This window comes from Ruegeria sp. CDSC085 (assembly GCF_059610465.1).
Genome location: NZ_JBXWNR010000017.1, coordinates 1 through 57,671 on the forward strand (window position 1 = coordinate 1; position 57,671 = coordinate 57,671).

Annotated in this window: 51 protein-coding genes, 1 tRNA gene and 1 pseudogene (1 of these 53 running past the window's edge); 19 read left to right on the top strand and 34 right to left on the bottom strand. The window is 57.9% G+C overall.

The genetic code is table 11. The features are described 5' to 3' along the window. Positions 1-2 precede the first annotated feature (2 nt). Positions 3-77 (top strand) — tRNA-Glu (locus tag AC2FJB_RS18565). Positions 78-143: 66 nt separating this feature from the next. Here the strand turns inward: AC2FJB_RS18565 and AC2FJB_RS18570 are convergent. From AC2FJB_RS18570 to AC2FJB_RS18580, 3 genes are all read right to left on the bottom strand, one after another. Then, on the bottom strand, positions 144-941 hold the full coding sequence (locus AC2FJB_RS18570; protein WP_496720078.1) for a DeoR/GlpR family DNA-binding transcription regulator: 798 nt from the start codon (positions 939-941) through the stop codon (positions 144-146). A gap of 131 nt (positions 942-1,072) precedes the next feature. After that, entirely contained in the window at positions 1,073-2,227 is a 1,155-nt protein-coding gene (locus AC2FJB_RS18575; RefSeq protein ID WP_496720076.1) for an ATP synthase beta subunit C-terminal domain-containing protein, read from the bottom strand. Between the two features lie 328 nt (positions 2,228-2,555). Continuing rightward, a complete protein-coding gene (locus AC2FJB_RS18580; RefSeq protein WP_496720074.1) occupies positions 2,556-3,917 on the bottom strand; it encodes a V-type ATP synthase subunit B in 1,362 nt (453 codons plus the stop codon). Between the two features lie 243 nt (positions 3,918-4,160). On the opposite strand from AC2FJB_RS18580, the gene AC2FJB_RS18585 reads away from it, so the two are divergent. The 8 genes from AC2FJB_RS18585 to AC2FJB_RS18620 all read left to right on the top strand — a co-directional run bounded on the left by AC2FJB_RS18585 (position 4,161) and on the right by AC2FJB_RS18620 (position 11,723). After that, the gene (locus AC2FJB_RS18585; RefSeq protein ID WP_496720072.1) at positions 4,161-5,900 is read left to right on the top strand and encodes an ABC transporter substrate-binding protein; all 1,740 of its coding nucleotides are present in this window, start codon (positions 4,161-4,163) and stop codon (positions 5,898-5,900) included. An 86-nt stretch (positions 5,901-5,986) separates the two neighbouring features. Beyond that, the gene (locus tag AC2FJB_RS18590) at positions 5,987-7,036 is read left to right on the top strand and encodes an ABC transporter ATP-binding protein (protein WP_496674870.1); all 1,050 of its coding nucleotides are present in this window, start codon (positions 5,987-5,989) and stop codon (positions 7,034-7,036) included. Between the two features lies 1 nt (position 7,037). Further along, on the top strand, positions 7,038-8,114 hold the full coding sequence (locus tag AC2FJB_RS18595; protein WP_299895873.1) for an ABC transporter ATP-binding protein: 1,077 nt from the start codon (positions 7,038-7,040) through the stop codon (positions 8,112-8,114). Next, positions 8,111-8,974 (top strand): carbohydrate ABC transporter permease, encoded by an 864-nt coding sequence (locus AC2FJB_RS18600; RefSeq protein ID WP_117869440.1) that lies wholly within the window; start codon positions 8,111-8,113, stop codon positions 8,972-8,974. Before AC2FJB_RS18595 ends, AC2FJB_RS18600 begins: the two co-directional genes overlap by 4 nt. Then, entirely contained in the window at positions 8,971-9,768 is a 798-nt protein-coding gene (locus AC2FJB_RS18605) for a carbohydrate ABC transporter permease (protein ID WP_117869441.1), read from the top strand. Before AC2FJB_RS18600 ends, AC2FJB_RS18605 begins: the two co-directional genes overlap by 4 nt. Before the next feature lie 8 nt (positions 9,769-9,776). Further along, positions 9,777-10,178, top strand: a complete 402-nt coding sequence (locus AC2FJB_RS18610; RefSeq protein WP_299636723.1) for a DUF2160 domain-containing protein — start codon at positions 9,777-9,779, stop codon at positions 10,176-10,178. Positions 10,179-10,243: 65 nt separating this feature from the next. Beyond that, positions 10,244-10,639, top strand: a complete 396-nt coding sequence (locus AC2FJB_RS18615; RefSeq protein WP_117869443.1) for a BlaI/MecI/CopY family transcriptional regulator — start codon at positions 10,244-10,246, stop codon at positions 10,637-10,639. Next, the gene (locus AC2FJB_RS18620; protein ID WP_299636725.1) at positions 10,626-11,723 is read left to right on the top strand and encodes a M56 family metallopeptidase; all 1,098 of its coding nucleotides are present in this window, start codon (positions 10,626-10,628) and stop codon (positions 11,721-11,723) included. The genes AC2FJB_RS18615 and AC2FJB_RS18620 overlap by 14 nt, the downstream gene beginning before the upstream one ends. A 10-nt stretch (positions 11,724-11,733) precedes the next feature. On the opposite strand, the gene AC2FJB_RS18625 is transcribed toward AC2FJB_RS18620, so the two are convergent. From AC2FJB_RS18625 to xylF, 5 genes are all read right to left on the bottom strand, one after another. Then, on the bottom strand, positions 11,734-13,089 hold the full coding sequence (locus AC2FJB_RS18625) for an MATE family efflux transporter (RefSeq protein WP_496720069.1): 1,356 nt from the start codon (positions 13,087-13,089) through the stop codon (positions 11,734-11,736). Positions 13,090-13,287: 198 nt separating this feature from the next. Beyond that, complete coding sequence (xylA, locus tag AC2FJB_RS18630; protein WP_496720067.1) at positions 13,288-14,595, bottom strand: xylose isomerase; 1,308 nt, start codon at positions 14,593-14,595, stop codon at positions 13,288-13,290. A gap of 10 nt (positions 14,596-14,605) precedes the next feature. Then, positions 14,606-15,403 (bottom strand): ATP-binding cassette domain-containing protein, encoded by a 798-nt coding sequence (locus tag AC2FJB_RS18635; protein WP_299897210.1) that lies wholly within the window; start codon positions 15,401-15,403, stop codon positions 14,606-14,608. Beyond that, the gene (locus AC2FJB_RS18640; protein ID WP_117872798.1) at positions 15,403-16,701 is read right to left on the bottom strand and encodes a sugar ABC transporter permease; all 1,299 of its coding nucleotides are present in this window, start codon (positions 16,699-16,701) and stop codon (positions 15,403-15,405) included. The genes AC2FJB_RS18635 and AC2FJB_RS18640 overlap by 1 nt, the downstream gene beginning before the upstream one ends. 75 nt (positions 16,702-16,776) lie before the next feature. Beyond that, the gene (gene xylF / locus AC2FJB_RS18645) at positions 16,777-17,796 is read right to left on the bottom strand and encodes a D-xylose ABC transporter substrate-binding protein (protein WP_117869447.1); all 1,020 of its coding nucleotides are present in this window, start codon (positions 17,794-17,796) and stop codon (positions 16,777-16,779) included. Positions 17,797-17,949: 153 nt separating this feature from the next. Here xylF and AC2FJB_RS18650 point away from each other — a divergent pair, with 153 nt between their 5' ends. Beyond that, positions 17,950-19,167 (top strand): ROK family transcriptional regulator, encoded by a 1,218-nt coding sequence (locus AC2FJB_RS18650; protein ID WP_496720065.1) that lies wholly within the window; start codon positions 17,950-17,952, stop codon positions 19,165-19,167. Beyond that, a complete protein-coding gene (locus tag AC2FJB_RS18655) occupies positions 19,157-20,668 on the top strand; it encodes a CRTAC1 family protein (protein ID WP_496720063.1) in 1,512 nt (503 codons plus the stop codon). Before AC2FJB_RS18650 ends, AC2FJB_RS18655 begins: the two co-directional genes overlap by 11 nt. On the opposite strand, the gene AC2FJB_RS18660 is transcribed toward AC2FJB_RS18655, so the two are convergent. From AC2FJB_RS18660 to xylB, 3 genes are read right to left on the bottom strand one after another with little or no spacing between them, the layout of a single operon-like run. Beyond that, on the bottom strand, positions 20,669-21,967 hold the full coding sequence (locus AC2FJB_RS18660; protein ID WP_496720061.1) for a cytochrome-c peroxidase: 1,299 nt from the start codon (positions 21,965-21,967) through the stop codon (positions 20,669-20,671). Then, positions 21,964-22,911: an aldose epimerase family protein gene (locus AC2FJB_RS18665; protein WP_496720059.1), complete on the bottom strand. Its 948-nt coding sequence runs from the start codon at positions 22,909-22,911 to the stop codon at positions 21,964-21,966. The genes AC2FJB_RS18660 and AC2FJB_RS18665 overlap by 4 nt, the downstream gene beginning before the upstream one ends. Continuing rightward, a complete protein-coding gene (gene xylB, locus AC2FJB_RS18670; protein WP_496720057.1) occupies positions 22,911-24,368 on the bottom strand; it encodes a xylulokinase in 1,458 nt (485 codons plus the stop codon). The genes AC2FJB_RS18665 and xylB overlap by 1 nt, the downstream gene beginning before the upstream one ends. Before the next feature lie 318 nt (positions 24,369-24,686). Here xylB and AC2FJB_RS18675 point away from each other — a divergent pair, with 318 nt between their 5' ends. The 4 genes and pseudogenes from AC2FJB_RS18675 (at position 24,687) to AC2FJB_RS18690 (ending at position 28,152) form a co-directional block, all read left to right on the top strand. Further along, on the top strand, positions 24,687-25,874 hold the full coding sequence (locus tag AC2FJB_RS18675) for an NAD(P)/FAD-dependent oxidoreductase (RefSeq protein ID WP_496720055.1): 1,188 nt from the start codon (positions 24,687-24,689) through the stop codon (positions 25,872-25,874). Between the two features lie 93 nt (positions 25,875-25,967). Then, a pseudogene (locus AC2FJB_RS18680) lies at positions 25,968-26,774 on the top strand (aminomethyl transferase family protein); the annotation flags it as partial. Beyond that, positions 26,748-27,116: a glycine cleavage T C-terminal barrel domain-containing protein gene (locus AC2FJB_RS18685; protein ID WP_496720080.1), complete on the top strand. Its 369-nt coding sequence runs from the start codon at positions 26,748-26,750 to the stop codon at positions 27,114-27,116. The pseudogene AC2FJB_RS18680 and the gene AC2FJB_RS18685, both read left to right, overlap by 27 nt. 31 nt (positions 27,117-27,147) lie before the next feature. Next, a complete protein-coding gene (locus tag AC2FJB_RS18690) occupies positions 27,148-28,152 on the top strand; it encodes an Ldh family oxidoreductase (protein ID WP_496720053.1) in 1,005 nt (334 codons plus the stop codon). A 62-nt stretch (positions 28,153-28,214) separates the two neighbouring features. On the opposite strand, the gene AC2FJB_RS18695 is transcribed toward AC2FJB_RS18690, so the two are convergent. The 13 genes from AC2FJB_RS18695 to AC2FJB_RS18755 form a co-directional block, all read right to left on the bottom strand. Further along, the gene (locus AC2FJB_RS18695; protein ID WP_496720052.1) at positions 28,215-28,922 is read right to left on the bottom strand and encodes an ABC transporter ATP-binding protein; all 708 of its coding nucleotides are present in this window, start codon (positions 28,920-28,922) and stop codon (positions 28,215-28,217) included. After that, positions 28,922-29,653: an ABC transporter ATP-binding protein gene (locus AC2FJB_RS18700; RefSeq protein ID WP_299895854.1), complete on the bottom strand. Its 732-nt coding sequence runs from the start codon at positions 29,651-29,653 to the stop codon at positions 28,922-28,924. Before AC2FJB_RS18700 ends, AC2FJB_RS18695 begins: the two co-directional genes overlap by 1 nt. Then, complete coding sequence (locus AC2FJB_RS18705; protein ID WP_299635733.1) at positions 29,650-30,597, bottom strand: branched-chain amino acid ABC transporter permease; 948 nt, start codon at positions 30,595-30,597, stop codon at positions 29,650-29,652. Before AC2FJB_RS18705 ends, AC2FJB_RS18700 begins: the two co-directional genes overlap by 4 nt. Position 30,598: 1 nt before the next feature. Beyond that, positions 30,599-31,450 carry a branched-chain amino acid ABC transporter permease gene (locus tag AC2FJB_RS18710; RefSeq protein WP_496674852.1) on the bottom strand — a complete coding sequence of 284 codons (852 nt, stop codon included), beginning with the start codon at positions 31,448-31,450 and terminating at the stop codon, positions 30,599-30,601. Positions 31,451-31,515: 65 nt separating this feature from the next. Next, positions 31,516-32,796 (bottom strand): ABC transporter substrate-binding protein, encoded by a 1,281-nt coding sequence (locus AC2FJB_RS18715; protein ID WP_496720049.1) that lies wholly within the window; start codon positions 32,794-32,796, stop codon positions 31,516-31,518. Between the two features lie 96 nt (positions 32,797-32,892). After that, the gene (locus tag AC2FJB_RS18720; protein WP_496674849.1) at positions 32,893-33,303 is read right to left on the bottom strand and encodes a Rid family hydrolase; all 411 of its coding nucleotides are present in this window, start codon (positions 33,301-33,303) and stop codon (positions 32,893-32,895) included. Next, positions 33,300-34,481 carry a malate dehydrogenase gene (locus tag AC2FJB_RS18725; RefSeq protein ID WP_496720047.1) on the bottom strand — a complete coding sequence of 394 codons (1,182 nt, stop codon included), beginning with the start codon at positions 34,479-34,481 and terminating at the stop codon, positions 33,300-33,302. Before AC2FJB_RS18725 ends, AC2FJB_RS18720 begins: the two co-directional genes overlap by 4 nt. Beyond that, positions 34,481-35,104, bottom strand: coding sequence for a BMC domain-containing protein (locus AC2FJB_RS18730; RefSeq protein WP_117869461.1), 624 nt, complete (start codon positions 35,102-35,104; stop codon positions 34,481-34,483). Before AC2FJB_RS18730 ends, AC2FJB_RS18725 begins: the two co-directional genes overlap by 1 nt. After that, positions 35,101-36,480: an aldehyde dehydrogenase family protein gene (locus AC2FJB_RS18735; protein WP_496720045.1), complete on the bottom strand. Its 1,380-nt coding sequence runs from the start codon at positions 36,478-36,480 to the stop codon at positions 35,101-35,103. Before AC2FJB_RS18735 ends, AC2FJB_RS18730 begins: the two co-directional genes overlap by 4 nt. Further along, complete coding sequence (locus tag AC2FJB_RS18740; protein ID WP_496720043.1) at positions 36,480-37,664, bottom strand: hypothetical protein; 1,185 nt, start codon at positions 37,662-37,664, stop codon at positions 36,480-36,482. The genes AC2FJB_RS18735 and AC2FJB_RS18740 overlap by 1 nt, the downstream gene beginning before the upstream one ends. A gap of 22 nt (positions 37,665-37,686) precedes the next feature. Then, positions 37,687-37,995 carry a BMC domain-containing protein gene (locus tag AC2FJB_RS18745; RefSeq protein ID WP_117869464.1) on the bottom strand — a complete coding sequence of 103 codons (309 nt, stop codon included), beginning with the start codon at positions 37,993-37,995 and terminating at the stop codon, positions 37,687-37,689. Positions 37,996-38,035: 40 nt separating this feature from the next. Further along, positions 38,036-38,302, bottom strand: a complete 267-nt coding sequence (locus AC2FJB_RS18750) for a EutN/CcmL family microcompartment protein (RefSeq protein WP_299635745.1) — start codon at positions 38,300-38,302, stop codon at positions 38,036-38,038. After that, the gene (locus AC2FJB_RS18755; RefSeq protein ID WP_496720041.1) at positions 38,302-39,594 is read right to left on the bottom strand and encodes a glutamine synthetase family protein; all 1,293 of its coding nucleotides are present in this window, start codon (positions 39,592-39,594) and stop codon (positions 38,302-38,304) included. Before AC2FJB_RS18755 ends, AC2FJB_RS18750 begins: the two co-directional genes overlap by 1 nt. A gap of 91 nt (positions 39,595-39,685) precedes the next feature. On the opposite strand from AC2FJB_RS18755, the gene AC2FJB_RS18760 reads away from it, so the two are divergent. Then, on the top strand, positions 39,686-40,825 hold the full coding sequence (locus tag AC2FJB_RS18760) for an FAD-dependent oxidoreductase (RefSeq protein ID WP_117869467.1): 1,140 nt from the start codon (positions 39,686-39,688) through the stop codon (positions 40,823-40,825). Here AC2FJB_RS18760 and AC2FJB_RS18765 read toward each other — a convergent pair. From AC2FJB_RS18765 to AC2FJB_RS18785, 5 genes are all read right to left on the bottom strand, one after another. Beyond that, positions 40,822-41,172: a YjiS-like domain-containing protein gene (locus tag AC2FJB_RS18765; RefSeq protein WP_299895829.1), complete on the bottom strand. Its 351-nt coding sequence runs from the start codon at positions 41,170-41,172 to the stop codon at positions 40,822-40,824. The genes AC2FJB_RS18760 and AC2FJB_RS18765 overlap by 4 nt on opposite strands. A gap of 87 nt (positions 41,173-41,259) precedes the next feature. Further along, on the bottom strand, positions 41,260-41,955 hold the full coding sequence (locus tag AC2FJB_RS18770) for a type 1 glutamine amidotransferase (protein ID WP_496720038.1): 696 nt from the start codon (positions 41,953-41,955) through the stop codon (positions 41,260-41,262). Further along, positions 41,952-43,376, bottom strand: coding sequence for an FMN-binding glutamate synthase family protein (locus AC2FJB_RS18775; RefSeq protein ID WP_117869470.1), 1,425 nt, complete (start codon positions 43,374-43,376; stop codon positions 41,952-41,954). The genes AC2FJB_RS18770 and AC2FJB_RS18775 overlap by 4 nt, the downstream gene beginning before the upstream one ends. Further along, positions 43,361-44,074, bottom strand: a complete 714-nt coding sequence (locus tag AC2FJB_RS18780) for a GltB/FmdC/FwdC-like GXGXG domain-containing protein (RefSeq protein ID WP_496720036.1) — start codon at positions 44,072-44,074, stop codon at positions 43,361-43,363. Before AC2FJB_RS18780 ends, AC2FJB_RS18775 begins: the two co-directional genes overlap by 16 nt. Then, positions 44,071-45,015: a class II glutamine amidotransferase domain-containing protein gene (locus tag AC2FJB_RS18785; RefSeq protein WP_496720034.1), complete on the bottom strand. Its 945-nt coding sequence runs from the start codon at positions 45,013-45,015 to the stop codon at positions 44,071-44,073. Before AC2FJB_RS18785 ends, AC2FJB_RS18780 begins: the two co-directional genes overlap by 4 nt. A 128-nt stretch (positions 45,016-45,143) precedes the next feature. On the opposite strand from AC2FJB_RS18785, the gene AC2FJB_RS18790 reads away from it, so the two are divergent. From AC2FJB_RS18790 to AC2FJB_RS18800, 3 genes are all read left to right on the top strand, one after another. After that, on the top strand, positions 45,144-45,815 hold the full coding sequence (locus tag AC2FJB_RS18790; RefSeq protein ID WP_117869473.1) for a GntR family transcriptional regulator: 672 nt from the start codon (positions 45,144-45,146) through the stop codon (positions 45,813-45,815). 253 nt (positions 45,816-46,068) lie between these two features. Continuing rightward, positions 46,069-46,461 carry a hypothetical protein gene (locus AC2FJB_RS18795; RefSeq protein WP_117869474.1) on the top strand — a complete coding sequence of 131 codons (393 nt, stop codon included), beginning with the start codon at positions 46,069-46,071 and terminating at the stop codon, positions 46,459-46,461. 98 nt (positions 46,462-46,559) lie between these two features. Further along, complete coding sequence (locus AC2FJB_RS18800; RefSeq protein ID WP_496818861.1) at positions 46,560-50,789, top strand: thiopeptide-type bacteriocin biosynthesis protein; 4,230 nt, start codon at positions 46,560-46,562, stop codon at positions 50,787-50,789. A gap of 168 nt (positions 50,790-50,957) precedes the next feature. Here the strand turns inward: AC2FJB_RS18800 and AC2FJB_RS18805 are convergent, their stop codons facing one another. The 5 genes in view from AC2FJB_RS18805 to AC2FJB_RS18825 are tightly spaced (at most 30 nt apart) and all read right to left on the bottom strand, a layout consistent with a single transcriptional unit that may run on beyond the window. Further along, positions 50,958-53,180: a geranylgeranyl reductase family protein gene (locus AC2FJB_RS18805; RefSeq protein WP_496720029.1), complete on the bottom strand. Its 2,223-nt coding sequence runs from the start codon at positions 53,178-53,180 to the stop codon at positions 50,958-50,960. 1 nt (position 53,181) lies between these two features. Beyond that, positions 53,182-54,156, bottom strand: coding sequence for a polyprenyl synthetase family protein (locus AC2FJB_RS18810; RefSeq protein WP_496720027.1), 975 nt, complete (start codon positions 54,154-54,156; stop codon positions 53,182-53,184). Next, positions 54,149-54,604, bottom strand: coding sequence for a hypothetical protein (locus AC2FJB_RS18815; RefSeq protein ID WP_496720025.1), 456 nt, complete (start codon positions 54,602-54,604; stop codon positions 54,149-54,151). The genes AC2FJB_RS18810 and AC2FJB_RS18815 overlap by 8 nt, the downstream gene beginning before the upstream one ends. Before the next feature lie 30 nt (positions 54,605-54,634). Further along, complete coding sequence (locus AC2FJB_RS18820) at positions 54,635-56,032, bottom strand: S8 family serine peptidase (RefSeq protein ID WP_496720023.1); 1,398 nt, start codon at positions 56,030-56,032, stop codon at positions 54,635-54,637. Positions 56,033-56,048: 16 nt separating this feature from the next. After that, positions 56,049-57,671, bottom strand: the 3' portion of a protein-coding gene (locus tag AC2FJB_RS18825; protein WP_496720021.1) for a PKD domain-containing protein. It continues 2,607 nt past the right edge of the window; 1,623 of the gene's 4,230 nt are visible here — the last part of the coding sequence; its start codon lies off the right edge, out of view; the stop codon is at positions 56,049-56,051.

A 57,671-nucleotide genomic window follows, 5' to 3' on the forward strand; every position in this document is an offset into this window, starting at 1 on the left:
GTGGCCCGTTCGTCTATCGGTTAGGACGCCAGGTTTTCAACCTGGAAAGAGGGGTTCGATTCCCCTACGGGCTACCATTTCCCCGCATCTTCAGCCTTTGCTTTCTGATCTGACAATTAGCCTTTTCTGACGCATGGTTGATGTCACGCAGCATCAGATCCACCTGCTTTCGCAACCTGTACGTCAATGCCCCAACGGTCAAAGGACTTGGCCATCGCCCCTTTCGGTGCCGCATCTGTCACAAGCGCGTGCACCTGACGCGGATCTGGCCCGACATAAGGGGCCATATTGCCAAATTTGAAATGCGCGGCAGCCATGACAACGTGATCCGCCTGACCAGCCACGACCATGGCAAGATCTGCCTCTGCCGGGCTGTGATACAGAAACCCCCTGCTGTCCGAGATCGCATCCGTGCTGAGGATCGCAAGATCAAACGCATATCGTTGCAATTGCCTCTGGGCGACGTGGCCGAACGTGCCCCTCTCATCACTTTGCAGCTCTCCGCCCAGCAGATGCACACGGTTTCCATTGATCCCTGCCAAGGTCTGCACAACACCGATAGAATTGCTTACAACCGTCAGGCGGTTGGCCCGGCGCAATTCCTCGGCGACAAAGGCGGTGGTCGAGCCGACATCCAGAAAAACCGTCATCTGATCCCGGGCCATTTTGGCCGTATGAGCCGCGATAAGACGTTTTTCGTCGGCATGTTGCGAAATTCGGCGAAAGAAACCGGGATCACCTTGCGCCCCGGCAAGGTAGGCACCGCCATGAACGCGCTCGATCGTGCCCGCCTTGGACAGGGACTTGATCGTACGTCGCACCGTTTCTTCGGACACACCCAGCACATTCACTAAATCAGAGTTTCGCGCTGCCCCGCCCAGACGCCGCAATGCGTCAAGCAATTCCAGTTCACGATGGGTGTTTGGGGCTTTTTTCTTCACTGTCAGCTCCGAATATTCGGTTTCGCATCATAAGGGCATGGATCGTCGCACACGACAAGCCGGTGACACGACTGTGCCGCGAGGTATTTCCAGCCTTCGGGGATCGCCGGAATGAACCGGTGTTATCTGTCTCAGACCCCAAGCTTTTCTCGGCACAGGTTTTCGATCTTATGCCAGGTGGATTTGTATTCGGGTGTGTTTTCTGCCGCATAGTGAAAGTTCTTCATCAACCCGGTCAGTTGCGTGAACACCTGCCGGGCCTCGGCCTTGTCGACATAGATTGCCGTGGATTGCGCCACATCGTGCACAAGCTTGAACGTCATTATTTGCCGTTCGAGTGGCACGGTCGCATCGACTTTGTCAAATGCGTCCTGCTGCAAGTAGACCATGTCAACGAACAAAGCTTTTTGTTGGGTTACAAAATCGTCAATCGTGACGCCCTCTTCCCCAGTGACCTGCATCATCTGATCGACCTGTTCACCTTTTTCGATCAACGTCAGAAGCTCACGTACTTTGCCCGTCCACCCCGGTTCGGCGTTCTTGTCGTACCAGCCGGACAATTGGTCAGTATACCGGGACCAGCTGAGCTTCGGGTCGACTGCCGGATAAAACCGCTTGTAAGCCCGTTCATATGACAACCCGAGGAAGCACTTGACCGTCGACAGGGTTGACTGGGTTACCGGCTCGTCAAAGTTGCCGCCAGCAGGCGAAACCGTACCGATCAGTGTCAGGCTGCCGCCGGTGGTCGGATCGGTCATCTTCGGGAATTCCTCGATGGTCTCTACCGCCTCACCCGCGCGCTCGCCGCAGGCCACAACGATCACGATATCCACTTTTGCGTTCCGTGCGATCAGGTTTTGCAGCACGGTTTTACCCGCTCCGAACGGCCCGGGAATACAGGCGGTGCCACCGCGTGCAATCGGAAAGAACGTGTCAATCAGTCGTTGCGAAGTCAGAACCGGTTCCGTCGGATACAACCGCTCGGACAGTGCGCGCTTCAGTACATTTTCTGGCAGTGGTCGCCGAACCAGCCATTTCTGCGAGAGTGTCAGCGTATGCTCACCACCGATTTCGTCTTCCAGACGGGCCACGATGTCATGGATCGTGGCCGCGCCTTTTTGCACCCAGACTACCTTGTACACGCCGGTCCAGTTGAACGACAGCATGATCTGGTGGCTGAGATGGCCTTCGGGTACTGTTCCAACGCTGTCCCCGGCAGTGACCGTGTCGCCCACCTTCACTGACGGCGTAAAGGACCATATCGTGCAGCAACCGAGCAGCGACATCGACCCAATGGGGTTTGGCCAAAACGGGATATGGACGCACGACAACGTCGATCCGGACCAGGTCGGGCATCTTGACACCCACCACGTTGACCTCCTTGACCTTGTAATCCCTGAGCTCGACCAGCCCCTCCAAATCAATGCCCTGTTGGGCCAGCATCGGTAGCTTTCTCCTACCTGCTGCGAAAGGACCTGCACTTCGTGCTCAAGCCGCTTGACTTCTTCCCGAGCCCTGACCCGTTCGGCCACCAACTGTTGCTGTTTCAGGTCCAAAGACGGCAGGAACCGCTCATAGCTTTTCAGCTGTGTTTGCTCGCGTGCAAGCGATGATTTATTCAGTTGCAACCGCGCCATTGGCATCCTTCGGGAAATACTTGTCGATCGATGCCTGCTTCATCAGCAACTGTTCCGGCGCAAAGCACTCTGCCAGTGTCTTCCAACCCAGATCCAGCGCCTCTTCCAGCGGGATCGAAACATTGATGTCCATGAACCGAGACCGGAACAGGCCGCCGAATTTCAACAACTGGTGATCGTAGTCCGACAGATCGAAGGCCATCGCCTGTCTTTGCACGGCATCGCGGCTTTCAGAATAGAAACGGATCATCGTGTTCATGATCTGCCCGTGATCTTCGCGGGTGGTCTTGCCGATCACGTTCTGTTTGAGGCGCGACAGGCTGCCAAACGGATCGATCACGCCGGAATGCAAATAGAACTGCCCTTCGGTGATATAGCCGGTGTTGTCAGGTACCGGGTGGGTTACATCATTTCCGGGCATAGTCGTGACGGTCAGAACCGTAACCGACCCGCCTTTTGCATAGTCACAGGCTTTTTCGTATCCGCGCGCAAGTTGGGAATACAGGTCCCCCATATAGCCGCGCTGAGAAGGCACCCTTTCCTGACTGATACCAACCTCTTTCATTGCATCAGCATAGGCGGCCATGTCTGTCAGCAAGACCAGCACGCGTTTGCCCTCTTCCACAGCAAACTTCTCGGCCACCGCCAGCGCCATGTCCGGCACCAGCAGACGTTCGACCAAAGGATCAATCGCCTGGTTGACGAACATGACGGTGCGCGAAAACACGCCCGCATCTTCGAACGAGGTGCGGAACGTGTGGTAGTCGTCAAAAATCAGTCCCAGCCCGCCAAAGACCACGATATCTGCGTCTGCCTGGATACCGATTCGGCTGAGGAAAGCATTGAATGGCTCGCCAGAAACCGAGAAAATCGGAATTTTCTGGCTCTCGACCAAAGTGTTGAACACATCGATCATCGGCACATCTGTCCGAATCATTTTATTCGGAACCGCTCGATCCGCCGGGTTGACGGTCGGTCCGCCAATATCGATATGCGGCTCCGCAGACAGGTCGGGGCCTCCATCAATGGCAACACCGGCGCCATCAAAGACCCGCCCCAGAATGTTGGCCGAATAAGGTGTCTGCATCGGATGACCGAGAAAGGTTGCCGTTGCTTCGGTCGATATTCCCTTGGTACCCGAAAACACCTGCAACGTGACGACATCCCGGTCGATGAAGATCGTCTGGGCCAGTGATTTTCGGCCATTTACCGTCTCGATCACAGCAAGGTCGTTGAACCGAACAGCCGGTTCACGAGTGTCCTCGATTGGCACACGAACCTTGATTGTGTCCCCGACAATTTCCAGAACACGCGTGTACTTCAACAGACTTCGGGACATTGCCTGCCCTCACTGTTCCAAGTCGTTTTCCGCAATTCGGGCTGCACGGTTCAGCGGTAATTTTTGTATAAACAATAACAGCTTACAGCGAATTCACAAATTGGCAAATGAGTTCAGCCCCCCTCTTTCGGGATGTCTGAACGTCAATTACTAAATTTTTAGTTTGACACGTACGCAAGAAATCGCTGATGCTGTCCGGCATCCGGTTTCTGCCGGAGAACCATAATTTTTGGGAGGAGACAGATGCGGAGACATCTACTTTCCGCAGTGGCGGCGGCTGCCGTCATTGCGGGGCACGGTCCTGTTTGGGCCGACGAAGCCGCAGCACAACGCTGGATCGACGACGAATTCCAGCCATCGACCTTGTCGAAAGACGAACAGATGGGTGAAATGCAGTGGTTCATCGAGGCTGCACAGCCTTACGCTGGCATGGAAATCAACGTCCTGTCCGAAGGCATTCCGACCCACTCTTACGAATCCGAGGTCCTGACCAAGGCATTCGAGGAAATCACCGGAATCAAGGTCAATCACCAAATCCTCGGCGAAGGCGAAGTGGTTCAGGCTGTTCAGACCCAGCTTCAGACAGGTCGGAACCTGTATGACGGCTATGTCAATGACAGTGACCTGATCGGCACGCACTCGCGTCTGCAACTGGCTTATCCGCTAACCGACATGATGGGTGGTGACTGGGCGGCGACGACTTCGCCGACACTGGATCTGGATGACTTCATGGGCATTCAGTTCACCACTGGTCCGGACGGAAAGCTGTATCAGCTGCCCGATCAGCAGTTTGCGAACCTTTATTGGTTCCGTAAGGACTGGTTCGATGATGAGGCGAACAAAGCCGCGTTCAAAGAGAAGTACGGCTATGATCTGGGTGTCCCGGTCAACTGGTCAGCCTATGAGGATATCGCCGAGTTCTTCACCAACGATGTGAAAGAAGTCGATGGCACCACGATCTATGGTCACATGGATTACGGCAAACGTGCGCCTGACCTTGGCTGGCGTATGACTGATGCGTGGCTGTCGATGGCCGGTGCCGGTGATGTAGGCGAACCCAATGGTATCCCTGTCGACGAATGGGGCATCCGCATGGAAGCTGGCACCTGTAACCCTGTTGGCGCTTCGGTGTCACGCGGCGGTGCTGCAAACGGTCCGGCTGCGGTCTATGCGATCCGCAAATGGGATGAATGGCTGCGGGCCTATGCGCCTCCGGGTGCTGCGTCTTATGACTTCTATCAGTCGCTGCCCGCGCTCAGCCAAGGCAACGTGGCCCAGCAGATCTTCTGGTACACCGCCTTTACCGCCGACATGGTGAAGCCGAAGTCTGAAGGCAACAACACTGTGGATGACGAAGGCACACCGCTGTGGCGGATGGCGCCCAGCCCGCACGGCCCCTATTGGGAAGAAGGCCAGAAGGTTGGGTATCAGGACGTGGGCTCCTGGACCTTCCTGAAATCGACCCCTGCGGATCGTGCTCAGGCGGCGTGGCTATACGCTCAGTTCGTGACGTCCAAAACTGTTGATGTGAAGAAGTCCCATGTGGGTCTGACCTTCATCCGTGACAGCTCGGTCAATCACGAATCGTTCACCGAACGCGCACCCAAGCTGGGTGGTCTGGTCGAGTTCTACCGCTCGCCTGACCGTGTGGCATGGTCGCCGACCGGCATCAACGTGCCGGATTATCCGAAGCTGGCCCAGATCTGGTGGCAGCAGATCGGTGACGTGAACTCGGGTGCCTTCACCCCGCAAGAGGCGATGGATCGTCTGGCCGAAGAGATGGACATCACCATGGCCCGCATGCAGGCCGCGGATGAAAGTGCCGGTGTCTACGGTGGCTGTGGCCCGCGCCTGAACGAGCCGCAGGATGCGTCCTTCTGGCTGGAGAAGCCGGGCTCGCCCAAGGCCAAGCTTGAGAACGAAAAGCCGCAAGGCCAGACCGTCAACTATGACGAACTGGTTCAGCGCTGGCAGTCTCAGTAAGCTGTTGAAACCGGGGGTGCCGTTTGCGGCATCCCCACATCAAGACCAAGACAGCGCGACGCGCTGCGGGATCGGAACCCACAGACATGATCGAACTTCAAGACGCGACCAAACGGGTCGGCAACGTCAACCATATCAAACCCACGTCACTGACCTTGCAAACCGGCCATTTCAATGTGCTGCTGGGTGCCACCGGGTCAGGCAAGACCTCTCTTATCAAGATGATGGCCGGTCTGGATCCGATAGCCTCGGGCAAGGTCATTATGGATGGCCAGGACGTCACGCGGCTGAACACGCAAAAGCGACAAATCAGCCTCGTGCACCAGTTCTTCGTGAACTACCCGCATATGACCGTATTCGACAACATCGCCTCTCCTCTGCGTGTAGCAGGCATGGCGCAGTCCGAAATCCAGGGCCGCGTTGAAGAGGCTGCGGACCTGCTGCAATTACGCCCCATGCTGCACCGTCGGCCACACGAGCTGTCGGGCGGGCAACAGCAACGGACCGCACTGGCGCGTGCCATCGCGAAGGAAAGCCGCGCCGTGTTCCTCGACGAACCGCTGGCCAACCTTGATTACAAACTGCGTGAAGAACTGCGCGAGCAGCTTCCCGACCTGTTCGCTGGTCGCGGGGCTGTTGTGGTCTACGCCACCTCGGAACCCGAAGAGGCCCTTTTGCTGGGCGGCTACACCGCCCTCATGGAAGATGGCCGTGTGACCCAATTCGGTCCGACTGCCGACATTTACCGAAACCCTGAAAACATTGCCGCCGCACGTGTGTTCTCGGACCCGCCGATCAACGTTGCCCAAGTAACAGTATCAGGCGCTCAAGCGCAGTTGGCTGGCGGCGGCGGCTGGTCCGTCACGGATTTGGTGGATGGAGAGTACATGGTCGCCGTGCGCCCTCACCGCGTGACGCCATTCCGAACATCTGACACGGATGTCGAGCTGACGGGCCGCGTTATCGTAACCGAACTCTCAGGTTCGGATTCCAGCGCGCATTTCCAGCATGGGGATGACGCCTGGGTATCATTGGCTGCTGGCGTTCACCCCTATCAGGTGGGTGAAGATCACAGTTTCTACATGAACCCGGCCCATTGCCGGTATTTCGGCCAAGACGGCAAAAGGGTGGCCTGACATGGCACAGATCAAGCTTTCAAACCTTCGACATAGCTACATGCCCGCGCCAAAAGGGCCAGAGGACTATGCGCTGAAGGAAATCGACGTGACATGGCGTGATGGTGGGGCGTATGCACTGCTGGGGCCGTCAGGTTGCGGCAAGTCCACACTCCTCAACATCATCTCCGGCCTGCTGACCCCGTCCGAGGGGCGTATCCTGTTCGATGATCAGGATGTAACGGCCCTACCCCCGGATCAGCGCAACATCGCGCAAGTGTTTCAGTTCCCGGTGATCTACGACACCATGACCGTCGGCGAAAACCTGGCTTTTCCGCTGAAGAACAGAGGCGTTGATGCCGCTACGGTCAAGCGCCGTGTCAATGAAATTGCTGAGATGCTGGATGTCACGGATATGTTGGGCACCAAGGCCTCGGGCCTGAGCCCGGACAACAAGCAGAAAATCTCGATGGGCCGTGGCCTTGTTCGTGATGACGTGAACGCTGTGATGTTCGATGAGCCGCTGACCGTGATCGACCCCCATCTGAAATGGAAGCTGCGGTCCAAGCTGAAAGAACTGCATCAGCGCGTGCAAGCCACCATGATCTACGTGACCCATGACCAGACCGAGGCGTTGACCTTCGCCGATGAGGTTGTCGTTATGCAGGACGGTGAAGTGGTTCAAATCGGCACGCCGGTCGAACTGTTCGAGCGTCCTCAGCACACTTTTGTCGGCCACTTCATCGGCTCGCCCGGTATGAACGTTCTTCCGTGTGAGGCCAAAGGCGACCGCGCCATCTTTGAAGGGCACGAAATCATGCTGGAAGGCCCCGCGCATGGTGACGGAGGCCACACTGATCTGGGTATTCGCCCGGAATATGTGGGCTTCGGCGAGACCGGCATCCCCGCGCATGTGACCAAAGTATCGGACATCGGTCGCCATTTTGTGGTTAGCGCGATGGTCGGAAACACCGCCCTCAAGGCTGTAACCGAACACAGCGTGCCCGAGCCGGGCTCGCAGGTCTTCCTGCAATTCAAACCCGAACAATCCCGCGTCTATCGGGACGGCTGGATCGCAACCGAGGAGCGGGCGCAATGAGAACAGAAAACCAAAAGGCGTGGTTCTTCGTCCTTCCGGTCCTGGCGCTGGTCGCGTTCAACGCGCTGGTGCCGATGATGACTGTGGTCAACTATTCGGTGCAGGAAACCTTTGGCAACAACCAGTTCTTCTGGGAAGGGCTCGGCTGGTTTGAACAAATCCTGAGATCAGACCGTTTCCAGGCCGCTTTGGGACGGCAGTTCCTGTTTACCTTCATGATCCTGATCATCGAGGTACCCTTAGGCATCATCGTCGCGCTATCCATGCCGCGTAAAGGCTTTTGGGTGCCGGTCTGTCTGGTTCTGATGGCTCTGCCGATGCTGATACCGTGGAATGTGGTGGGCTCGATGTGGAACATCTTTACCCTGCCCAAGATCGGCCTGCTTGGATACTTCCTAAATGACGTTTTGGGCATCAACTATGACATGACCCAACAGCCTCTGTCGGCCTGGATTACGGTCATTGTGATGGATGTCTGGCATTGGACCTCACTGGTGGTGCTGCTTTGTTACGCGGGCCTCGTGTCGATCCCTGACGCTTATTATCAGGCGGCCAAGATCGACGGTGCCAGCCCTTGGTCGGTGTTCCGCTACATCCAACTGCCCAAGATGAAGACAGTTCTGACCATCGCAATTCTTTTGCGGTTCATGGACAGTTTCAACATCTATACCGAGCCTTTCGTACTGACCGGCGGTGGCCCCGGCAACTCGACCACCCTACTGTCGATCGACCTGGTGAAGATCGCGTTGGGACAGTTCGACCTTGGCCCGGCGGCGGCGATGAGTCTGATCTATTTCGCCATCACATTGCTTGTGTCGTGGCTCTTCTACACTCTGATGACAAAGGATGACGCAGAATGAAAAAGCGTTCCCTCATCCCGATCCTGTACATCGCGTTCCTGATGCTGCCGATCTATTGGCTGGTGGCGATGTCCTTCAAGACCACGAACGAGATTCTGTCGGGCTTTTCCCTGTTCCCCCAGACATTTACGCTGGAAAATTACATCACAATCTTCACTGATCCGACCTGGTACTGGGGCTACATCAACTCGATCGCTTATGTGACTCTGAACACGGTACTTTCGGTTTGTGTCGCACTGCCTGCTGCCTATGCTTTCTCTCGCTACAGGTTCCTAGGTGACAAACAGCTGTTTTTCTGGCTGCTGACCAACCGGATGGCTCCGGCTGCGGTATTTGCGCTGCCATTCTTTCAGCTCTACTCTTCCATCGGTCTGTTCGACACGTATCTGGCCGTGGCTCTGGCACACACGCTGTTCAATGTGCCGCTGGCGGTTTGGATTTTGGAAGGCTTTATGCGCGGCATTCCAAAGGAACTGGACGAAACAGCCTATGTCGATGGCTATTCCTTCCCGCGCTTCTTCGTGACGATCTTCCTGCCGAATATCAAAGCTGGCGTCGGCGTCGCGGCCTTTTTCTGCTTCATGTTCTCGTGGGTGGAAATGCTGTTGGCCAAGACATTGACCGCGGTCGAGGCCAAGCCCATCGCCGCCGTGATGACCCGCACCGCATCCAGCGCGGGGTACGAATTGGGCCTGCTTGCCGCCGCCGGCACCCTGACCATCATCCCCGGCGCCATCGTCATCTGGTTTGTCCGCAACTACATCGCGCGTGGTTTCGCGATGGGACGTGTGTGAGGTTCGATATGCGTAAACTTCTTCTCACCCTCTTTTTCCTGCCTTCCACCACTTTTGCCCAGCAGGCCGGATGGGGCAGCGTCGGCCAGCCAGAGGAAAAGGGCTTTTCCTGGACTGCCCCACTGTGGCCCGATTTCTGGATGGCCTGGACCCCGGCGACACTGGCCGTGTTCGTAGGAATCTTTTCGGCCATCGCTGTGATTGGCGTTCTTGAGGGCTTCAAGTATCGCGATGGTATAGAACGGCGCGGTGTACTGGGGCTGACGACCACATTGGGCGACCGGCTGTTCATCACCCTTCTGGGGTCCGCCTATATCTTTCTCGCCTGGCTGGGGCTTGTCGGACAGCCGGTCTGGATACCTCTTTTCCTGTCTATCGGTTGGGGCGTTTTTGTGTTCTGGAAAGTTTAGACTTTGAGAAATCGCGAAAGGATGCTTGTCTGTCAGGCATACTAAACATGACTACACCGAGATCGATGCGAAAGAAAAAGACAACAAATCTGCTGACCGAGGTTGAACTGGAGTTCATGAACGAACTCTGGGCCCTCGGGCAAGGCTCGGTGCGAGATGTCCTGGACCGCCTGCCTTTGGAACGCAATCTAGCCTACACATCCGGGGCCACGATCCTTCGTATTCTGGACGAAAAGGGTTTTGTGGAAAGCCACAAGACAGGAAAGACCCTGATCTATACGCCGCTTCTGGAAAAGGACAGATATCAGGCCCGTTCGCTGCAAAACCTGTCCCGCACACTGTTCGACGACACCCCCGCCACATTGGTGGCACGGCTTGTCGATGATGCGGGGCTGAGCGAAGCTGATCTTGAGGAAATTCGAGCGCTGGTAGAGAGGAGACTGCAAAATGACAGCGGTTAGACCGGTTCTCGACGCATTCATTGAGCTCAACATCGTGCTGGCCTTGTCGGCCGTCATCTGGCTGGTGGCACGCGCAGCCCTGAACCGAACAGCCCTGCGCCATAGCTTTGTCGCGCAATTGCGTGCACTCAAGGCGCTGTGCGTTTGCGTACTTATCAGCCCCTTTCTTGCGATCGGTGTTTCATCATTCGCCTCTTATGCATGGCCGGGCAGCGCCATGGCGCTCGGCGACATCGCCGTTGCCGCCTATCTGCGCGGCGACATCGCCATGCCTGCCACCCAGTTCGAGGCCCTGCTGAACACCCGTGAAAGGTGGGTGGATCTTGCGTTGTCAGGGCAGCAGCCGATTATCACCGCATTCGCGACACTGCTCGTTTTGGTCGCCGCCGTGTTTGCGGCTCGCGCCCTGCGGGACGCGATGATGATCCGTCAGACAGTCAAATCCAGCTTTCTTTGGCGGCAGTCAAACAAGGTTGATATCCATCTTTCGGATCGCATCACCGTACCTTTCGCGGTGCGCGGATTGCGCCGTCGCCATGTAGTTCTGCCAAGCCACCTGCTGGATAACCCGCACGAGCTGCGTTTTGCGTTGGCGCACGAACTTCAGCATGTTCGGGCGGGCGATGTCGAATGGGAACTGGGCTTTGAAATGCTGCGCCCGCTGTTGTTCTGGAACCCTGCCTATCTGATGCTCAAGTATCAGTTCGGCCGTTTACGTGAACTGGCATGCGACCAGTCAGTGGTGGCTCGCAAACGGATCGATGCGCGCGAGTATACCGCGTGCCTGCTGGATTATTGCGCACGTACGATCTCGGTTAACAATCCACGCGTTTTGAACGTTGCCTTTGTGACTGGCGGCAAGGCCAAGCGTGTGCTGCGACAGCGTGTGCTTGCGCTGACTGATGCGCAACCGACGGTGCCCACCCTCCCCGCTCTGTTCCTGGGGATGGCATTGACCTTCGCCACCCTTCTTGCACTGGGGTCTGCGTCGCTACAGCAAACACAGGATTGGAGCCATGATCGCCTGATGCTGTCGACCGTGGTCAATCTGGAACGGCTGGAAGCGCGCAATCAGGGGAACTGATCCGACCTGATCACCATCCACGACGCCCGAACAGTGAATGGAGTCGACCTTGATCGGAAAAAGGCTCCAGCGCTTGTGAGCGCTCCAACCGTGCCACAACCCGCGCGACCAGAACCCATCCTACACCTGCAAAGATGACGCCTCCGAAGGCCTGACCCAGCAGAACGCCGGAAGCTCCGGCGATCTGTGAACCAATCGTTGCGAAAACCCATGTTCCAATTGTGTGGCGACCCCAGTTTATCCATGTGGAATACACCGGGTGCCCCAAGTTGTTGAAGCTGGCATTTGTCACGAAGATCACGCCGTTGAAGACCGAAGCCAATGCCAGCGGGCCACAGAACAGATAAATCAGACTTCGGGTTTCGCCTTCGGCGGCGAACAAATCCGCAATCGGTGCGCGCAGCAAAAACAAGATAGCCGACATGCAAAGTACATAAATGGCCGTAAACTTGATCCCAGCCAAAAAGGCAGCGCGCACACGATCGAACTTTTCGGCCCCGAAATTCTGTCCGATGATCGGCCCTATCGCGCCAGACAGCGCGAAGATGACTGAAAACGCCACTGGCAACAGACGTCCAATCACAGCCATGCCCGCAACCGCATCCGTGCCATATTGCGCGATCTCCCGCACCACGATGGCATTCCCGATCGGCGTGGCGACATTCGTCAGAACAGCGGGAATTGCAATTGCCCGCACGGGGCGCAAATCCTGAGTTACCTGCTTCAGTGAAGGACGCGCAAATCCCCGATGCACCCGGAGCGCGGGCCACAACGCCGCTCCCAACATGCAAAGCCGCGCCAGGACCGAGGCAATCGCGGCCCCGTCCAGCCCCAACCCGACAGCAAAGATCAAAATCGGATCCAGAACAGCATTCACCACACCGCCATAAATCGTTGCCATCATCGACCGTCGCGCATCGCCGTGGGCGCGCAGCACCGCCATTGCCGCCATCGCAATCGACATCACGCACATGGTGGGAAGGATGATCGACACATACCGCGTCGCCAGCCTCAGAACCTCACCTTCTGCGCCGAGCAACGACAGCAGGTAACTGAGATTCAACAATACCAGTACGGATGTCATCAGCCCGGCAATCAGCCCGATAACAGCCACACTGGACGCGTAATGTCTTGCCTGTTCAGCCCGCCCGGCCCCAAGTTCGCGCGCGACCAGCGCCCCGGCCGAAATCGACAATCCGATATTGATCGCGTTGGTGAAAAACAGCAGCGTACCGGCATAGCCCACCGCCGCCGCAAGGGCGTCTTTGCCCAACATCGAGATGAAGATCATATCGACAAAGTCGACGGCAAAAATGGCCATCAGGCCAATGCTGGTGGTCAGCGACATGCGGGTCACGTGCAGCATGAGGCTGCCGCTCAGAAACACCGCTTTGCCTGCCGATCGATCCGCCAAAACTCTGTTCGCCCCACCTGTTCGACCCGGACGGGCCTCTGATGTCTTTGCGCTCGGCCAGGGAAAACCCCGGCCAACGCTGAAGCAAACTCACGCGTTTCCGGGGCATTGTACACAGGTTATTTTACGGATCGGCTGAACCCACAGGGATCAGACAAAACGGTTCACGTAGTTCTCGAGGATTTCCTGACGTCCCGAGCGCGGACTTGGATTGAGATCCTCGGCCAACACCCGCGCTGCAATCTCGTCAAGCCCGGAGGACAGCATTGCCTGCGCCTCAGGCGTATTCCAGCCCGCGTACCGATCAACCAGCGCCTGTTCCAATCCCCCATCTTCGATCATCGCTGCTGCAGCTTTCAGACCCCGGGCACAGATATCCATCCCGCCCACATGCGCGGCGATCAGATCTTCGGCATCGATCGACTGCCGGCGCAGCTTGGCATCGAAATTGGTGCCGCCGGTTGTGAACCCGCCCGCTTTCAGGATGTGGTAGTACGCCACCGCGACTTCGGGGGTGTTGTTGGGGAACTGATCCGTATCCCATCCTGACTGATAGTCGTTTCGGTTCATGTCGATGGATCCCAGCATCCCCTCAGCCGCAGCCACCGCAATTTCGTGTTCGAAGCTGTGACCTGCCAGGATCGCGTGCCCCTGTTCAAGGTTCAGCTTGACCTCATCCTCAAGCCCATATTTGCGCAGGAAACCGATGCAGGTGGCGGCGTCGAAATCATACTGATGCTTCGATGGCTCCTGCGGCTTTGGTTCGACAAGAATAGCACCCTTGAATCCGATCTTGTGCTTGTACTCGACCACCATGTTCAGGAACCGGCCCATGTGATCCAGTTCGGTTTTCATATCGGTGTTGAGCAGCGTCTCGTACCCTTCACGCCCGCCCCAAAGCACATAATTTTCGCCCCCCAAATTGTGAGTGGCATCCATGCATGACTTCACCGTGGCGGCCGCGAAAGCAAAGACCTCGGGGTCAGGGTTCGTGCTGGCCCCTCCCATCCAGCGACGATGGCTGAACATATTGGCCGTGCCCCATAGCAACTTGGTACCGGATGCCTGCATCTTTTCACCGATATAGTCTGCGATCTCGTTCAGAGTGCGCAGATTGTCGGCAAAGTTCCCCTGCTCAGGGCGGATATCAGCATCATGCCAGCAGAAATAGGGCTGCCCGAGGATCTGGAACATCTCAAAGGCGACATCAGCCTTCATCTTGGCCCGGCCCATATCATCTTGCGGATGCCAGGGACGTTCGAAGGTGGGCCCACCAAACGGATCACCACCCTCCCAGGCGAATGAATGCCACCACGCCACGGCAAACCGCAAGTGGTCTTCCATGCGCTTGCCCATGACGATCTCATCCGGATTGTAATGACGGAATGCGAGCGGGTTCTTACTGTCCTCGCCTTCGAATTGCACCTGTTCAATTCCCTGAAAAAAACCGCTCGTCATCTCGTCTACCTCAATCCGTTTTTTCGCCGGGCTTTTTGCCCAGAATGATCATCGACAACAGATCGTCGTCGGTGACATCGGCGATATCAACCGTTCCAACCAACTTTCCATTCTTCATGACCGAAGCCCGGTCACATAATTCCATCACCGCGTGCACATCGTGGTCGATCAGGAAAATCCCGATTCCCTGCGCCTTGAGCTGTTGGATCAGGTCCGCCACCATCTGTGTTTCGTGCGGGCCAAGCGCAGCCGTGGGCTCGTCCATGATCAGGATACGGGCGTTGAAGTACACCGCACGCGCGATGGCCACTGATTGACGCTGCCCCCCTGACAGGGCCGAGACCGGATCGTTGAACTTCTGAAAGTTCGGGTTCAGCTGTGCCATGATCTTGCGGCATTCCGCCTCCATCGCGGCGTCGTTGACCAGGCCAAAGGGCGTAACCATTTCGCGGCCTAGAAACAGGTTCGAACTTGCATCCAGGTTATCCGCCAGCGCCAGCGTCTGATAGATCGTCTCGATATTGTTGGCGCGTGCGTCGCGGGGATTGTTGATCTCAACCTTGTTGCCGTCGATCAGGATTTCGCCGTGGTCCATCTGATAGGCACCCGAAAGCACCTTGATCAGGGTGGATTTGCCGGCCCCATTGTGCCCCAGAAGGCCCACGACCTCGCCCGGGTAGAGATCAACCGACACATGATCTACCGCCTTGATACCCCCGAAGGAAATCGAGATATCACGCATTTCCACCAAGGGAGGCTGACCCGATCCGCGGCCCGAAGCCTGGCTTTGTGTTTCTTGTGCTTGCATCATTTCGCCCCCAGACGTTTGCGATAGACGATGTCGATATAGACGGCCAGAACCAGCACGCTGCCGACGACGATATTCTGAAACGGCGCATCCACGCCGACCATGGCCATGCCGGATTGCAGTGCCTGCATGATCAGCGCGCCGAGGATTGCACCATAGATCGTACCGATACCGCCGGACAGCGCCGTTCCACCGATCACGGCAGCGGCAATCACGCGTAGCTCATCCAGCGTACCGATATCGTTTGAGTGATTGGCCAGACGGGCCGAGGCCACGACCGCCGACAGTGCACAGAGAAACCCCATCAGAGCGAAGATCTTGACGGTCATCATGCGGGTGTTGATGCCTGACAATTCGGCCGCATCCGGGTTGCCGCCTGTTGCAAAGATATAGCGTCCAAAGCGGGTTTTGCGGGCCACAACGGTCAGCGTCACCGCCACAAGGATCAGGATCAGCACCGAAATCGGGATGCCGTAACCAACAACTAGTCCTTCAGGCATGGTCTCGCCGCGCGCTTCGAACATGCGTTCAAGCCGGCGTGTCGGGATGGCATAGCTGTTGACGATAAAGACATAGCCCATGATGGCAATGCCAACGATTCCGGCCAGTGTCGCTTCGGCCCATACCGGTTTGACAGGGAACCCGTGAGCGGCTTTGGACCGGCGACCGCTCCACAACGCCCAGATTGCAATAGCCGTGGCCGCGAAGCCGATCAGCAAACTGACCGTTGTGCCCAAGGTCCCATTGGTGCCGCCAAACATCAGGAAAGTGCTGTCCAGTGGGCCGATTGTCTGGCCGTCAGTCATGTACCAGGCAACGTTGCGCCAGACCAGAAACCCTCCAAGCGTCACGATGAAAGCCGGAATGGTCAGATACCCCACCATCCAACCGTGGAACGCACCGATCATTGTCCCGACCGCAAGGCCCACCACCAACGTGATCGCCCACGTCGCGGGGTGGTTCAATCCCATCCCTAACACATTCGGCAACAGCTCGGTCTGGGTCATCGCCATGACGGCGGATGTTGTCGCCAGAAGCGCGCCGACCGAGAGATCGATGTGGCGCATGACGATGATGAACACCATGCCACAGGCCATGATGGCGACCGAGACGGTTTGGATCGACAGATTGAACAGGTTTCTGGGCGTCAGAAAACGGCCGTCCGTAAAGATGTTGAAGCCGATGCACAGGATGATGAAGGCGCCGATCATGCCCAATAGCCGCATATCCAGTTCCAGTTGCTGAAACAGGTTGGCCTTTGCTTTTTGGGGTACCGGCTGAGACGAAGTTTCGGTCATATCCGATCTTTCATGTTCAGCTATGATCTCTGGCCCGGCCATGCGGGCCAGAGATGTGACAGTTTGGAACTAGGTTTAGTTACAGGGTGCGGGGCCGTTTTCGACGCCCTGGCAAAGGTCTTCCAGCGGAATCCAACCAGCATCGACCACGACAGACAGGTTGTCTTTGGTGATCGGTACAGGCGCAAGGAAGACCGAGTTCATCTCGGTTCCGCCCGGCGAGGTCCAGCTGATGGCGCCTTCAATATCCTCAGGGCTGGTTCCGCTGCTCAACGCAACTGCTATTTCACCGGCAGCCTTGCCCAGCTCACGCGCATCTTTCCATACAGAAACGGTTTGCGTGCCCTTGGCGACCCGGTTCAGCGCCGCATGATCACCATCTTGACCCGAGACAGGAATGCCTTCCATACCCTGCGCGGTCAGCGCGGCGACAACGCCGCCAGCAGTACCGTCATTCGAGGCCACTACGGCATCAACGTTGTTTTCGTTCGCAGTCAGGATCTGTTCCATGTTGCGCTGCGCGTTCGCAGGCAGCCAGCCGTCGGTATAAGCTTCACCCACGATGACGATATCACCGCTGTCAACGGCGGCCTGGATGATCTCTTGTTGACCACCGCGCAGGAAATCCGCGTTCGGATCCGTGGGCGAGCCCTTGATCATCACATAGTTGCCTTTGGGCATCGCTTCGAACACCGCGCGCGCCTGCATCCGGCCAACTTCAACGTTATCGAATGTCAGATAGAACGCACGGTCATCTTCGATCAGACGATCATACGCGATAACCGGAATGCCTTCGTCTGCCGCTGCCTGCACTGCCGGGCCGATGGCCTGAGAATCCTGCGCCAGAATGATCAGCGCATCAACGCCCTGCGCGATCAGACTTTCTATATCCGATAATTGCTTGGCGGATGAAGATTGCGCATCAGACGAGATGTATTCGGCTCCGCCCGCTTCCAGTGCAGCCTTGATCGCCGCTTCGTCGGTTTTCCAACGCTCTTCCTGGAAATTCGACCAGCTTACACCGACCGTGGGCTCTGCAAATGCAACTGTCCCCATCAGGACTGCCACAGCAGAGGCGCTGAGAATTCGTTTCATGATTTCCTCCCGGTTTCAATGAGCCATCGTTTCATGATTCGTGGCCCCGATAATTCTGAGTAGCATATTTATTTCAGTCGGTAAAATATTTATGCTATCGGTAACAGAAAAAACCACCTAGGTTGAAACAGGGATTAGATTCGCGAGGGCAAGATGCTGAAAAGCAAAGCTTCTTCAAATGCCACGGACCAAAGGAACATCACTCGCCTGCGCGTATTGGAAAAAATCCGGGCCAAGGGGACCATTTCGCGAATCGACATCGCCAGCGCGTTGGAAACCAGCCCCGCGACCATCACAACCGCCACTGCCGATCTTCTGTCTGCTGGTCTGATTCAGGAAATAGAAGGCGAAACACCTTCCAAGTCGGCGCGCCGCGGCAGACCGCGTGTACAGCTGAAGCTCCATGGCGCGTCGCATCTGATTGCGGGCGTGAAAGTCGCCCGCCAGCAGGTTTCAGTCATTCTCGTGGATTTCGAAGGAACCGAAGTCACTTCGTACACACATCCGCTGGACGAAGCCCGCATGGCCCCGGATGCGTTTGCCAAGAAGATTCGCGCCGTGCTTGATCAGGCCTGCGCCTCAGCAAACCGATCCCTTGCAGATTTGTCCGGTGTCTGCATCGGCATCGCCGGCCTTATTGATGCAAAGCAGAACTTTGTGCATTGGTCATCTTCCCTGACGGAACGAAATGTGGATCTGAGTTCTCTTTTGTCCGAGGTGCTGCCCTGCCCTGCCTTCATCGAAAACGACGCCAATCTGGTCGCAAAGGCGGAACAGCTTTTCGGATTGGGGAAGGGGCTGAAGAACTTTTTGGTTGTTACGATCGAGCACGGCATCGGCCTGGGTATTGTTCTTGACGGCAAGCTCTATCGCGGTGAACGCGGATGCGGAGCAGAATTCGGGCACCTCAAAGTTCAGTTGGACGGTGCGTTGTGCCAATGCGGGCAGCGCGGATGCCTGGAAGCCTATGTGGGCGAATACGCCCTGATCCGCGAAGCGACGATCGCCAGTGAAGCGACAGATCCCCGCACTCTTGTTGATATACTCGCAGCCGCAAAAGCCGGCGACGCCCGATCCATTTCCGTTCTGGCCCGCGCGGGCCAAATGTTCGGCATGGGGGTTTCGAACCTGATCAATCTGTTCGACCCCGAGTGCATTATCCTGTCCGGTGCCAGAGGCAGCTTTGACTACCTGCACTCGGAAGAGGTGATGACCCGTGTCCAAAACGGTGTTGTCAGCGTTGACGCGCCGTTGCCCGAAATCAAGGTAAACCACTGGGGTGATTCAATGTGGGCGAAAGGGGCAGCGGCGTATGGAATTGAACAAGTCTCTATCCTAAAGGTCAGGGAACTGGCGGCTCATGCGAACTAAGATAGCAATCCTGCTTACGGTGACTTCCGCTGCCGCTGCGGACACCGTTCCACCACGCTTTCAAAAGGTGGAAACCCCCGGCCATGTTTACGATGGCGGCTGGGAACATTTCGTGGGCGGGGGTGTTGCAGTCTTCGATTGCAATAATGACGACCGCCCTGAATTGTTTGTGGCAGGCGGATCGAACCCAGCGCAACTATTCATCAACACATCCGGCGCAAAAGTCAGTTTTCGCTCAGAAACACCTGACCAGTTATCCTTGTTTCATGTGACCGGTGCATACCCGGTGGACATTGATGGCGATGGGCTTCTGGATCTGGCGGTCTTGCGCGTGGGCAAAGACCTCCTGCTGCGCGGCAAACCGAACTGCGCATTCGAGCCCTTTGCGGAACTGAACTTTCAATCTCAGGACCATTGGACCACCGGTTTTTCCGTGACTTGGGAAAGCGAGCAAACCCTGCCAACACTGGCCTTTGGGACCTATGTCGACCGAAGCAATCCGGATGGACCTTTTGAGGCTTGCGGACCAACTCTGCTGTACCGCCCGGAAGGGAGCGAATATGGCGACCCTGTCCATCTGGAACCCGGTCATTGTTCCTTGTCCGTCCTGTTTTCCGACTGGTCGCGGACGGGTCGCGCGGATCTGCGTGTCAGCAATGACCGCCACTACTATGTGCGTGGCGGGCAGGAACAACTGTGGGCCATGGAAGACCCCCCGCGCCTGTACAGCGAGGGCGATGGATGGCTTCCCTACTCGATCTGGGGCATGGGGATTGCCTCGCGGGATTTGACCGGTGATGGGTTTCCCGATGTTTATCTGACTTCCATGGGGGATCAGAAATTCCAGGTTTTCGATCCCGCAACGGATGGGCCAACATGGCGGGATGCAACCTATGACCGAGGCACTACCGCACACAGGCCGCATGTAGGAGAAGATGGCCGCCCCTCAACCGGCTGGCATGCTCAGTTCGGGGACGTCAACAATGACGGGCTGGACGACATTTTTGTCGCGAAAGGCAATGTTGAGCAGATGCCCGACGCGGCGCAAACCGATCCCAATAACCTGTTGATGCAGGCCGCCGACGGTCAGTTTGTCGAAACAGCATCACAAGCTGGTGTCGCGTCCATGGCAAAGTCCCGCGGCGGGGCCCTCGCGGATTTCAATGGGGATGGGTGGTTGGATTTGGTGGTGGTAAATCGTGGCGCGGACCTTGAGGTTTTCCAGAATGAACCCACCTCTGGCAACTGGCTCATAGTTGATCTTAGTCAGAACCACCCCAATCAAGCGGCGGTCGGCAGTTTTATCGAGGTCAAATCACCTGCTGGTATGCAAACCCGCGAAGTTACCATTGGCGGAGGACACGCAAGTGGAATATCCGGGCCCCACCACTTTGGTCTGGGGGATTCCGAGACCGCAGAGGTACGGGTGATCTGGCCAGATGGCGAACACGGAGACTGGCAGCCTGCCGACCCCAACCGAGTAATCCACCTCCAGCGTTGATCACTGATCCACGGGCAATCCGCTGGGAACTGATTGCGGCACGCCCAGCCGCACTGCCGGATCTTCCAGCGTGCCCAGAAAACTCAGGATGGCGTCGACCTCTTCGTCACTCAGGCTGATGGAAACCAGATCGTTTGACGCCGCGATAGCCTCAATATGCTGGGCGTCCAACAAAGCCTGTTGGTCCTCTGCCCCGGAAAACTCGGGCAGATCAGCCTTTTCGATTGAGTAACTCCGCAAGGCGGCAACCGGGTGCAGGTGATGGCGCACGACATCTTCAAGCTGCGCATAGGCTCCGCTGTGGCCATATGGCGCCGTCAGGGTCACGTTGCGCAATGAAGGCGTGCGAAACGCGAACGCATCATCCTTGTCGCCCGTAACGCGCAGCCGCCCGTCATCCCGCACATGGTTTTCGAAACGCGCTGCTTTTCCTGGACCGATCTGAGGCATGGCGATGGAATGGAAACGGTGATCGGTCTGGAACCACCCGGAATGGCAGGCGCTGCATCCAGCCTTTCCGTAAAACAGTTCCATCCCCAGTTGCGCCTGATCGGGCAGCGCGTCTTCGCCTCGCATCGCTCGGTCAAAGAGGCTGTTGTCAGCCCGCCATTCAAACGCGATGAAATCGGCAATGACATTGGCAATTGCGGTAAAGGTGATGTCTTCTCCGGGTGCGATGTCGTCAAACCGCTGTTTGTATTCCGGTATCGCGGCCACCCGCGCGGCAATCAGATCCCAGGCGCCACCCTCTTGTGTGAGCAAGCCGAGACGCACGGCCTTGCTGACTTCGTTTTCAGAATAATGTCCCGCCATTTCGTCAGGTGAAAGCACCGGGAACATCGCCTGCGCCGCCAAGGCCGACTGGAACCCCGGCCTCATATGTGTCCCCAACGGGGTTCTGATGCCATTGGGCCGAGAAGGTTCCGCCTCGAGGCGGCCGTCATGGAAAAACGTCGTGAATTCCAGCGCCCCGAGATTCCACATCGCGGGCGAGTTTCGCGGAATACGCTGCTCGGGCATGTTATCTTGAGTGAGCTTACGCTTTCCCCCCAGCCCGGTTCCACCTTCGCCGATACCCAGCGAGAGCCCGTCAGACGTTCCCAGTTTCGGATGATGACAGGTTGCGCAACTGATGTTCCTGTTCCCCGACAGGATCGGATCATAAAACAGCATTTGCCCCAACTCTGCGTTGGAAAGGTCAGGTTCGATAAACTCAGGGCGCGAACCAAGGTCTTGCGCCTGAGCAACTGAAAGCGTCAGCCAGATGCCCACAGCACTCGCAGCAATCTGGATCCTCATGATTGATCCTCGGGAATTTCAAGCGTCAATGTTTGTTGATACGGGTTGTCCGGCGTGTGGATGACGGACGGGAACGAAGGGACATTCACGGCGTTCGGATATCCTGACGGTTCAATACACAGCCCCGCACCCGGGCTAAACCGGCCTGACAGATGTGCCCCGGTATAGACCTGTGCCCCGGGTTGATCTGAATACACGTTCATCCTCAATCCCGAAGGTGCCCTGACCTCTGCGACCGGATGGTCATGGGTTCCACTTTCATCAAACACAAAAAAATGGTCCAGTTCGCGCCCCTCCGCCCCGACGGTGCGTGACAACGCGAAATCTGGCACACTTTCGCCGGCACCGGAGATATCTCCGGAAGGAACTGAAAGCGCGTCCAATTCCAGCACCCGGTTCGATCTTAGCCTGAGCAGGCAGCCCAGGATATCCTCCGGACAGCCCAGAGTGTAATAATTGTGCTGCGCGATGCTGATCGGTGTGGGGCGATCCGGTCGCGCCCTGATTGTATAGATCAGACGCGGACAGGTCAGTTCGACATGCACCTCGAATTTGACTTCTCCGGGAAATCCACCTTCACCGACAGGTGAAGTAAAGGACAGAACCGCCTGATTTTGAAAGATTTTCACGATATCCCAGTATTTGCGTGACAGCCCGCTCGGACCACCATGCAGCGTGGTCGGCCCTTCGTTTGCTGTCAGGTGATGAACGCCCCCTTGCAATGTAAACTGCGCTCCGCCGATGCGGTTGGCTACACGCCCCACAATTGCGCCGAGGTAAAACGGGTCCGACAGGTAATCCCGCGGGTTTTCGTAGCCCAATATCAAGGGCGTTTTGCCAAGCCACCATCCTTGCGTGCTTGCGCCATAGCTCAATACCGAAACGGACATGTCACCATCTTGAAGTATGACTTGTTCGACAGGCATAGACTTGGGATCAGCCATCACCGCGCAGCCAGAGGGGACAGAGCGGCATAGTACTCGCGATACCGCTGGTATTCCGCCTCATAAGCGTTGGACAGCTCGACACGTGGTTCAACACGCTCAGCGACTTCCGGGGAAAGCATGACGTCCTCGGGGTCGGCGCCCTGCACTGCACAGGCAGCAAGACGTGCCGCGCCGATGGCGGCACCGAACTCACTTCCCTTGGGCAGAGCAAGCGGTGTGTTCAGAACTGTGGCCAGTGTCTCCAGCCAAAATCGCGACCGCGCCCCGCCACCGACAACCAGCAAACTTTCGGGCTTGGTGCCCGTACTCTTGAGTGCCTCCAAACAATCGCGCATCGCAAAGGAAACTCCCTCCATCACAGACTGGGTCAGATCAGCGGTTTCCGATGCGATATCCAGGCCCAGGAACGCTCCGCGTATGGCGCTATCGTTATGCGGCGTCCGTTCACCGGACAGGTACGGAAGGAAGGTGATCTTTGATGGCCCCTTCACCGAATCCGGCAGGTCCGATGCCAGCGTTCCGACGGGTTGACCGAGGTGACGGGACAGCCAGTTGAGACTGTTGGTGGCCGACAGGATCACACCCATTTGAATCCAGCGATCCGGGACTGCATGACAAAAACAATGAACGGCTGTTTCCGGCGCAGGCGCATAGCTTTCCTTCGCGACCAGCAACACACCCGACGTGCCCAATGACAGAAATCCGCTGCCCTCGCCGATGCTTCCGATGCCGCAGGCCGCTGCCGCGTTGTCACCGGCCCCGCCGGCAACCACGACCGGCCCGGTCAGGCCCCATTGCTGAAGGATCTCTGATCGCAGTTCTCCGCCTGCTGAACTGCCTTCAACCAGCTCTGGCATTTGATCCCGGCGCATATGGCTCAGATCCAGCGCAATGTCTGACCATTCACGTTCTCCAACATCCAACCATGCCGTACCGGCGCTGTCGGACATGTCACTGACGTAGGATCCGGTGAGCCAGAAACGCAGATAATCTTTCGGAAGCAACACCTTGGATGTCTTCGCAAACACGTCAGGCTCATGCCCGCGCACCCATTCCAGCTTGGGTGCCGTGAAACCCGGAAAAACGATATTTCCGGTGATCGAGCGCATAGAAGCCAGACCATCCAAATCCGCAGCTTCCTGCGCTGATCTCGTGTCGTTCCAAAGGATACAGGGCCTCAGCACATTGCCATCCCGATCCAGCAACGTGGCACCGTGCATATGGCCGCTCAGACCGACGCCGCGCACCGCGGAAAATGCGGCACCGTTCAGCTCACGTAATTGGGCAACGACGTTTTGACAGGCTTCTACCCAATCGAACGGATCTTGTTCTGACCAACCGGGGTGCGGCGTGGATGTCACAACACCTGCTTCGGCTTCGGCAACGACGTTGCCCTCTTCGCTGACCACAATTCCCCGAAGACCTGACGTCCCCAAATCCAGACCGAGATACACGCGTTTTCCCCCTTAATGCAGCACAGGCTGATGGTGCCATCAAGCACTTGGAACCTATGTCAGACCTTATCAGCACAGTTTGCGCTAACATATCAAGGCGACGCAAGAGAGGGCACTTAATTTTATGAAGACCCTCGCAGAACGCGTGGAGTCATCGGCACACACGACCAAGGTTTAATTCAACTAAGCTGGGCCCGAAAATTTTTCGAATTGTCTGACGCTGACTTCACGTAAACAGTTCAAGAAGTTCTGGGTTTACTGATTTCATGCTGACGGTCCGTCTGAAAACGAAATCAGTCGCAAGAGGGAATTCAGCGAATGAAATCACATGCCAAGGTTGTTGTCGTTGGTGGCGGATGCGTCGGGGCTTCGGTTCTTTATGGATTGACGCAGCATGGGTGCACCGATGCGATCATGCTTGAGAGAACCACGCTGACCTCCGGCTCCACCTGGCACGCGGCAGGTCTGCTGGTCACCTTTGTGCGGTCCCACAACGTTTCGAAGATGACGATGGAGACCATCCGCATCTATTCCGAAGTCGAAAAGAAAATCGGCGCTTCGGTCGGGCTGCGCAAAGTGGGGCAGCTGCGCGTCGCCAATACGCAGGAACGCTGGGACGAATTCCTGTCCTATGCCTCGATTGCCAAAGCTGCCGGTGTGCCTTGCAAACTTTTGACGCCGGAGGAAATCGCCGAACTGCACCCTCTGCTCAACCAATCGGAAAATATTCGCGGCGGCATCCTGCATACCGAGGACGGCTATGTGAACCCTGCCGACATCACCATGGCAATGGCCAAGCTGGCGCGTGAAAAGGGCGCCAAAGTGTTTCAGAACACCGAAGCGCTGGCCTATGGAAAACTGGAAAACGGTCATTGGAAGGTGACAACCAATCAGGGGGAGATCACTTGCGAACATCTGGTCTTCGCGACTGGAAACTATGCCCGCGAGAACGCGCGCCGTGTTGGCCTGGATCTGCCTTGCATTCCAATCGTTCACCAATACTGGACAACGGAAACCGTTCCCCTTCTCAAAGAACGCCGCGCGCAAGGGTTGCCCGAGTTCCCGATCCTGCGGGATGAAGATTACGGCGCCTATCTGCGCGAAGACGTGGGCGGCATTCAGTTCGGCCCTTATGAGTTCACCAAAGACCTCAAGCTATTCGCCGAAGATCGTGTGCCGCCTGACTTTGGTGCCGACCTCCTGCCCGAAGATTTCGACGCGGTCGAAGCGCAGTGGGAACGTGCCATCGAGCGGGTTCCAACACTTGGTGAGGTGGGTATCAAGGCCAACACTCGGGGTCCGTTCCAGATGACACCAGACGAGTTGCCGCTTGCGGGACCCGCACCGGGGCATGAAAACCTGTGGCTGGCCGAAGGCATGCCCGGCGGCATATTGTGGGGTGGCACTGTTGGTGAACGCCTGGCCCGCTGGATTGTAGATGGGGATCCGGGCATGGACATGTCCGAACTCGACCCGCGCCGTTATTCGGATTACGCGTCCAAGTAGTGGACCATGGACAAGGTGCGCGAAACGTGGGGGACCCACATGAACGCGCACATTCCCGGAGAAGATTTTCCCGACGCGCGCCCGATGAAAACGATGGGGTCCTACGATCTGCTGAGCGCGCATGGCGCCGTCTGGACCAGCTTCAACGGATATGAGTTTCCGCGCTGGTTCGCCAAATCGCGCAAGGAAGCTGTTCCCGAACATTCCTTCCGTCGCACCAACCACATGGAACGCGTTCAGGAAGAAGTGCGCACCACCCGTGACGTGGCCGGGTTCATCGAGATGTCACCGATGACCAAGTTCACCGTGCGCGGACCGGGGGCCGCCAAATGGCTGGATGGCCTTATGGCGAACAGGCTGCCCAAAGTGGGGCGAATGACCCTGTCGCTTTTGTTGAACCAAAAGGGCGGCATGGATGCTGAATACACGGTCGTCCGCTATGCCGAGAATGATTTTTACCTGGTCTCCACCCCGAACTGGCGCGCCTACAACTGGGATCAACTGCGACGTTTGCTGGCCAATGACAGCTCTGTCCTTCTTGAAGATGTTTCAGAACAACTGGGCGTGATTGCTCTGGCAGGCCCCAAGGCACGAGAGATCCTGCAACCGTTGACCGACAAAGACCTGTCGAACGAAACCTTCCCCTGGCTTTCTGCGCAAATGGGTGAAGTGGGTTACGCCAAGGGCGTTCATCTGCTTCGCGTGTCCTAAACCGGCGAGCTGGGGTGGGAACTGCATCACCCGGTCGGTTACAACCGCCATCTTGTCGACCTGCTGTTGAAGGCCGGTGTGAAACCTTTCGGGCTTGAGGCACTGGAATCCATGCGCCTTGAGAAATCCTATCGCGCCATCAATCGCGAGATTTGCAAGGACATGACGCCATACGAGGCCGGCCTCGACCGGTTCGTGGTAACCGAAGGTCGCGCCTTCATAGGCAAGGCCGCTCTTTTGAAACAGAAAAAGGAAGGCACATACCGGCGGCTGGTCACGCTGAAACTGCCCTTTGGCGAAACGTCGGTGATGTTTGACGAGAGTGTCTACGCTCAGGGCAAGCTCATCGGCCGAGTCACCTCGGGCGGGTTCTCTTATTATTGCAACCACGACATTGCGATGGCACTAGTGCCACAGAACATGACGGCGCCCGGTACGAAAATGCAGGTACTGGTCCACAATGAAATGCGCCACGCCGTGGTCATTGACACATGTGCTGTCGATCCCGCAAACACTCGCGCGCGCGCATGAGTGCAAAAACATAGAGACTGGACTCGAACTGATGACCGAACAATCGACAAAAACGCTTTCTCTTGCTGAAGTTCGGGACTTGGCCAAATCAGTTCTTGTTTCTGCCGGAGTGGACCCGCGCAGCGCTGATATTCTTGCTGATATCGTCACCCGGTCTGAACGGGACGGCCCGCGCAGCCACGGGTTGCGCATGTTGCCGGTCTATGTCCAAAGCTTCACGTCCGGCTATGCCAACGGGCACGCGACGCCCAAGACCGAAAAGGTTGCCCCGGGCGTTTTGCGCTGTGACGCCGACAACGGGTATTATCAGGTTGCAGCGGCTGAAGCCCGCGAGGATCTGATCGCGATGGCACGGAAAAACGGCATTGCCGCGTTCACTTGTACAAACTGTCACCATCTGGGTGCCTTACGGTTTGACACGGAACCCTTGGCCGAAGCAGGTTTGGTGGCTTTTGCCGTGATCAACTCATTGTCCATGGTGGTACCGCAAGGTGGGGTTCGCCCGGTATTTGGCACCAATCCCATGTCATTTGCCTGCCCACGCGAAGGCGACGCGCCGGTGGTCTGGGATCAGGCCTCGTCCATGGTGGCCCTCATGGATATCCGCATGGCCGCTGCCGAGGGGCACGACCTGCCCCGCCCTGCCGGTCTTGACCCCCGGGGCGAGCCCTCCACCGACCCGAATGCCATCCTTGAAACCCGCAGCCTGTTGCCATTCGGAGAGCATAAGGGGGCCGCGATCGCCTTCATGGTTGAGGTGTTGGGCGCAGCACTGGCCGGTGGAACCCTGTCCGTGGACAACGAAGAACGCGAGTCCTTCGATGCCCTGAACATCAAAGGTGGTGCGACCCTGATTGCAATTGATCCCAGCCAGTTCGGCAACGCGGCCTTCAACGAATATGTCGCCCGCATCTGCGCCGAGATTTCCGGCAACGGTTCCGCCCGGGTTCCGGGCGACGGTCGTCTTGCAAAACGGGCAGCCGCCGACGCCCATGGCATCGAAGTGAGCACCGAGGTTCTGGACGCACTCGGCTGAAACTGAAATCACCGGCTATCGAATGGCCGGACAGCACCTGCCCAGCTTGCCAACCGCGCCACTCAATGGCCGCCGAAATAGGCCTCGAGCAAGCGTTTGTCATTTCTCAATTCGTCAGCTGTACCCGACGTCTGCATCCGCCCGGACTCCAGCACATAGATGCGGCTGGCAAGCGACAGGGCAAAATTGGCATTCTGTTCCGTGATGACGACGGTCAGCCCGTAGTCCTTGTTCAGCTGACGGACAACTTCAGCAATCTCGTGACAGATTTTCGGGGCTAGGCCAATTGTGGGCTCATCGACAAGCAGCAGTTCCGGGCTGGTCATCAAGGCCCTGCCAAAGGACACCATCTGCCTTTCCCCGCCGGATTGGGTCGACGTCTCCTGGCCTTCCCGTTCTTGCAGGCGCGGGAAAAGACTGTGCACCATTTCAAGATTGCTTTCGATGTCGCCTCGTGCGGTGAAGGCCCCCACCATCAGATTGTCGCGCACTGACATATAAGGAAACAGGTTGAACCGCTCGGGCGCATAGCCCACCCCGTGACGCACGATTTCCGAAGGGCTTCGACCGGCAAGGCTGTGCCCTCGCAAGCGGATGTCGCCTTCGACTTTCACGAGGCCCATGATGCTGTCCAACAGGGTGGATTTACCTGCACCGTTCGGGCCGACCACGGCGACAATCTCACCGGGCTGCACCGTGATCGAAATATCGGTCAACGCCTGGGCCTTGCCGTAAAACGCAGACAGGTTCTCGATTTCCAGATAGGACATCAGACGCTCCCCAAGTACGAGGCCTGTACGGCAGTGTCGTTCATCACGTCGCTGAACGAGCCTTCGGCAATCATGGTGCCCCGCTCGATGGCGATGGCGCGGTCGATCAGCGGTTCCAGCGCCGGCAAGTCATGGCTGACGATCAAAAAGGTCATCCCGTCCTTGCGCATGGATTGTATGAGATCGGAAATCTGCGCGATTTCACCGACTGTCAGACCTGCAAACACCTCATCCAGCAACATGACACGCGGTGCCGTGGCCATGGTTCGGGCCATTTCGAGCTTGCGCAAATCACCCATAGCCAATTCGGACGGTGAACGGTTCAGATCCGTTTCCGTGAATCCGACACTCAGCGCAAGTTCCTTTTCCCGTTCCGTATCCGGACGCGAAACGATCATACGCCAGATGTCGTCCGGCATCAGGCCCACCCTGATATTTTCGGCAACACTCATGTCACCAAACGGACGCGGAATCTGATAGGTCCTGCTGACCCCAGCCCGAATACGTTGCGGCGTCGACAGCGCCGAGATTTCTTGCCCGAACAGCTCGATTGTACCGCTGTTCTGCCGCAACTCACCCATGATCTGGCTGAAAACCGTTGTCTTTCCCGCGCCATTCGGCCCGATCAGGCCCAGCGACTCTCCTTCTTGCAGGGAAAAGGACAGATCATTCGTGGCTACCAGCCCGCCAAACCGTTTGACAAGACCAGACACTTTCAATGCAACGGTCATGTCAGCCCCCCTTTCCGCAGCCGTTGAAAGCCGCGTTGAGCAAGTTCAACCAATCCCTTTGGCTGATACATGTAGAGAAGCAGTGCAATAGCACCGTAGACGAAATACCGTTCTGCTCCGGGAAGCACGGGACGCAGGTATTCCAGAAGGAACGTCATGAAGAACGCACCGATCATGGGGCCGATAATGGTCGATGTTCCGCCCAGCAATGCCGCAACTATGATGGTGAAGAGAAAGTTGATGTCGAACAGCGCCCGCGGTGCAAGCGAGCCCAGGTAGTGGACATAAAACGCCCCTCCCAGCCCGGCGACAAGAGCGCTGGTCAGGAACGCAAACGCCTTAAGCCGCGTGGTGCTGAGACCTGAACCACGAACGCTTTCTTCATTCATTCCGATTGCGGCCAAAGCGGTCCCCACCCGCGTTTTCATCAGCAGCCACATGCTGACTGCAACACTTAGCATCAGCGCCGTGGACAAATAATATCCGTTGGCAGCGCCACGTGTGAGAGTTTGAATTCCCGACATGCCACGTGTGCCGCCGGTCAGATCCGGGCGGATCACCTGAACCAGCTGATAGAGCAGTTCCATGAAGGCCAGTGTGACCAGCGCGAAGTAGCTGCCGCGAATGCGCAGAGCGGGCAACAACACAATAAGACCCGCGATCATTGTGACCAACACGGCCACAGGGATTGAGATTTCGACCGGCACGTCAAACCGTTTGGTCAGGATCGCAGTCGTATAAGCTCCGATACCGATCAGGAAAGGGTGGCCGAAACTCACGTACCCCGTCTTTCCCGACAGCACGTCCCAGCTGATGGCGAAGATGGCCAGATAGTTGGCAAAGATCATTGTTCGCAGTGTGCCATTCGAGACCACTTGAGGTAGCAGCAGCATCCCCGCAATCAGGCCGCCCCAGAGGACAAAGTGAAACCAGCGCAGACCCATGTTACAACTCCTCGCGGCCAAACAGGCCCTGCGGTCGCGTCACCAGCACGCCGATGATCAGCAGCATTGTGAAGACGCCGCGCAGTTCCGGCGCCAGGGTGGCGACAACTATGACTTCGAGAAAGCCGACGATGTGAGCAACGACCAGCGTGCCGATGATCGATCCGATGCCACCCACAATGACGACGGCCACCGAAATGATCAGAGGCGCGACCCACATTGATGGCGAGAGCTGCGTATAGCTGGCAAAAAACACGCCGCCCAAGGCCCCCAGGGCACCCGAGATACCCCATGTGATCAGGTTGATCCGGTCCGGGTCGATCCCGGAAATTGCTGCCCCTTTGGCGTCCATCGAAACCGCCTGCATCGCCCGCCCTGTATGTGTCAGACGCACAAAGGCATAAAGCCCTAACAGAATGGCCCAACTGATCACCGTTGCGATCAGGATGTTATAGGTGACAGATGCCCCGGCCACGTTGATCACACCCGGTACGATTGGCAGCAGGATCTTGCTGCTGTCACCAAAGACAAGAACGATCCCCGCCTGAATCACGACCGCAAGGATCAGCGTCGAAATCTCGACCGCTACATGATCCCCTTTCAGAGTCTTGACGATAAGGCGATATTTCAGAACCCCCATCAGAACGCCCAGTAGGACGGCCACAACCACGCCCATCAGCTTGGGCATTCCCAAGGTCTGAGACACCCAGAAATACATGTATCCGCCGACCATCAGATAGGCACCGTAGGCCAGGTTCAGGACTCGACCGATGCTGAAGATCAGCGTGAAACCCATTGCGATAAGCGCATAGAGACCGCTGAGCAAAAGCCCCTGGATCAGTATTTGCAACATGTAAGGATCCCTGACTGCGAGTGCGCGCCCTCGCGCACCCGTTTCAAGCTAAGCGAACGGACAGGTTACTGCTTGACCCAGCTTGGCAAAGTGAATTCACCCGTCGCGTATTTCTCGGGGTAGACAACGGCGGCGGTGCCGTCCTCGTACCACTGGACCACAACCATTGACGGTGCGGCATCGTCAAACGGCTCGGACAGATCAAAACGGATATTGTGCGGGTACGTCCGGCCGGTCACAGGCTCTACCTCGTCATCACCCCAGAAGGCGTAGCGCAGCCACAGCTGGCCATCCAACTCAAGAACCAGATCCTGTTTCTTCATTGCATCGGCCCAGCCTTCGACATTGTCGAAACCACCGGCCTCCTCGGCTGCGGCCATGGCCTGTTTCAGCCCATGATAGGCATTGAACCCGTTGAAATGCGGCAGCAGCGGACGGCTGTTATACTTGGCCTGATAGGTGTCGACAAATTCCTGGCTGGCCGGATCAAGCCGAAATCCAACTGAAGGAACTGGCGACAAGGTCGAGATACCGCCCCCGGCACCGCCCGTATCTTCCCAATACTCCATCCCCAGTGCAGCGACGTTCACACCCGTCATCGCCATCGGCACCTGAAGCTTAACATATTGCGATGACACAACCTGCGAATTCACCGACGAGACCTGATAGATGAAGTCCGCCCCGGTATCTTGCGCGCGGCTGAAGATCGGAGCGAAATCGACGGTGGCAACGTCATAGGTGATGATGTCCTTGACCTCGATGCCGGCAACCGGTGCAAGCGCTTCGGTGACAAGGCCGGTGATTGCCTCGCCAAAGGCAGTATCTTCCGCCAGAATGACAACGGAATCCCACCCCATCTTTTCCTTCAGAACATCCGCGCCAAAGTTGATGTACAACGTGGCCAGCGCCTCATCCGAGGCGATGTTCATGAAATAGGGCGCCATGCCTTCAGGGTCTTCGACAACCATGTCGATGATGCCGATATAGGATGTCCAAGTGTCCAGCGTTGGAATCCGGTACTCCTGCATTCGGGGCAGCCATCCCAGCGACACATCGTCAATCGAACCCGAGATGATGAAATCAACCTCTTCCGTTTCCGCAAGGTATTCATAGGCCCGGATGCCTTCGGTCGGATCCTGTCCGGTATCTGCCGAGACCAGGGTGATCTGTTCGCCCATCACGCCACCATTTGCGTTGAGCTCTTCAATCGCAATCTCGGCCCCGCGCAGGGTCGACAATCCTGTGTCCGAAGAAAGCGATCCAATGAATCCTACCTTGATTTCCGCTCCGGCCGCCGAGGCCATGAGCGCGATGCATGTTCCGCTGAGCAGCGCTGTCTTGATCATCACATTAGCTCCCTGTGTCTCATTATGCCTTTCTTGTATTCTGTATACAGTACACAAGAAGATGGTTCGATCAAATCCTTTCTTGAAGACTCATGTTCAGAATCCGCTGATTTCGCCGTTTTCGCCGTGGATCACAGCATCCACGTCAATTTCCACCATCAGTCCGGGCTGGGTAAGCCCTGCCTGAACGGCTGTCAGAGCTGGATCAATCCCCGTGAAAAATTCGCCATGCGCCTGCGCGAACGCGCCTGCTTGGGACAGATCGGTCAGGTAGGCGCGCACCCGCCCCACATGTCGCAGTTCGGCACCAACCTCTTTCAGCGCGTCCTCGATACGTGACAGGATATAAAGGGTCTGTGCGCCAACGTTTCCCGGCGCGTGGATGCGGCCCGTCGGCTCGATGGCCGTTGTTCCGGCAACCCAGACAAAGGGGCCGATGCGTTTGGCCCGAGAGTACGAGGCCACTTCTTCAAACCGTCCGCCGGATTTCCAAAAGCGCACGGTCACAGGCCCAGCCTCACCCGGATCGCCTCGGCCGCGTTTTTCAATGCCGCGTTTTCTTCGGCGGTTAGCCGCAGCTCCTCAACCTCTACCAATCCGCCTGCGCCAAGATGGGCTGGCACTCCCAGCACGACACCGTCGATGCCGTATTCACCCCGCAACATGACCGATACCGGAACCGGGCCCGTCCGCGCACCCCGAATGTGATCAATCAATTCGATCGAAGCATGAGCCGGAGCTATCGTTGCAGAACCTGATTTCCGGAGCGCGACCACCTGACCACCCCCGGTGATCGCATCCTGAACGCAGGCTTCGATCTGTTCGCGGGACAAAAAAACATCCAGCGGACGCCCCTTGATCTTCGCACGGCTGGGGATCGGGGCCATTTCATCCCCATGGCTGCCAAGTGTGAACGCTTCGACGTCCGCAGGTGTGACACCTGCGGCCATCGCCAGCGCGTTGCGAAACCGGCTGCTGTCCAGCGTTCCTGCCATACCCAAAACCCGTTCGCGGGGAAAACCTGAAGCGCGCAGCATCTCGACCGTCATTTCGTCCAGCGGGTTGGTCACCACGATCACGATTGCATCAGGCGCGGCTGACCGGATGGCTTCGGCTGACTGACGGATCACGCGGGCGTTCACATCGATCAGATCTGCACGTGTCATGCCCGGACGGCGGGCTCGTCCGGCAGTGACGACAACCACGTCCGCCCCGGCCACCAGATCCATCGCTTCGCCACCGACACATCGGGCCCGCGCACCGGTGATCCCGGACGTATGATTGAGGTCCAGCGCAGTCGAAGCCGCCAATCCCGGAGTAATGTCGATCAGCGCGACTTCATCGGCTATGTCCGCCATCGCCGCCAGATGGGCGATATTTCCGCCAACACCCCCTGCCCCGATCAAGGCAAGCTTGCCCAGCCTGCGGGCTTTGCGCGGCGCACGCGAAGGCGCAACCCATTTGGGTGAACGACGGTACAGCACCCGGCGCATTGAAACAGCACCATCCGTACGCGGCGGTTTCGGTCGCTCCAGCGGGCCGTCCACCAATGAGATACCAACACGCTCGGCGGTTTCACGCGCGAGAGCCGTCACGATGTCACCCGGCAAAACCTCGAATACGATCCTGCCCCGGCGGCGCGCATCTTCGACCGCATCCGAGCCTATGACGCGTGGGGTTGCCATCAGCCGCCCTGCCCGTCCACCGCCTCGACTGCACGCGTCGCGGCCTCGACGGCGGTTTCGACCGAGTTTTCAGACCCCGAGATGAACAAGCGACCAAACCGCCCCACCGCGCGCACCTCGACGATGTCAATCTCGGCGGCTTTCTCGGCCTCATTTGCGGCGATCGAGATGTAGGCCGCGGGCGCGCATTCCACGATCCCCAACGTCTGCCCCGGCACGATCAACGCACCCTTGCGCCATTTGTTCAAAAGCTGCGCCTGATAGGGTTCGACACTGGTAATGATCTGTGTGGAACTGATCGCAGGCTTCAAACGGTCTGTCATGGAAGCCCCAAGTTCGGCCAGCATCGCGTCCCGTGCAGCGGACACTTCGGCGTTTGAAGGCGAGCGGAGGATGAAGAATCCGAACTCGCGCTCGACCATCTGCGTCGTCGCCTCGACCGAGGACGCCTTGAGTGCCCGGTCGATCAGCGAGAATACGCCATTGCCCGGCGCGAACTCTCCGATCAGCACGGTGTCACCGGACAAAGGCACTGACCCTTGCACCGTCGCACCATTATAGGCGGCGAATTTCGGTTGCAGGTTGTCGATCTGCATCAGCGCCCGGATCGTGATCTCGCTCATGCGCCATACTCCTCGTAAATGTCGCGCCAGGGTCTGCTTTCGTAAGCGACCCGCTTGATGTTGATGAGATGCAGGGCGGTGACGTTGTCCGAGGTGATCGACCCCGACCACGTGCCGGTACCCAGCATGAAGGAAGGTTCAAGGTCGGTGGAATACCCCATTCCGCCCATTATCCCCGGCGTGTTCACCAGTACCCGGCCCGTGGGCACGGTGGAAAAACGAGCGACCACCTCGGGATCGTCGGAATGGATGACCGAGGAATGCCCCCAACCTTCGAATTTGGCAATGGATTGCGCCAGTTCGATGCCGTGATCGGTGGACTTCGCCTCGTAAAAGGCCAGCACCGGGTTCAGCTTTTCGGCCGAAAGCGGGCGTTGCCACCCCACTTCGGTTTCTTCCGACACCAGACAGCGCGTGCGCGGCGGAATCGAGAACCCCGCAGCATCGGCCAGCGCCTGAGGGCTTTGGCCGACGCGTTCGGGATCCATTGCCTGCACTCCTTTGAAGATGACCCGTGCCAGCCGATCAGCCTCGGCCGGGGTACAGAAGTAAGCGTTTTTGAGTTTAAGTTCGTGGCGCAGATCGCGAGCAATTTCAGGATCGGCGACCACTGCCTGTTCACTGACACAGGCCGTGCCGTAGTCGAAGCTTTTTGACGTCACGATCATCTCGGCAACTTCGGACAGATCGCGGGCCTTGGATTTGTGCACGTAACACGGCACGTTCCCCGCCCCTACTGCGAGCGTCGGCTTACCGCTGGAATAGGCGGCCTTGACCATAGCCGGGCCACCAGTCGCCATGACGACAGAAGTGCGGCGATGCTTCATCAACTCGGCGGTGCCTTGAATGGTCACGGCGTCCAGGCATTGTATCAACCCCTTGGGCGCGCCCATCTGTTCGGCAACGCGTGCCATGATGCGGACGGTTTCCTTCCCGCATTCCACGCCGCGCGGATGCGGGGCACAGACAACGGCATTTCCCGCCTTCACTGCAGACAGAACCTTGTAGATGATCGTGGATGTTGGATTTGTCACCGGGATAAGCGCCGCGACCACACCCATCGGCTCTCCGAAAGCTGCGATCTTTGTCGCGTCGTCCCGCCACAACAGGCCCAGCGTCGTGACATCCCGCAGGTAATCGGCGACCGACAATGCGTTGAACAGATTCTTGACCCGCTTGTCTGGTACATTGCCGTACCCGGTTTCCTCGACCGCCAATTGCCCCAACCGTTCGGCTTCAGGTTCGATCGCCCGAGCCATGGCATCGACGATGGCATCCACCTGTGCACGGTCAGTGCAGAGAAAGGCGCGATAGGCTTCGAAAGCCGTTTCAGCAGCGCGCCGTGCGGCGGCGATGGATTTCAGATCAGCGTCCATCACGAGGCTCCGGTGGCAATGGTGTCAAAGATGCGGCGGGCCTGATCGACATCGCCTGCGGAAATTCCGATGGTCTCCAGCCTGCGCCCGGACGCGGCCACGTCAGCACCCAGAAGACGGTCTGTCACGCAGATCAGGCTTTCCGTCAAAGGTGCGGTCAAACCTGTGAGCTTTGCGGCTGAAACGAGGGGCACCAATGACCCCAATACGCCGTCGCGCATCAACTGGCGCGCGGCCTGCCGATCCGGGACCGGACGCGCACCCGATCCACGCTCGGCTCCGGCAAAGGTCGTGATCCAGTCATCGGTCTCGGGCAGGTTTCGAACGCCAAAGGCCTGTGCGACCTGTCGCCTTTCGTCAGCCAATCCATGGATCACCTCACGCTGATCCGGTCCTATGAGTGCGGCAAAAGTCCGATTGCCTTCCAGCGGCACCCCGCCCATCGGCAAATCCGGTCCACCAGACCCCAGCCCTGCGCCACCAAGGATCAATGCCGGTATCTCGACCGCTGCGGAAAGATCGGCGAAGCCTGACGACAGAACCGAATCCAGCGGCAGGATGTTTGAAAGGTAGGGTCGCAGCGCCTCAAGAACGTCCGTGCGTCCACGCGGCAGTGTTGCCGCAGCCATCGGCGCCGCCTGCGTCAGGGTCAGCCCTGCACCTTCAGCCTGATACCAGTACGGCAGGCCCTGTACCTCGACAAGAGTTACGTCCGCGGTACAGCCTCCTATTCGCAGCATCCAGACCGCTTCAACCGCGCCCAGAGAACGACCCGGCGCCAGAACCAGCACCTGACCATCGTGCAGATGATCGGCCAGCACCATGGAATAGGTGCGCTGTTTATGGATCGGTCCGGTCAGAAAGATCGCCTGTGCGCCCCGCACTGCTGCATCCAACTCTGCCGTGGTGCGGATTGAAGGCCCGTCGCGATCCACCTGATACGTGCCCACAGGCCCTTCGCCGCTAATGCCAATGCCCGAGGATTGGGCAAGCAGTGACAGTTCCGCCCCATAGGCCGAAAACAGCGTAACCTCAGCCCCTTCCGCCAGACACAGCGCTGCCAGAAGACGGGCATCCGGGCCGCCACCCAATACTGCAATGCGCTCAAACCTTTGGGCAACGGGTGCATCCCGTGTCGCGCCACGTGTCACCGCGCGCGTGAAATCCTCGAAACCGGCTGACATGGTACCTCCTCAAAGGGGTTGATCAGGCCGACGACCCGGCACCCAGCCCGTCGATGATTGCCTCAAGCTCGTCATGCGGTCGTGCGATCACGTGAACCGAGACGACCTCGCCCACCTTGTTGGCCGCTGTTGCGCCGGCATCGGTGGCGGCCTTGACCGCGCCGACCTCTCCGCGCACGAGGGTCGTCACCAGCCCGCCGCCAGCCTTGGTCTGACCCACGATGGCAACACTGGCTGCCTTGACCATCGCATCCGCGGCTTCAATCGCGCCGACCAGGCCACGTGTTTCGATCATGCCCAGGGCCATCTGCCCTGCCACTGGTTTCGCCATTTTTTGTTCCTCCCAAAATTGATGTTTCGCGTATCGTGATTCAGGTCGTCGAGACGCGGTCGATCACCGCGATGATGGCCATGTCCACGGGGGCCGTGGACAACCCGGCCGCCATACGGGCCGCAGACCCGCTGACAACCAGAACCATGTCCCCAACCCCAGCGCCGCAGGTATCGACCGCAACCCGTGCGGGATCGATCAAGCTGCCCTTGCTGTCGACCAGATCCGTCACCAGCAGCTTTGTTCCAACAAGCCTGGCATCCTTGGCAGTTGCCGTGACAGTTCCAGCGACCTTGCCCAAGTGCATCAGAACGCCCTCAGGTAGCGGTCCAGTTCGACCTTGGTGACCTGTTGATTGAAGAATTCCAGCTCTCGCTCCGCCTGTTGCAGCACCAGATCCCACAGCATTTCGTCCATGACATCCCGCAGCCATTCTGATCCGCGCGCCAGTTTGATGGCGGTTGGCAAATCGGTGGGAATTGGATCTCCGATCCCTTCCTCATACCCGTTGCCTGTCGTCGGCTCAGAGGGGGACAGCCCCTGTTCGATCCCGTCGAGCCCGGCGGCAATCTCGGCCGCAAGCAACAGATACGGGTTGGCGTCTGCACCAGCGTCGCGCTTTTCCACCCGCACGGCGCTGTCCGAGCCTTCGATGACCCGGATACCAACTGTCCGGTTGTCATAGCCCCAGCTCGTGTTGATCGGGCAAAATGTATAGGGCTGGCGACGGCGATATCCGTTGACCGTGCCGCTGCCGCAAATCGCCGTCTCGCACATGCGCTGTTGCAGACCTGCGATAAAGGATTTGCCGATGTCATTGATCTTGCCATTGTCGGCAAAGACGTTTTTGCCGTCCTTCCACAGCGAGTAATGCGTATGAAACCCGTTGCCAGATTGATCAAAAAACGGCTTGGGCATGAACGTCGCCAGATAGTCGTGCGCGATGCCCAACTGGCGGATCAGAGATTTGAACAGAACGACACGATCCGCAGCTGCCAGAGCTTCACCATAACGAATATTGACCTCGATCTGGCCGGCTGCATATTCCGGGTTGGACTGTTCGATGGGAATGCCACATTCATTGATCTGCTGACGGATCGGGCCAACGATGTGTTCCATCCGGGCGGCGCGGCCCAGGCCGTAGACCTGGATGCCCGTGTCGCGCGGTTGGCCGGTTTCCGGGTCCAGAAGGTAGAATTCCAGTTCCGTGCCGACATTCACCTCGAACCCCATATCGCGGGCCCGGTCCACCTGCCGCACCAAAGCCTGACGCGGATCGATCGGCACCGGTTTGTGATCCATGCCCTCAGCGCGGCCAAAACAGACGGCCACGCCCGGCTCCCACGGGACGGCGACAGGCTTTGTCATCGGAAAGACATGCATGTCGGGATAACCGTTGTCGAAATTGACGTAAGGAGTATCCCAGACGTCGCAGGTCATATCGATCGCCAGCAGCGCAATCGACAGAGCATTGCCGCTTTTGCAGACATGATCCCAATGGCTGGCCGGAATGCGCTTGCCACGCATGATGCCGTTGAGATCCCCGACACCAAGAATGACGGTATGCGTGCCCTCGGGCAGATCAAACCCCGAACTCATTTGCGCGTGCTCCCTGTTTTTAGCTTTATAATTGCTGTATTCTGTATACAGTATTCACAAAGCCAGTCAGGAAACAAGGAAAATCTGCGCCATGTCCAAAAGCTCGGTTATCGTTGTCGGAGGCGGCATAGTTGGCGTCATGACGGCGCTTACACTGCAACGGCGCGGCGAGACCGTGACACTGATCGACAGGTGGGAACCGGGACATTCCCGTGCATCTTCAACAGATTACAACAGAGTGATCCGTGCCATATCCGGGCGGGACGAGTTCTATACGCGGTGGGCGCGCGAAAGCCGCCTGCGCTGGCTGGAGTTGCAGGCCGAAAGCGGCCAGAACCTGATGTACGAATGCGGCGCGTTGATTCTGGCGACTGCGGGACATTGCGACTGGGAAGACGCAACCGCACAGACTTTCGACCGGGTCGGGGTGCCCTACTACAAATTCGGTCAGCAGGATATCGAATCGCGGTTCCCTCAGTTCAAGGTCACCGACATCGAATATGCGTTGTTCGAACCCGAAGCCGGAATGCTGATGGCCCATCGATGCGTTCTGACCGGTTTGGATCTGTTCCGAAAGGCAGGAGGCAAAGTACGGCGCGGTCGCGTCACCACGGATGGATCGGAACGTCCGATGCTTGACGACAAACCGCTTGAGGCCGATCTGATCATCATGGCGACCGGCCCTTGGATGGCCGACATGTTTCCCAGAACGATCAAGCCGATCTCGACCGTGGTTGGCGTCAATGTCCTCTACACCTCGACACCCGACGGGTCGGAAGATTTCGACATGAGCCGAATGCCCTGCTGGATCGATCACGGGCAAGGGTCCTTTGGCCTGCCGTCGTCCGAAGGATCCGGCGTAAAGGCCGCGGTTGTCATCCCGGACAAGATCGATCTGGACAATGATGAACGGCTGATCCGCCAGGAAACGCTGGGCCGCACACGCAGCTATATCCGTCACCGGCTTCCGGGGCTGGAGGGGCAACGGGTTGTGGATTCCAAGTTCAACCAGATCATTCTGACCCCGGATACACATTTCATTGCCGACTGGCACCCCGAGCATGAAAACGTGCTGTTCGCTGGCGGATGCTCTGGCCATTTGTTCAAGCACGCCCCTGTGTTTGCAGAATTTGCGGCGGGTGTCGGGTTGAAGGATTTTGGGACCGCGGATCGATTCAAGATCGCAGGTCGCAGAAAACTGAGCCCGAAGGAAAGCCCCAGCGGACGCTAACCATCCAAGAGGGCGCGATAAATTCCAGCATTTGGGCACTTGCCCTGGGGAAGACGCGCGCCCGCCCGGATTGCGTCACGGCAGGTTTCGGCCTGAAGGCAATGCCCGCATTTTTCCGCCAGCTCCAACCCCAGTTCCGAGTGCGCGTTCAGATCTTCCTCGGTCAGTCCGAATTGCCCGGCCATGGCAAGTATACGCTCTCGTGCCTGTGGCGCGCCCGATCGCAACATAGCCAGATCCGCGCGGGACAACCCAAGGTCTGAAAGCTCCCTGTCACTCAGGCTTTCATCCCGAGGTGTACTGACAATCCGCGCTATTTTCTGAAAGAAATCTGTGTATCCCGACATCTCGCGGCCTCCTCCACCACGTTATGGATACAGTATACACATTGTTTCAAAGCCGGAATTGATCAGGATCAAGCGGGCTGTTAGATCTCACGGCCCACCGCTGGCATTGCGAAACAATTCAACCGCCTGCAAGGCGGCCAGATCCCTCGATACATGCACCGTTTCAAGCGAGGCCAGCCCCTCGTCCGCCTCGCGCGCGGCAAGAAACACGTCGCGCCCGCGCACAAATAATTCACGCAGATGGCTTGCCCGGTATTCGGGATGGAATTGCACAGAACGGGCCGGGAAATTATAATCCAAGGCCCCTACCGGGCAGTGATCCGCCGACCCCGTCACCTGCGCCGAAGGCGGAACACACGAGACCTGATCCTGATGCCAGACAAAGGCGTCAACGCTGGCTCCGCCATAGTCAAAGCCTCGTGCACCGACGACATTGCCGACCTTGGCCTTCTCGGCCTTGCCCCCATAGACATCCGCCATGATCTGATGGCCAAAGCAGATGCCGAAGACCGGCTTGGCATGGTCCCGGCACATTTCCAGGAAATCGCGAAGGGGCCGCATCCATTCCGTGTCATCATAGACGCCGAATTCGGACCCTCCGACAACAACCCCATCAAAATCCCTGAACTGTGGCAATGGTACGCCATCGACCACATCCACCGTGGAAAATCGGGCTTCAGGCAGATGCGGTTCAAGCCATGCGCGGATCTGCTGAGCCGTCCGCGGCAGACCCTCAAGCAGTGGCAAGGGGTGGAGGGTCAGTTCAAGAAGCGCAATCCTCACCAGTCGAAGGCCCGGTCGATGCCCGCCATCTTGACGCCGGTAAAGGCCGAGGCCTGAAAACTGAGCGCGCGCAGATCTTCGGTTTCCAGATTGTGCACCGAGGATTTGCCGCAGGCCTTGGCAAGCGCCGTGATCTCCATTGTCATCGCGGTCAGATACCGGGCCACGCGCTCTGCACCTGCATGCGGGTTCATACGCGCTTCAAGGTCAGGGTCCTGCGTCGCGATCCCAACCGGGCAGCGGCCCGTATGGCAGTGATGGCACGCCCCCGGCGATGTGCCCAACGCCTTATAATCGTCCAGATATCTCGGAGTGTTGCACCCCAGCGCGACCATCGCGGCGTTCCCGATCATGACCGCATCCGCCCCAAGTGCCAGACATTTGGCCGCGTCCACACCTGATCGAATACCCCCCGCGGCGACAAGCGAGACCTTGCCGCTCATCCCACACTCATCCAGCGCTTCGCGTGCTGCGCGAATGGCACTCATGGTCGGAATGCCAGTGTGATTCAGCAGCAACTCGGGCGAAGCACCGGTGCCGCCTTCGGCCCCGTCAACCACAACCACATCGGCACCGGCCTTTGCGGCCACGGCCACGTCGAACCGGGGCCGTGTCGCCCCCATCTTGATGAAGATCGGCACCTGATAGTTCGTGGCGATCCGCAGTTCCTCGATCTTGACCGCCAGATCGTCTGCCCCAAGAAAATCCGGATGCCGGATAGTGGATCGCTGATCGACCCCTTCCGGCAAAGTGCGCATCTCGCTGACGCGCGGGCTGACTTTCATACCCAGCAGCAAACCGCCGGTGCCCGGTTTGGCCCCCTGCCCCACAACAATCTCCAAGGCATCGGCCCGGCGCAGGTGATCCAGATCGACTCCATAGCGGGCGGGCGACATCTGGTAGAGCAGGCGCTGGGAGGCTTCGCGCTCCTCTTCCAGCATGCCGCCTTCGCCGGTGCAGGTCATGGTACCCACCTTCGAGGCCCCATAACCAAGCGACGCTTTGGCCGAGGCCGAGAGCGCGCCGAAAGACATCGATGCGATATAGATCGGGATTTTCAGTTCCAGTGGCCGTTCCACCAATCCGCGCCCGCCACCTAGAACTGTCGTCGTATCGCAGCTCTCGCGGTACCCTTCCAGCGGCAGGCGGGTCATTGTCGCCGGGACAAATGTCAAATCGTCGAATGTCGGCAACTGCTTGTTGAACGTATTGTAGCCACGCACCTGATACCGCCCAAGCTGCGCCAGTGCGTGAACTTCCGATATCGCTTCGGGTGTCCAGCGGGTCGATCCCCCCTCATCATAGGACGAAGGCACACCGGCCGGCCGACCTTCGACCGCACCCGCATCGCGGAACCTTATTTCTTCCTCGGACGCGACTTCGAACGGATACTCATAGGGTTTACTCAGATCATGAGCCATGCGCTTGCGTCCCTGCTTTCAAAATACCAAAGACGCTGGCCAGAGACCATTTTGCGCCAGTTACGAGAGCTGTCGACCAGCCCCAGAGGATCAAGGATCGCATCGACCTCGGCCACCTCTTCAGCAGTGGGTTCGATCACGTCGACGTCCACGCCCAGACTGTCAACTTCGCCTGCGACCCAAACCTCGCCTTCCCACAGCGCGTCTGCACAGGATTCACCTGCACCGCCCAGCGCAATGATCCGTCCCGCGTGCGCCATGAAACCGGATTGATAGCCGATCCTGCCTTCGACCACGATGTTGCCGCCCTTCATGGCGACGCCCACCCGTGGCCCCGCATCACCTTTGACATGGATGGTGCCGCCAATCATCGCCGCCCCGCAAGACATGCCCGCATAGCCGCCGACAGTGATGTGACCCTTGGCCATCCCCTCGCCCACGGCCCACCCGCAATTGCGTTCGATGGAGATGTTGGCGCCAGTGTTCAAACCGCCGCAATAATATCCCACTGAGCCTTCGAAGGTGATGTCAACATTGTCCGGTAGACCCACGCCCAGATTGTGCCGCGACAGCGTATCGACAACCCGGATCGGCTGTCCTAATGCGCAGGCGGCCATGATATCCCGGTTCACCTCACGAATATGCCGCTTGCCGACTTCGATGACGATTTCATCCATCTGTCTTGCTACCTCGCTCATGCTGCCAGGCTCCGGTTGCCGACACCCCAGATGCCGGTCAGCGAAGGGCCATCATAGTTGATCACGTCGCATTCCTCGGTCATCACGCGACGAACAGCCTGTTCCTCGGTCGCGGCGGCCAGATCCCCATTGCGATTGACCACAACCAGCGGCTTCATCGCGAACCGATCCTTGGCAAAGCCGATCCCGTCCGGCGTTGCGATCATGTATGTAAATACCCCGTCGATAGAGGTAATCGACTTCTTCAGCGCCTGCTCCATCGTCAGGCCAGCTTTCATCTGGTCGCTGACCCAGACCGCAATCAACTCGCTGTCATTCTCGGTCAAAAAGCGATAGCCCTTCCGGCTCAGCTTATCGCGCCATGTAAAATAGTCGGTGATCTGGCCGTTATGCACGATCGCCACATCCGAAAACGGCCGCGCCCAGAACGGGTGCGAAGCGTTGGGCAGGACCGAGCTTTCCGTCGCAAGCCGCGCATGACCCAGACCGTGAGTTCCGATCACGTCACGCACGCCATGTTTTTCGGCAACCGCTTCGGCCCCGCCGATATCCTTGATGATCTCAAGGCTACGGCCACAGGACTGCACTTCGAACCGGTCCGTCAGTTCATCTGCATCCCGCACCCAGGCCTGCAGATCAGCCGGGTCCGAGATTTCCGCCCGGAAGCAATAATGCCGGTTCTCATCAGCTACAATCTTCGGGTCAGACAGAAAGCCAGAGCCGTGATCTTTCAAAACCGCCTCAAACGCTTCCAGGTCAGCATCCTGCCGGGATTTATCAAAACCCATCCCCCGCAAAACGTATCCGGTGTCTCGTGGTGGTCCATAAACTGCAAACCCGGTGCTATCTGCGCCACGGTGTTCCTGCGCATCCATCAGGTCTACCAGATCTACCCCGACCTGCCCGGGTGCGGTTAGAATCCTTCCAGCGATACCACACATGAAGTGCTCCCTGTTCAATTGAGTCTGTATACTGTATACAGTACACGAGCAATAGCAAGCCCATTCGCCTTGGCACCAGATGCTTTTTTGAATACAGAATTCACAAAACACGGAAAGAGAGGCTCCGAGTGGCTCTGAAACAGATAAAGACACAGCGCAGACGGCTGGCGGACGAGGTTTATGATCAACTGGTCGAAGCCATAATGAGCCGCGAAATATCTACAGAAGATCGATTGGTTCAGGAGAAGCTGGCAGCAGAGCTGAATATCAGCCGCACCCCGGTTCGCGAGGCTCTGATGCGGCTGGAAACCGAAGGGGTTCTGGAAGTCGCCGCAAGCGGTGGATTCCGGCTGGCACGCATGGATCAAACCGAAGTCCGGCAACTGTATCAGGCCCGCGCTGCAATCGAAGGTCAGGCTGCGCGGATTCTCGCGGCCCATGCGGAACCCACGGTTCTGGACGGTCTGCGCGAATTGATTCGGCGCGAAGAAAACCTGACCAACCCTACGACACGCGACTATTTCATTGCCAACCGACGCATTCACCGCGCCTTTATGGTCGAAGCGGGAAACAAGTTCCTGCTGGACATGTTCGACATGATCTGGGGCAAGGCCATGGCCTTTCACCTGTTTTCCGCAATTGAAAATGTCGACATCTCAAAATCCCTCGGTGATCATCAGGCGCTTGTCGACGCGATTGAAACCGGAGACGTGACAGAAGCATTGGAAACCTTCACTGCCCATATTCAGGCCGGGTTCGATTTGCAGATCGAGGGGCTGAAAGAAGCGGACAACGGGTGATGCACAAAACCGTTGGCAAGATTGACCGTGCCGGTTCGCCTGCCTGACACCAGCTCATGGTCGCTGACAGTACCATTGGGACAACTGTGCGTTGCTCTGCTTGCTCCATGACAAAATGCTCGTTTTCGTATATTATTGAAATCTCTCATCACAAAGACCCTTCGATTCCATCGGAGTTGATATTTGAACGACACGTTTTTCCACAGGCGGTCCCAAGTCGACTATTCGACCACCTCAGGTTCTGGAGAGAGAAATGAGTGCTGACGAAAACGACAATCGCAAAGAACCCGATTACACCGAAAGCGAAAAGACAGATCCGGAATGCCGGTCTGTCGATGACAGGCTGACCGCGATCGAGCAACGTCTCGACCAGTTGATGCGCGTCATGGAACCCGGCCCGGAAGACAGGCTGGAAACCGTCGAACACCGCGTAGACGCGCTTTTGACATCCATCGAATCCTTGGGCGAACTGGGGGATCATTATTCTGGCTTCAATCCTACCTCCACCGGTCCTGCCTTCGGCTTCGTCGACGCCGGCAGCGTTGGCGGTCCGACGCGCCGAACATTCAGTTGGGCGAAGAATTGTTGCGCGAATTGGTGCAGTATCCGTGCAAGCAGCAAAGGATGCCATCCGAACGCCTGCTGAATGATGAATCCCGTTTGGCGGGGAAACTGTCTTAGTCAATGTCTATTTCATCAACGAGGATTGATGCGGCCATACGGTCTATTGCAGGGTCGCTCGTTGTGGCTCCGATCAGAACTGATGCAATCGGGCTGGGAAGCGCTGTCGCCGGAGAGGCGCTGGCATTGCTGGCGGCAGACAGGTTTCTGGATGACGATCGGGTGCGATCCGCTGCGTCACGTCGCCTTTCGACCATCTGGGCTCGCGACCGAGAACTGCGCGGAGCCCCTGTTTCACTGTTCGATGGCCGAGCCGGTCTTGGGTTGCTCGCCTGTCATACCTTGGACGCCAATCCGGACGATCCTGAAGCGCAACTGGCGCTCGACCGTGCCCTGCGTTCGGTTGCGCAACGCCTTCTTGAAGCTCCGTGGATGGGACATTTCGATCACGTTTCGGGGCTTGCAGGCATATCCGTATTTCTTTGCGAACCGAAATCCCAAACGGCCCGTCTTGGGGGAAAGACGCTGTGTTTGCGTTTGGCAAAGGAGCTTTGGAGGCACTCGGCCCGAACAGAGCGGGGATTGGCGTGGACAGAACCCTTTTCCTCTCCGGAAGACGAGGCCGGTGCCCAGAAGACAACGCGTTACCTCGTCAATATGGGATTGGCTCACGGTTCACCCGGTGCAGTTCTGGCTCTGGCCCGTTTGGGTCGGCGGCACGCGTTCACGCCACGACACATCGAAGACCTCAAAGACGCGGTCCTGTTTCTTCTTTCGCATCAGGGCGCGTTTTCGGACAGCGGTCTGTCATCCTGTTTCCCCTGCATGTCAGCGCTCAGCCACGCGTGGGAAGTACCGTCACGTTTTGCGTGGTGTTACGGCGATCTTGGGATCATCTATACCGCACTCGCGGCGGCGGCGCTGGTTGGGATGGAAGACGAAATACACGACATCACATCACGGGTTCTGACATCTTGCATTGCCAGGCCTCTCAGCGAGACGGGCATCAATGACGGAGGGCTATGTCATGGTGATGCCGGAATTGTGGTGATGGCCCTCGCTATTCGGTCTCTCAATCCCGAAGCAGACGTCGATTCCCTGATCGAAAAGCACGCCGAACGGCTTCTGAACCTCGTGGAACGCGAATTGAGCCCGGACGGGCTTCCCGCGATCGGCGCAGGCTGGAAGACGTTTCAATCGACGGACCTTCTGACCGGGTCTAGTGGTGTTTTGTTGGCACTGCTTGCCTTAAGCGACGCAGGTTATCTCAGCTACCTGAAGTTCATGGGGCTGGATGTCGAGGAGCCTAATCATTGTCATTCTCAACCGAAACTGCCCAGCTCTCGTCCCTTTCTCGGAATCCGTGTTTGTTTGCGTTCGCCGCAGCATGATCTTAGCGGAGTAACTAAAAGCACCGGAAAAAAGGATCTGGAAAAGCGTGCTTCAGAGTTACTTCACGATCAGGCCTTTGCCTTGTCGTTATTCATTGCGCGACCCGGTTTCTTCTCGATGGTCATGCGCGAATTCGAAAAAGACGAGCGCCTCTCACCTGCAGTTCTCGGCACCTTGTTTCGGTTTATTTACAGAATGTGTTTTCGCCCAACGCCGTTCGGTGCATTCGCAGCAGTGGGCACGGCAATACCTGTTGCAGGCAAGGACATCGTCACCGTGGCAGACCACCATCTGGACATAGATCTGGACTGTGGATTTTTGGCACATATTGCCGCCGGAACCGCCGAGACGCAAAGCACGAGGGTGCGATGCAATCCATCGGCCTGGTGGGAACAGGACGTTCTGCACTGGATAACCAACGGTGATCTCGACGGGCCCTGGAACCACGAACAGATCATAGCAGCGGCGGCTTCCGATCTGGCAGAGTTCATCTTTGACGTCGATTCTGTCCCGGTTTCCGATCTGGAAACGGCCCTCAAGGATCGCCCTTTCAAATCTGCTGTGACGATCTCGGATCTCTGTCGGTCCGAGGTTCTGATACCACAGAGATATCCAATACTCCTGGGACATGACGCAACCGCCAGAACGCTGAAGCGGCTGGAAAGAGATGTGACCGCCCCACAAAAGAGAGGCTTGACGGAGATCGGGACTGCTCTTGATGCCGCACGTGAAAACACTTCAATGATCGCGTTAAAGCAACTGGGGCGAACAGCGGGCTCTCTTGCGCCGGGTTGGACGGGTGATTTTCTTCATGTCGATGCGCATTGCGTCGACACGTTGGAAACACCACTGCGCGCGGAGCAAGCGCTGGCCAGCGCATGGAACATATTGGAAAAGGTTGGCTTTCGCGTGCCGAAGCCGAACCGTTTTCTGGAATTTGAACGGCGGTTCCTCGACCGGTACAGCGACCGCGCCGTATTGCTCGGCCAGGCCGTGGACGCCGAAAGCGGGCTTGCATATCTCGGCATGCCGCTGCGAATGGATTTCGTTACAGGTACGGGATCGTCAAGTGATGCCCCCAGGCACAACCATCAGGAATTTCCGCTGGAAACCGATTGGGAGGCGCGCGAATGGGGGCTTTCCGCGCAGGATATCGAGATCCTGCATGCCCACAACACAGGTCAGGCCCCTCTCGCCATCCAGGATGGCGTTCTCTTGGGCAAGGTAGGGCGCAGTTCCGGGCACAAGCCAGTCTGGACAGCCTATCCCGAGGGAATTTTTCCGGGCGGGCCAAAGGCGATTTTCGGCCGTTTCTCAAGACGAAATCAGTTGATCGCAGACGCGTTGATGCAACACAGCCCCACGCGTGAAAAGGATTCGACAATTGTCGAAGCAGACATCCTGTGTGCCACCGACCCCCGGTCATCCAACATCCTGCGACGCGCCAGCCTTTCCCGGTATGTAATCGAAATTCTCGGCGACAGCGGTTTGCCGCCGGAAAGGAAGATACCGCTTCACGATCTGTGGATCCGTCACGATGGCAGTCGGTTCCGACTTTTCTGGGGCAGCCAAAGCGTCGAGGTCAGTCCACAGCTGCATGCTGCCCACCAAAGCCCTCCCGGGGCTCCGGCGGTCTATCTTCTGCTCATCGACATCGCGATGCACATGAGGCAACCGACGGTGATCTGGTCATGGCAATCGCAAAGCAATCAAAACCGGTTGCCCAGGGTCTCAGCTGGAAATGTGATCCTTGCTCCGGAGCGGTGGCAGCTTTTTGTTCCGACAGAGGTGATCAAATCGGGCAAAGAGGAAAGCTGGCTGGAAACAACGCGGCAAAAACTGGAGCTGCCGCGATACATAGTCCCCACAGATAAGGCCAGTGACATGGCCACGCCATGGGATCTGGACAACCCCTTTTCCACTGCGAACCTGATCAAGACGTTGAAAAAAGGTCCGCTTTCGATCTGCGAGTACCTTCCAACGCCAGAGGATTGGTGGATCGACTCACCGCATGGTCGATTGGCCTCTGAACTGGTTTTTGCCCCTGCAAAGCCAGTTGATACACCCTATGTCGAATACGATGCCAACCCGGCCGCATGGCAACCGCTGGGACACGGCGCTGACGAGGCCGGATCATGGTTGTATCTGCGGCTTTTCGGGGATGCCATGAAGCTGGAACAGTTCCTGAAACTGCAATCTAACAGGTTGGCGCTGTGGCAGAAACGCAACCTTATCGAGAATTGGTTCTTCGTTAGATACGCAGACCCAGAGCTTGAACTGCGCCTCCGCCTCAAGTTCCCAAGCGACCATGACAGAGTTCTGAGGAACCGGGTGCTTGTTCACTTGCAGAAAACAGCCGGAGGATTGGTAGACAGGTTTCTTGTTGATGAGTACCTGCCTGAAACGGCGCGATACGGCGGAGAACTGGGGCTCGGCGCCTGCGAGAGAATATTCGGCGCCGACTCGATCGCTGCGCTTCACGTGCTCAACGATCCAGAGATCAGTCGATCCCGGCGATGGATGGCGTCAGTCGCTAGTATCGATGCCCTGTTTGAAGATCTCGAACTCCCAACAGGGGTTCGGCTGGCGATCTCCGAGCGGTGCTCGGAAAACTACGGCGGCGGCCCGGCGTCGTGCCGAAAGGCACGTCGGGCCACGGGTAAGGAATGGAAGAGTGCCTGCGTTGTGCTGAATGAACTAGGTGTGGGAAAGGGCATTCATTCGCGACCATCTCGCTGGAATGCACGTGCCGCCAGGCTTCATCCGGATCTCAGATGCCTCCAACGAGAAGAACAGGATGGCCGGCTGGGAAGCAGTTTGGCCGACATTCTGGGAAGCCTCGCTCATATGTCCGTCAACCGGATCCTCCACTGGGGAACTGCCGCAGAAGAGGCGGTTATCCACGAAGCGCTTTGTCGACATTATCGAACCAAATTGAACCACGGCTGGATATCGTCCTAGGCGGCATGCTCATGGCAGCAGAATGGAACCTGAACCGTCCTTCCGAAGCATGGGCTGTCTACAAATACCACCTGCCCCCGAATGAAGCACCCGGCGCACGGGTCAAGGAAACGTGGATCACTGCGCTTTTGACTGGCAGCGGGACACCTCGGAACCTGGATCACACCTTCACAGCACGCGGCGTTTTGGGACCTGTCGGCTTACCGCATAACCTGCGAGCGCCGAAAGCGATTTTGCCACGCCGCCCTGTGGCAAGAAGCTTAGTGCCTCTATTGCCTGATCGCGGTATTTTTCAGGTAATTGCTGCCTCTTGATATGGCGCGTGGTCTGGGAAATCTCTGCCAAAAACCGCGCGGGGTCGCGGTGACTGATGAAAGCACGGACTGCCGCGCCCCCTTTTTGCCCCTGGGCCGCCTTGAGAAAGGGCACGCTGAATAGGCCGCTGGAAAGGTCTGACGCAAATGGTGTGCTGCCCGAAGGGCGGTTCAGGGCAAGTTCATCCTCGGTCAACAGGTAAGCCAGACCAAGGTTCTCGCCATAGTCGCGGAGGGCGTTCAAAAGATTGTTTTTTTCTGCAAGCATCGCGCCGAGTTCGCAGGGCAGTCTGAAGAATGCAGCCATACATTGCCGCATTTGCGCGATGCGCATTTCGACCGTCAAATCCGGTTGCCATGCGGTCCGAAGCTCGGACACTCGGCCTTCACACGCCGAGGCCATGGCACTCAGAATTGCTGGAACCAGATCCGGGCAGTCCCGTGCGCCGACTTCGTGTGCTTTCGCCAACAAGTAGTCGCCTGTGAGTATCCCAAGCTTGTCGCCCCAGTTGGCTGTGGCGTCGGCTGTTACAGCGTCAGCCTCGATTCCTCGTATGCCGCTTTGGGCAAGAAATCCAAGATACGCAAGCTCCAGTGCCGTGGCCGCGGCCCGACGTCTTTTTGCCTCAACATCACCCAGATAGGACGTCAGCAAAAGCAACAGCGAAGGTCGGAACGCAACCATGTCAGCCCGCTTGCCCGCGAAGGACATGCGCGTCAGAAACGGCCAATCGGTGCGCACGATGCGATTGAGGCGCGCACCGACATCACGCAGGTCGTCACCCAGCGGCATATCAGGCACACGCACAAGTGGCGATACGTCGTCCAACATGGCGCTTTCCACATCATTGCCTGTGCCTTCAGGTACCAAAACGGCACGGCGCAGCATGTTGTGGACCGGCTTTTCGCTTTCGAACGTATCGTCCAGCACGCGCCAAATGAATTCGTATCGCCGGCTTGCGCGGTTCCCGAGCGTGAAGTACCCGGCAAAGCGATCACCCAGCAGAAGCGCATAATCATCCGCCGCCACCCAGGGGCCTGCCCCTGTGCGGAGGCACCGATCAGTAGTTTGAGCCGCAAGCGCACCGGATTCCAGCGCAAAGCTGATTCCTTCGCCTGTAAACGGGCTGATAAGACCTGCGGCGTCACCAACCAGCAACAGACCCGAATTGGCGGCACGTTCTGGTGCGAAATCGAACCTCAGCGGTGCCCCCAAGGTCGTGCCGGACAACTGAATGCCCGAGTACTCTGGATAATCCTTTCGGAGCACGTCCAGAAATTGATCGAAAAGTGTCCTGACATTGGTGTCAAACGCCCGACAGAACAGTCCGACACCGACATTTGCAGTTCCCTTCCTCGTTGGGAACGCCCAGCCATAGGACGGCAACAGGTACCGGTCCGTAACATCAGTCAACGGCAGCATTATTTCGAGCAGTGGCGGAGTGTCACCGCAGCCGTCGACATAGCCGCGAAGTGCCGTGCCATAGCCCTGTTCGGGTGTTTCCCGCAATCCCGCAGCTTTCGCCAATCGAGACGCGGCCCCGTCTGCGGCGATGACGATGTACCCGGTCAGAACCACTGTCGTGCCATCCTGCATGCGCGCGCTGACGCCTGTGACAGTCCCGCTTTCATCCGTTACCAGATCGTCGGCGCGGCATTTCGGCATGAAAGCCACACCTTCCGCCCGGGCCTTACGCAAAAGACAGTCATCCAGTATCAAACGAGGCACAACCAGCCCGTAGTCGTCTTCGCCCTCGTATCGAAAATCCCGGTGGCCTCTGTTGCGCATATGGACGCGCACACCTTCGACCTCCTGTTGATCGGTAAGCGCGGACAGAATGCCGAGGCGTTTCAACTGAGAGATGCCGGACCGGGTGATGCCGTCTCCACAGCTTTTGTCCCGAGGGAAATCCTCACGGTCGATCAGAATGACCTTTCGACCTCTTCGCGCCAGTTCGATGGCGGCGGCGCTGCCGCCGGGCCCCGCACCGACAATGATGGCGTCCCATGTCTCGGCCGCGGCCTCCGAAGGTGTCGCAAGCGGCAGATCGTCCGCAAGAGGGCCGTGACCGTCCATGTCAGGCCCTCCTTTCGACAGAGAGCCGGGCGAGGTTTGCCAGCGAGTCGCGCAGCACATGATCTTCAAGCCCCGAGATGACCTGTACGGCTGCCTCGGATTTGTCCCGCGCCAGCTTTTCGGTAGCTTCGACCGCGCCCGAATTGCGAATGATCTCGACAGCACGCGAAATGTCCGCATCTTGCATGTCGGCCAGCCTCAACCTGGCCCGCAATTCATCGGCGGCCTGACCGTTCTGGCCCAGAGACAGGAGCACCGGCATCGTATAGGCGCCTTCGCGCAGATCAGAGGTAGACCCTTTCCCAAGCTCCGCGCTGCTTGCAATGTAGTCCAGAACATCGTCACGAAGCTGAAACGCAAGGCCGAGGCACTTTGAATACGTGATCAGTGAATCTCGATCCTGTTCACTTACGTCAGCCAGCATCGCCCCCAGCGATGCTGCGAGGACAAACAGTTCGGCCGTCTTGCCCTCAAGCATTTCAAGATGCTCTTCAATGGTCCAATCGGCGTTGTAGGCGTTTTCTGCTTCGCGCAACTGCCCAAGACACAGCGCGGCACAGTGTTTACCGGCCAGCTCAGTGGCTTTGGGGCTGACGGAATCCAACAAGGTGATTGCACGGGCCAGAATGAATGTTCCGGCGAAGCTGGCGATGGGCGAAGACCAGCGACGGTTCACGCTTTCCGCTCCACGCCGAAGTTCGGCCCGGTCCATGACGTCGTCATGATAGAGCGACGCCACATGGATCATTTCGACAGCCGCCGCCGCCTGAATTGCGCGTTTGCGGTCTTCTGTGTCGGTGAGGCTTCGCGCGGTAAGCAGCAGAAGAATTGGCCGCAACCGTTTTCCGCCGGCCCCGATAAGCCAGTGTGCAATCTCTTCGAACCCCGGCTGGTCCGAGGCGACGGCATCCAACATTGATGCTTCAACTTGGGGTATCGTGGCCCGGACCTGTTCGTCTTGCAACCAGTCAGACATCCGCAATCTTGCGGAACTGCGCCAGCGTCTTCTGCAAACGCTTCGACCTGAGCGCCGCTTCGGAGTTCCTGATGAAACTGTCGTAGCCCTCGTGCAATGCTGCGGACTCGGCGCGAACGACAATCTCACCACGGTGGAAGGCGTCCATTACGGTCATCCTGCCTTCGGATATGGCCACAAGTGCTTCCGGTGAAATCGCGCCGACGCCCCGGCCTTTCCCTTTGCGCTTTTGGCTCGGGTTGATGTGAACTTCGCCGCTCATGACCGAGACCTCGACCGACCCCAAACCAAAAACACCAACCGTTGCACTGGCGCCCTCGTACTGCTTGACCAGTTCAGCATATTCCTTCTTGGCGTCCGCCTTGAAACCCGCCAAAGCATCTTCGGCCAGTTTTTCGACTGCCTTTGCACCCTCTTCCGGCTGCATCCGCTGTTCATAGTCTGCCACGTTCGTATCCTCCGTTCCAAATTTTCCAAATCAGACCGAGCCGACAGCTGCTCGAGCTTCCACACGCCCGGCACCTTGCTGCGTGGTCGGCGCGCCAATGTCGACGGCGGTAGCCATGAGTACTGCCTTGATGTCAGCTGGCAGCAGTGTCGGGTTTTGTTGCAGCATCAGCGCCGCGACCCCGGCGACATGAGGACACGCCATGGAGGTGCCGCTGGCTTCTAGATGAAGCGGATCGATTACAGTCGCGCCGCCATTCATGTCATTGCCGGTCGCCGATCGCGACGCAACGATATCCACGCCAGGGGCGGTGACATCCGGTTTGTCGCGCCCATCCGGCGTTGGTCCGGGACTGGAGAAGCCGGCCATGTTGTCACTGTCATCGCTTGCGCCGACGGTAATCACGGTCCGCGCAATACCCGGACAGCGAATGCGCGTGTCATAGGTGCCGCAACTGTCATTGCCTTCGTTGCCTGCGGCCACCACGAAGGTCACGCCGGCTGTCGAAGCCGCGTCCGCGGCGACACATAAAACGCATGTTCCGTCTGGATCGACCCAATTCCCGTTTCTATGGGTGAAGCCCCAGGAGTTTGAAAGTACATCCATTCCGTCCGCGACGGCCTGCTGGATTGCCGACACGCAGTTGGGGGCGTTCCCACTGCCGAATTGGTTCAAAAGCTTGTAATCGTGAATGACCGCCCCTGTAGCGACGCCCCGGAAGGTCGCGCCATTGCTGGCAACAACGCCCGCGCAATGGGTCCCGTGCCCGTTCAGGTCGCCCAGCCCCTCGCCGGTAAAATCCTGTTGTGTGCCGAAGTTCGCAGCAAGCTCAGGGTGTGTCTGGTCCACGCCTGTGTCCAGAACTGCGACGTCCACTTCGGCACCGGTGATCCCGCTGGCTTCAACGGCATCGGCATTGATAAGCGGACGGCTGTTATCCAGATCAATCAGGATTTGATTCTTGCAATGAGCCACCTTCAGAACATCGGCGCGCCCGGCAATGTCAGTCAGGCGCTGGTCATCGGCCCAGACCACCAGGCTGTGGTTCAGCCAAAAGGTCTGCTCGACCTCGATTTCACGCTCGCCAAAGCTCTTGGCAATCTGTCCCACCACGTCTTCGCCATGGCGGCGGTGTTGCATGATCAAACGACGACGCTGACGCCTGTCGAACGCGCGTGGTGCACGATCAGGTGATGTCCTGCCGCTGCGCAGCAAGACCAGCACACGATGCCGGGGAAGCTGGGCCGTTTCTGTATGGCCAAGCAAAGCGTTCAGGTGCGCTTCCTTTCTGTTGGCCAAGAGGTCGCGCAGAACAATGCTGTCCATTTTGGAGATGGACTCGCTGCCAAACTCGGCACGAAGCTTCTCGATTTCGCGACGTTCCGCTCTCTCGAAGCGATCAACGTGATCCTGGCTTAACTCGGACATTTTGTGCTCCTTTGGATCATGGTCTAATTGGGTTTTCAGGAATGGCCTGAAGCTCGGTGGAATGGGTGATCATCACGACAGAGGTATCATTGGCGATTGTCGCAATGGCTCCGGGCGACAGCTCAACTGCGATACTGTCAACAAGCCAGAGTTCCCTGACCCCGGTGCCGCCCAGGTTTTCAAGCGTATCAACCAGAGACTGTGTGCGCCGGCGGAAGTAATCTTCGCGCGCCTTTGTTTCAGCACGCCGGAAAACAGGCGCATCGCGACCCGCGTCAGGAGCCAGACGCAAGATGACTTGTACCGCATCCTGATCATCACTGTCTGTTACGGCTTGCGCCAATTTGGATTGAAGCTGAGTGTCCAGCTTGCCCCACGCCGCCTCGGACAATCCAAACGGACGGTTGCTGTTGGTTCCGGTCACGGTGCTATCCTCCTCGATCGCCGCCACGCTGAACATAGCCGGGGCGACGGCGCGGTCGAAACGCGGATTCACGACGATGCCGGGCCCCGGTACAGGCTCTGCCGAAGGCGTGCTGCGGGGTTGTTCCGGCCGGAAGCACAGCTCGATCAACGCTCCTTCCTGCGCCCGCATGACGAGGGTCACTATCCCGCTCGCCTGAACCTCTATGACCTGTACACCTTGTTGCTGCGTTCCTGTCTGCGTCATCAGGACTTTGCCGTCCGCATCAAGTGCAATAATCGTTATCGGCTTTCCGCCACCAAAGCTCACCTTGAAGCGGGCCCAGTCAGCGACGACCGGCAGATGGGCAAAGACGCCGGCGATGGAAAGCAACAGTTTGGGTGTGCCTGGCGGCTGAAAACCGCCAATGATCTGAAGAATGCCGCCCTTGGCTGGCAAGAACCGTACACCGCCGACATTCAAAACAGGATGGCGGGAAGGCACTTTCTGGCCGCGGAAATCAATGCAACGTTCACGCGGGGGAATTTCCGGATCGGGTTTAGGCTGGTCCGGGCAATGCGGTTGAATCGCGATGAACGCACAATCATCAATGTATCCAAGCACATCGTTGCGCGGATCATCTCCGCTGAATTCCAGGAATACCGTTACGGCTTCGGCTTCCGCCGTCACACGACCCCGCAATTGCCGCCAGGCACCGTCCAGGTCGTCGGTCCACCATTCCACCCAGGGCGCTCGCGGATCGTCACCACCGCGCGGGTCCAACCCAAGAGCATAGCCGCCAGCACTGCGGGCTTCTGTTGTGAACCAACATGAGAACTCATAGTCCCACCCCGGGTTTGTGCCCAGTGATTGCCAGATACCGACGCGAAGGCCGCGTTGCGCGATGACCCGTTGGGACCTGTCACCGGTTCGGACGATGCAACCTTCGCAGTCAAAGGCATCGGCAGGGATCGGGGCCAATATCGGAACGGGATTGCCCTTACCAGCGTGGAAGGCAGCCAAATCGGTCAGCCATGCATAAGGAGTCCAGAAACGGCCAACATTGCCCGCTGGCAGAGAACGGAACCCGTCTTCAAAGCCGGGGTTCAACAAATGCACGACGCGGACGGTCAGCTCGTCCTGACCAAAGTCGCCGTCGTCATCCATGACCGTACAGATGGCCCGGAAATCACCACACCTGTTATAGACATGCGTGGCGGTCGCTGTGCCTTCGGC

Excerpts from the sequence above, each read along its gene's own strand:
- AC2FJB_RS18805 (WP_496720029.1), bottom strand. The coding sequence starts at position 53,180 with ATGGACGGTCACGGCCCTCTTGCGGACGATCTGCCGCTTGCGACACCT.
- AC2FJB_RS18665 (WP_496720059.1), bottom strand. The coding sequence starts at position 22,911 with ATGGCTGATCCCAAGTCTATGCCTGTCGAACAAGTCATACTTCAAGAT.
- AC2FJB_RS18760 (WP_117869467.1), top strand. The coding sequence starts at position 39,686 with ATGTCCAAAAGCTCGGTTATCGTTGTCGGAGGCGGCATAGTTGGCGTC.
- AC2FJB_RS18710 (WP_496674852.1), bottom strand. The coding sequence starts at position 31,450 with ATGTTGCAAATACTGATCCAGGGGCTTTTGCTCAGCGGTCTCTATGCG.
- AC2FJB_RS18740 (WP_496720043.1), bottom strand. The coding sequence starts at position 37,664 with ATGTCAGCCGGTTTCGAGGATTTCACGCGCGCGGTGACACGTGGCGCG.
- AC2FJB_RS18745 (WP_117869464.1), bottom strand. The coding sequence starts at position 37,995 with ATGGCGAAACCAGTGGCAGGGCAGATGGCCCTGGGCATGATCGAAACA.
- AC2FJB_RS18590 (WP_496674870.1), top strand. The coding sequence starts at position 5,987 with ATGATCGAACTTCAAGACGCGACCAAACGGGTCGGCAACGTCAACCAT.
- AC2FJB_RS18725 (WP_496720047.1), bottom strand. The coding sequence starts at position 34,481 with ATGGCAACCCCACGCGTCATAGGCTCGGATGCGGTCGAAGATGCGCGC.
- AC2FJB_RS18635 (WP_299897210.1), bottom strand. The coding sequence starts at position 15,403 with ATGCAAGCACAAGAAACACAAAGCCAGGCTTCGGGCCGCGGATCGGGT.
- AC2FJB_RS18580 (WP_496720074.1), bottom strand. The coding sequence starts at position 3,917 with ATGTCCCGAAGTCTGTTGAAGTACACGCGTGTTCTGGAAATTGTCGGG.
- AC2FJB_RS18655 (WP_496720063.1), top strand. The coding sequence starts at position 19,157 with ATGCGAACTAAGATAGCAATCCTGCTTACGGTGACTTCCGCTGCCGCT.
- AC2FJB_RS18675 (WP_496720055.1), top strand. The coding sequence starts at position 24,687 with ATGAAATCACATGCCAAGGTTGTTGTCGTTGGTGGCGGATGCGTCGGG.
- AC2FJB_RS18605 (WP_117869441.1), top strand. The coding sequence starts at position 8,971 with ATGAAAAAGCGTTCCCTCATCCCGATCCTGTACATCGCGTTCCTGATG.
- AC2FJB_RS18730 (WP_117869461.1), bottom strand. The coding sequence starts at position 35,104 with ATGAGCGAGATCACGATCCGGGCGCTGATGCAGATCGACAACCTGCAA.
- AC2FJB_RS18715 (WP_496720049.1), bottom strand. The coding sequence starts at position 32,796 with ATGATCAAGACAGCGCTGCTCAGCGGAACATGCATCGCGCTCATGGCC.
- AC2FJB_RS18690 (WP_496720053.1), top strand. The coding sequence starts at position 27,148 with ATGACCGAACAATCGACAAAAACGCTTTCTCTTGCTGAAGTTCGGGAC.
- AC2FJB_RS18785 (WP_496720034.1), bottom strand. The coding sequence starts at position 45,015 with ATGTGTGGTATCGCTGGAAGGATTCTAACCGCACCCGGGCAGGTCGGG.
- AC2FJB_RS18705 (WP_299635733.1), bottom strand. The coding sequence starts at position 30,597 with ATGGGTCTGCGCTGGTTTCACTTTGTCCTCTGGGGCGGCCTGATTGCG.
- AC2FJB_RS18780 (WP_496720036.1), bottom strand. The coding sequence starts at position 44,074 with ATGAGCGAGGTAGCAAGACAGATGGATGAAATCGTCATCGAAGTCGGC.
- AC2FJB_RS18660 (WP_496720061.1), bottom strand. The coding sequence starts at position 21,967 with ATGAGGATCCAGATTGCTGCGAGTGCTGTGGGCATCTGGCTGACGCTT.
- AC2FJB_RS18585 (WP_496720072.1), top strand. The coding sequence starts at position 4,161 with ATGCGGAGACATCTACTTTCCGCAGTGGCGGCGGCTGCCGTCATTGCG.
- AC2FJB_RS18610 (WP_299636723.1), top strand. The coding sequence starts at position 9,777 with ATGCGTAAACTTCTTCTCACCCTCTTTTTCCTGCCTTCCACCACTTTT.
- AC2FJB_RS18615 (WP_117869443.1), top strand. The coding sequence starts at position 10,244 with ATGCGAAAGAAAAAGACAACAAATCTGCTGACCGAGGTTGAACTGGAG.
- AC2FJB_RS18685 (WP_496720080.1), top strand. The coding sequence starts at position 26,748 with ATGACGCCATACGAGGCCGGCCTCGACCGGTTCGTGGTAACCGAAGGT.
- AC2FJB_RS18650 (WP_496720065.1), top strand. The coding sequence starts at position 17,950 with ATGCTGAAAAGCAAAGCTTCTTCAAATGCCACGGACCAAAGGAACATC.
- xylA (WP_496720067.1), bottom strand. The coding sequence starts at position 14,595 with ATGACGAGCGGTTTTTTTCAGGGAATTGAACAGGTGCAATTCGAAGGC.
- AC2FJB_RS18595 (WP_299895873.1), top strand. The coding sequence starts at position 7,038 with ATGGCACAGATCAAGCTTTCAAACCTTCGACATAGCTACATGCCCGCG.
- AC2FJB_RS18765 (WP_299895829.1), bottom strand. The coding sequence starts at position 41,172 with ATGTCGGGATACACAGATTTCTTTCAGAAAATAGCGCGGATTGTCAGT.
- AC2FJB_RS18775 (WP_117869470.1), bottom strand. The coding sequence starts at position 43,376 with ATGGCTCATGATCTGAGTAAACCCTATGAGTATCCGTTCGAAGTCGCG.
- AC2FJB_RS18575 (WP_496720076.1), bottom strand. The coding sequence starts at position 2,227 with ATGTCGCTGCTCGGTTGCTGCACGATATGGTCCTTTACGCCGTCAGTG.
- AC2FJB_RS18600 (WP_117869440.1), top strand. The coding sequence starts at position 8,111 with ATGAGAACAGAAAACCAAAAGGCGTGGTTCTTCGTCCTTCCGGTCCTG.
- AC2FJB_RS18625 (WP_496720069.1), bottom strand. The coding sequence starts at position 13,089 with ATGCTGCACGTGACCCGCATGTCGCTGACCACCAGCATTGGCCTGATG.
- AC2FJB_RS18820 (WP_496720023.1), bottom strand. The coding sequence starts at position 56,032 with ATGTCCGAGTTAAGCCAGGATCACGTTGATCGCTTCGAGAGAGCGGAA.
- AC2FJB_RS18810 (WP_496720027.1), bottom strand. The coding sequence starts at position 54,156 with ATGTCTGACTGGTTGCAAGACGAACAGGTCCGGGCCACGATACCCCAA.
- AC2FJB_RS18735 (WP_496720045.1), bottom strand. The coding sequence starts at position 36,480 with ATGGACGCTGATCTGAAATCCATCGCCGCCGCACGGCGCGCTGCTGAA.
- AC2FJB_RS18700 (WP_299895854.1), bottom strand. The coding sequence starts at position 29,653 with ATGACCGTTGCATTGAAAGTGTCTGGTCTTGTCAAACGGTTTGGCGGG.
- AC2FJB_RS18620 (WP_299636725.1), top strand. The coding sequence starts at position 10,626 with ATGACAGCGGTTAGACCGGTTCTCGACGCATTCATTGAGCTCAACATC.
- AC2FJB_RS18750 (WP_299635745.1), bottom strand. The coding sequence starts at position 38,302 with ATGCACTTGGGCAAGGTCGCTGGAACTGTCACGGCAACTGCCAAGGAT.
- AC2FJB_RS18695 (WP_496720052.1), bottom strand. The coding sequence starts at position 28,922 with ATGTCCTATCTGGAAATCGAGAACCTGTCTGCGTTTTACGGCAAGGCC.
- AC2FJB_RS18755 (WP_496720041.1), bottom strand. The coding sequence starts at position 39,594 with ATGAGTTCGGGGTTTGATCTGCCCGAGGGCACGCATACCGTCATTCTT.
- xylF (WP_117869447.1), bottom strand. The coding sequence starts at position 17,796 with ATGAAACGAATTCTCAGCGCCTCTGCTGTGGCAGTCCTGATGGGGACA.
- AC2FJB_RS18795 (WP_117869474.1), top strand. The coding sequence starts at position 46,069 with ATGAGTGCTGACGAAAACGACAATCGCAAAGAACCCGATTACACCGAA.
- AC2FJB_RS18640 (WP_117872798.1), bottom strand. The coding sequence starts at position 16,701 with ATGACCGAAACTTCGTCTCAGCCGGTACCCCAAAAAGCAAAGGCCAAC.